The sequence below is a fragment of the Haloferax sp. ATCC BAA-644 genome (assembly GCF_000336975.1).
Taxonomy (GTDB): domain Archaea; phylum Halobacteriota; class Halobacteria; order Halobacteriales; family Haloferacaceae; genus Haloferax; species Haloferax volcanii.
Map to the genome: position 1 here is coordinate 1 of NZ_AOLF01000038.1, position 54810 is coordinate 54810.

Consider the following 54810-nt stretch of genomic DNA (forward strand, 5'->3'; position numbering starts at 1 on the left):
GATGTGTATAAGAGACAGTCTTTCGCCTTCCCGACGGCGTCTTCGATCTGCTGGTCGATTTCGGCTTTCATCTCGTCGAACTCGGCTTCGGTTATCGTTCCCGCGTCCACGAGCCGTCGCTTGAACGACTCGATGGCGTCGCGGTCCTTCCAAATCGCCACGTCCTCTTCGGTCCGATACGGCTGTTGGTCGCCCTCGAAGTGGCCGTGGTATCGGTACGTCTCCGCCTCGATGAACGTCGGTCCCTCGCCGTCGGCGGCCCGCTTGCGCGCCTCCTTGACGGCCTCGTAGACCGCGGTGATGTCCATCCCGTCGACGGTGAAGCCGGGGATGTTGTACGCCTCCGCGGTCTCGCTGAGGTTCTGGACGTTGTGCTGTTTCTCGACGGGCGTCGCCTCGCCGTACTGGTTGTTCTCGACGAGGAACACCGCCGGGAGGTCCCACGTCGCCGCGAGGTTGATGGCCTCGTGGACCTGTCCCTGTGCGACCGCGCCGTCGCCGAAGAACGCCAGCGAGACGGTGTCTTCGCCTTTCAGGTGCGACGTGAGCGCGGCACCCGTCGCCAGCGGCGGCCCCGCGCCGACGATGCCGTTCGCCCCGAGCATCCCCGCGTCGACGTCCGCGATGTGCATCGACCCGCCTTTGCCGTTGCAGTAGCCGTTTGCCTTCCCGAACAGTTCGGCCATCATCAGGTCCGGGTCGAGTCCCTTCGAGATACAGTGGCCGTGTCCCCTGTGGGTGCTCGTGATGTAGTCGTCCGATTCGAGGGCCGAACACGCGCCGACCCCGACCGCTTCCTCACCGACGTAGAGGTGGACGAACCCGGGGAGCTCGCCGTCGCTGAATAGGTCGGCCGCCTTCGTGTCGAACGCCCGAATCGTGAGCATCCGGCGAAGCGCCTCGCGCTGTCCATCCTCCGTCTCGATGTCTAGTACCACCATGCGACACTCCAACAATTGACATAATCTATAATGACTTTTTCTCAACGTGGCAGTTATCGAGTCTGTCTCGCGGCTGTGACTGTGTAATCGAGTAACGCTGCCGTGTCTCGTTTGTGATAGATTTCTCACACGGCCTCGGACCGCGCGATGGCGGCCCAGTTCGCCGGCCGGTTACACCGATGTCGCCTCCCAACTTTTGGTGGTCACGTCCCAACGGACGGCTATGCAAGCACTCCAGGTCGTGGTCGCATGAACATGCTCTACGAAGGCGAGTGGCGGACCGACAAGTTCGTCGCCAACAACGAAGACGGCGAGTTCGAGCGCCAGACGACCGACTTCCGCAACTGGGTCGGCGAGGACGAGCGGTTCCCGGTCGAGTCGGGTCGATACCACCTCTACATCTGTCGCGCGTGTCCGTGGGCCCACCGTACCGCGATGACGCGCGCGCTGAAGGGCCTCGAAGACGCGATTTCGCTGTCGCTCGTCGAACCCGTCCGCATCGACGACGGCTGGGAGTTCTCCGAGGACCTCCCGGACCCGCTGTACGGCGAGGAGTTCCTCCGCGACATCTACCTCCGCGCCGACGACGAGTTCACCGGGCGCGTCACCGTCCCCGTGCTGTGGGACAAACAGCGCGAGACCATCGTCAACAACGAGTCCCGCGAGATTATGCGGATGCTCGACGAGGCGTTCGACCCCCTCGCCGAGCGTGACGTGGACCTCAACCCCGACGGCTACGAAGAAGAGGTCGACCGCCTCATCGACGAGATTTACGAGCCGGTCAACAACGGCGTCTACCGCGCCGGGTTCGCGACGACCCAAGAGGCCTACGAGGAGGCCGTCGAGGAGCTGTTCGACGCGCTCGACCACTGGGACGAGGTGCTCGACGACCAGCGGTTCCTCGCGGGCGACGTGCTCACCGAGGCCGACATCGCGATGTTCGCGACGCTGATTCGCTTCGACCACGTCTACCACACGCACTTCAAGTGCAACAAGAAGGCCGTCCACGAGTACGACAACCTCTGGAACTACACGAAGGAGCTCTACCAGCTTCCGGGGGTCGAAAAGACGGTCAACATGGATCACATCGTCCGGCACTACTTCGTCAGCCACGGCGACATCAACCCCAAGCGCATCTACGGCGTCGGCCCCGACCTCGACTTCGACGCGGCACACGACCGCGACCGCCTCCCGGCCGACCTCCCGGCGGCGCTGACGGCCGACGACTGAGCTTCCCGCTCCTCGTCTCGTCTCGTTTTCCGTTCCGCCTCCGCTCCCGTCGTCTCCCGCGACACGCTATTCCCGCTCGAAACGCTATCACTTCTCATGGCAAGCCGCGCGACTCGCCTGGCCCGCGCGCTCCGGCGGGTCGAACCGCCACCCCGAGCGGTCGACTGGTCCATCTTCGCGCTCGTCGTCTTCGAGACGCTCTCGGGCGTGCTGAGCCTCGGGGCCGGCCACCCGGCCAACGGCCTCCTGTTCGTCGCCCACGGCGTCGCCGGCCTCTCGCTGGTCGTTCTCGTCGGCTTCAAACTCTATCGGGTCCGCAACCGCGTCATCGACTCGCGGCTCCGCGACCGCCACACCACGCTCTCGGTCCTCCTCGCGGTCGTCGCGCTCGCGGCCCTCGGTACCGGCGTCGCGTGGGTGCTCGGCGTCGAGGTCCGAATCGCCTTCTGGACGCTGCTCAACGTCCACATCGGTTTCGGCCTGCTCGTCCTCCCGGTGCTGTTTTTCCACCTCCGGGCGCGCTTCCGGCCGCCCCGCCGGGTCGACTTCGCGGAGCGTCGCCGGGCACTCCAGTACGGCGCGATACTCGTTTTCGGCGCGGCGACCTACCGGGCGACCGAGACGGTCGGGGCGCTCCGGGGTGTGGGCCGTCGGTTCACCGGGTCGCGGCCGCTCCCACCCGGCGAGGGCAACGACGCCTTCCCGGTGACGAGTTGGGTCGCCGACGACCCCGACCCCGTCGACCCCGACTCGTGGTCGCTTTCGGTCGCGGGGCTGGTCGACCGCTCGCTCGAACTCGACCGAGCGGATCTCGCGCCCGACGAGACGCGGTCGGTCCTCTTGGACTGCACGAGCGGGTGGTACACCGAGCAACACTGGACCGGCGTCAGACTCGGCGGCGCGCTCGATGCCGCCGGTGTTCACTCGTCGGCGCGGTGGGTGACGGTCCGGTCGGTGACGGGCTTTCGGTGGTCGTTTCCCATCGCGGAGGCCCGCGAGATGCTGCTTGCGACGCACGTCGGCGGCGACCCGCTCTCGCACGGTCACGGCGCGCCGCTCCGACTGGTCGCGCCGAACCGCCGCGGCTTCCAGTGGGTCAAGTGGGTCGATACGGTCGAGGTGCGGCGGCGACGCGACTCGGCGCAGTGGCTCGCAGTGCTGGTGAGCGGGTTCGGATAGCGGCTCACCTCACCACGGGAGAATCCACAGCACGTCGACGAGGCGGTCCAGAATCGTCTTTTCTCCTTCGTGGTCGTCGTCCGCCGTGTCGTCGGTCGAAGCGTTCGTCGCCTCGCCTTCGTCGGGCGCGCTCGAATCGGTGGAGGGCATACTGGTCACTATGCCTGTCAACGTGGAAATGTTTTCTGTGGACGGGGTCGCTGATTCTCACTCATCGCGGAATCCCGCGAGATGCTGTTCGCGTCCCGCGTCGGTGAACTCTCGTACGGCCGCGGCGCGTTCGCCGTGAGTTCGCCACGCGACGAAGCCGGCACCGAAAAGCAGGAGGCCGCCGGCGACGAGCAAGAACGGCTCCGCGCCGAGGACGAGTCGCGTCGTCCCGTCGAACGTCTGGACCGTGGTGTAGAGTCCCGGCTCCCGGACGTAGCGAGACACGGCCACGAGCGAATAGCCGACTTCGACCCCGCCGACCGCGACAGGAAGGACCGCGGCGTACTTCCACCGGAATGCGGCCAGCGTCCCGACGACGCCGACGCCCCCGAGCCGCGCCAGCAGGTACTCCTCGTGGTTGAGTCGGCCGCCCCATCCCGTCGTTATCGTCCCGTCGTATCCGGGTGCGACGTGGAGCAGTTCCTGATGGATGCCAGCGACGACGGCTCCGAAACCGACGACCGCCATCACGACTGCGAGGGCTCGCTGACGGTCCATATCGACATATTTCGTATCGCTCAGAAATAACCTTGCTCCCAGTCTTCACTCGTCGCTTCCGCTTCGAATCGCCCGCTCGGCCGCTTCGAGGGCGGCGTCGGCGTCGAACGCGGCGACGATAGCTTCCAGTTCCTCGCGCGTCGCGCCGGTGTCCCGTAGGTCGCGGGCGTGCGCCGCGATGTTCGGAACCGCGCGAACGATGTTGTCCACGATGGGGACCGTGGCGGCCTGCGCCGACCGCGACATCGGGTTGAGGTCGACGACGATTTCGACTTTGTCCATCGCGCCGAGCGCCTCGGCCCGGTCGCCGTCCTCCAGCGGGACGACGACCACGTCCGCGCTCCCGATGCCGTCGGCGTCGACTTTCGCGCGCTCGTGGTCGATGCCGGGAATCCGCCCGTCGGCGGTGAGCCCCTTCACCTCGTCCGCGCCGTGGTCGCGCAGGTGGGCCACGATGGCCCGCATGCGCTCGTCGGTGCGGTTGAACAGGTTCACCTCGATGTCGGCGTCGACGGCGGCGGCGAGGTCGACGACTTCGCCGGGGCAGAGCGCCGCGACGTTCCCGTTGACGGAGATGACCGGCTGGTCCGCGAGCAGAAGGTGTGCCGCGGCCGCCCGCGCCGCCTCGTCCGCGCTCGGAACCGTCCGCTCACCGAGGAGGTAGTCGAACGCCTCGCCGCGCCCCTGCGCGATGAGTCCCTGCCGGCTCGTGATACCCTTCTCGACGCCCTCCTCGATGCGGTGGCGGGTGAGAAGCGACTGGTATCTCGGGTGGCTCTCGGGAATCTCGATGTCGCTCATTGGTGGTGGGTCGTCGCCGCGGCAGTAACACGTTTTCTCATCGGGACGGCCGGGAACCGGAGCCTGAAACGCCCCGGTCGGTCTCCGGGGGCTTCGCGGCCGTCAGTCGCTCAGCAGTGTCGCGCCGGCGGGGTGGACGCGACAGCGCTCGGCGTCGTAACCGGCGTCAGACAGTCCCGTCCCGACCGCGAACACCGTCTCGCCGAGCATCGCCATCGCGCCGTCGCCGCCGGCCGCGCACACGTCGTCGATGGCGGCCTCGACCCGGTCGGTCAACAGGCCGGCGTCGCGGGCGAACCGTCGCGCCTCGGCGACGAAGCGGTCGAGCGTCGGCTCGGCGCGGAGCGCTTCGAGGGCCGTCTCCCCGGCCGCCGTGAGTGCGGTCGTGTCCCCGGACAGCACGTCGGCCGTCGAGAGACCGCCGAACGCGACGTACTCGATTTCGGGGCGCGCGGGGATGCCGTCAATCCGGCCGTGGGCCGGCGCGCCGGGTTCGACCCGAATCGGCATCCCGCCGCGGGCCTGCGCGACCACGTCACCGAGGCCGGTCCCCGCGCGGACCTCGGCCGCGTGCGCGAGCGTGACGAGTTCGTTTTCCGACCGGCCGCAGGCGAACACCGCGTTCGCCGCGAGCGCCGTCCCGAGCGCCATCGCCCCCGAGACGCCGAACCCCGCGCCGAGCGGGAGGTCGCTTTCGGCGTCGACGGCGGCCGTCACGCCGAGCGACCGAAGCACGTCCGCGACGGGCGGCATCTCGACCGCCTCGCCGTCGAGGCCGACGGTCGTCTCCCGCGCCGGTTCGACCGTCACGGTGACGCCGTGCGAAAGTGTCAGTCCCGCCCCGCGAGAGCCGGCGACCGCCGGATCGTCGGCGGGGTGCGCGCTGAAAAAGCCCGTGACGTGCCCGGGCACGAACGCCGTCGCGTCGTCGCTCATCGGTGGTTCTACGACGGGGGTCGGTTAACGGTGTTGCGTTTCGTCGCGTTCGCGTTCGTCTCGGGTGTCTCGCCCGCAACGACGTTCGTGCACAGCGGTCTGGGGCGTCCGTGGCTACCCGTTTCGCAAAAAGAGACCGCGTCGGTAGTCGCATCGTCGCGGGCGCGACAGACGCTGGCGGTCGCGCGGGAACTCGCTCGGAGCGTCTCTACGGAGAGAGACGCTGGCGGTCGCGCGGGAACAGAACCGCTTCTCGGATGTTCTCCAGCCCGAGCATCGTCATGATGAGCCGCTCGCCGCCGAGCCCGAAGCCGGCGTGCGGGGGCATCCCGTACTTGAACATCTTCGTGTAGTACTCGAACGCGTCGGGGTCGAGACCCTGCTGTTCGAAGCCGGCGACGAGGTGGTCGAAGCGGTGTTCACGCTGGCCGCCCGAGACGAGCTCCATGTTCGGGTGCATCATGTCGAAGCCCGTCGAGAGCGTCTCGTCGTCGTCGTGGTCCTTGATGTAGAACGGCTTGATTTCGCTGGGCCAGTCGGTGATGAAGTAGTGCTCGCCGACGTCCTCGCCGAGCGCCTTCTCGCCCTCGGTGGGCAGGTCGTCGCCCCAGACGAGCTGCTCGTCGAGCTCGCCCGTGGCGTTGATGCGCTGGATGGCCTCCTCGTAGGTGAGCCGCGGGAACTCGCCGGACGGCGCTTCGAACTCGTCTTCGAGACCGAGCGCTTCGAGTTCGTCCTGACAGTTCTCCTCGACGGCCTCGTAGGCGGCCGTGACGACGGCCTCACAGACGTCCATCGCTTCCGTGTGGTCGATGAACGCCGACTCGAAGTCGATGGAAGTCGCCTCGTTGAGGTGGCGGGGCGTGTTGTGCTCTTCGGCGCGGAAGATGGGGCCGACCTCGAAGACGCGTTCGAGTCCGGAGCCGACCATCAGCTGCTTGAACAGCTGCGGCGACTGGTTCATGAACGCTTCCTGGCCGAAGTAGGTAATGGGGAACAGCTCGGTGCCGCCCTCGGTCCCCGTGGCGACGATTTTCGGCGTGTTGATTTCGGTCGCGCGGAGGTCGCGGAACTTGTCGCGGACGGCGCGCTGGACCTCGGCGCGAATCTCGAAGATGGCCTTGACCTCGTCCTTGCGGAGGTCGAGCGTGCGGTTGTCGAGGCGCGTCGAGAGCTCGGCGTCGACCTTGCCGGAGGGGTCGAGCGGGAGCTGCGCCTCGGCCTCGGCGATGACGTCGAGGCTCTCGGGCGTGACTTCGACGCCCGTCGGCGCGCGCGGCTCTTCTGCGACCTCGCCGGTCACGGAGATGACGCTCTCGCGGTGGACGCCGAGCCCCGTCTCGACGAGGTCGTCGTCCATCTCGTCTTTCTCGAACTTGACCTGAATCTTGCCGGAGGTGTCCCGGAGAATCAGAAACGCGATGCCGCCGAGGTCACGGATTTCGTGGACCCAGCCGGCGACGGTGACCGTGTCACCGGGCTCGGCGTCGGCCGTGTACGTTCGGTTTCGCATACGACGTGGTTCCCGACCGTTCGTCTTAAACATCGTGTCTTCGCCTCGCTCGGACGCGTTCGTCCGTCCAGTCTCACGCGCGTCGGGGCGAAATCGAGCCACGAGTTCGCGTGGTAGTCGGCACCGCGGTACTTAGTCCGAGGCGTACGTCGCTCCGGTATGGCTCCCGACCCACCCGACGCAGAATCGACGCCCGACCCGGCACCGACCGCCGCCCGCGCCGCCGACCTCGACTGGACCGAACGCGGGCGCGGGGACCGCTTCGCGTTCCGCCGGAAGCGACTCGCGGACCGCGCCGGCGGCCGCGACCTCGGCTGTTCGCTCTACGAGGTCCCGCCGGGGAAACGCCCGTGGCCGACGCACTACCACGAGGGCAACGAGGAGGCGCTGTACGTCCTTTCGGGGGCGGGCACGCTCCGGACCCGCGAGGGTGCGGCCGACCTCGACCTCGAACCGGACACCTACGTCGCGCTCCCCGCGGGGGCCGACTACGCCAGGCAAATCGAGAACGACGGCGACGAACCGCTCCGGTATCTCGCGCTCTCGACGATGAACCACCCCGACGTGACCGTCTATCCCGACTCCGACAAAGTCGGCGTGTTCTGCGGCGCGCCGCCGGGCGGCGACAAAAATGCCCGGACGCTCCACGGCTACTACCCGCGAGACGCCGAAGTCGGCTACTGGGACGACGAACCGACGACGGAGGAGTGACCCGGTTCCCCCTTCGCCCGCGACGGCTCCGGTGCTGAGGTTTATATGCGAACCCGCGACCACCTCGCCTCGGACATGGACGTTTCAGACCTCGAAGCCGCGTTCGCACTCCCGCTCGCCGAAGACACCTCGGTCGATACGACCCTTGTCGGCGTCCTCTCGACGCTCGCGTCGGTCGCCACGCCGCTTGCGGGCATCTTGCTTGCGGGCTACGTCGTCCGCCTCGTTCGCGCCGGCGACCGCGAGGCGGCCGCGCTCCCCTCGTTCGACGATCTCACCGGTATGGCCGTCGACGGCGCTCGTCTCTCGGCCGCGCTCGTCGCGCTCCAACTCCCCGCAGTCGGCCTCGCGACCGTCGCCCTTCCGGGTTCCAGGCCGTCGATTGCGATGCTCTCGTACGCGACCAACCCCGTGATGCTCGGGTCTCTCGGCGTCACCGCGCTCGACACCGCCGGCCTCGTCGCGGCCGGCCTCGCCTCGCTTTTGGGGTCGTATCTCTCGCTGGTGGCGACCGTCGCTCTCGCCCGCGAAGCGTCGCTCGCCGCGGCGATTCCGGCCACGCGCGACCTCGCGTCCGACCGCTCGTTCGTCCGCGTCGCTTCGGCCGTCGCGCTCGTCGTCTTCGTCGCCCGTCTGTTCGTCGCTCTCTGCGCCGCGGTTCCGGTCGCCGGAACCCTTCTCGCCGCGACCGCGTCGTTCCTCCTTTTGGTCGTGTCAGCGACGCTCCTCGGTCGCGGCGCACCGGCTGTGTCGTCGCCCGGTGCCGACGCGACCCGCGAGTCGCACGCCGACGGCGTGAACGCGGAGTCGGTGGAGTCAGCGGAGTCGGTACCGTCGGCGTAGAAACAGAAACCGCGCCCGTGGGATTACTCTGCGACGAGTTCGGCCGTCGCGTCCTTCGCGCCCTCGACCGTCTCGCGCACCGCGTCGACGCCCTCGTCGTGCAGGAGGTTGCCGACGACGACCGCGTCCGCGTGCTGGCCCATCTCGTAGGCCGACTCGTAGTCGTGGATGCCGCCGCCGTAGAACAGCGTCGCGTCGTCGAGCGCGTCGTGCGCCGCGCCGACCTTCTCGGGGTCGCCGTAGGTGCCGGAGTACTCGACGTAGATGATTTTCTGGCCGAACATCTTCTCGGCGACGCGGGCGAACGATGCCACGTCCTCGGCGGACTGGTCGGTGTCGGCGTCGGTGTACTCGGCGACCGACGACTCGGGGTTCAACACGATGTACGCCTCGGTGTGGGTGCGGTCCCAGTCGAGGCCGTCTTCGATTCGGACCCACTCCTTGTGCGCGCCGGTGATCCAAAACGAGTCGCTCGCGTTGAACACCGTCGGGATGAGGTAGCCGTCCAGCGCGTCGTCGTCGATGACGACGCCGGGGTTCGACGGCTCCTGGTAGATGGGCACGTCGTACTTCGAGGTGGCCTCGATGACGCGCTCCATCTTCTCCTCTGTGATGTCGAGCGTGCCGCCGATTTCGAGGGCGTCGGTGCCCGTCTCACACACGTCTTCGAACGTCTCGCCGTCGACGAGGTCCTTGTCAGGGTCGATTTTGGTGATATGGTCCCAGTCTTCCCACGGATAGCTCATTGGTCGCTCTATGCTTGAGGGGGCGTAAAAAGCGTGCGGATGGAACGGGTCACACGCATAGCCGGGAGTGAATTTTAACCCACTTGTCACCAAATCCGGTGTACGATGGACGCTGCCGCCGCGACCGAGTATGTAGAAAGTCGAGCGATGACGCTGTCCCCGGAGGAGTTCGAATTACTCTGCGAGTCGGTACTCTCCGAGTCACTCCCCTCGGCGCGGTTCTCGGTGACGGCGTTTCGACAGGACGGCGGCATCGACATCGATGGTCGCGTCAGTAATCCGCTTCTGGACGTTTCGCTCGGCGTTCAGGCGAAGCAGTACGGCTCAAGCAACACGGTCGGTTCGCCCGAAATACAGCGATTTCAGGGGGCGCTGGCCGACACGGGATGCGACACCGGGACGGTAATCACGACGAGTTCGTTCACCACCCCGGCCGTCGAAAGCGCCGAACGAGCTGGGATTCACTTGGTGAACGGTCCCGAACTGTTCGACTCGATGGTCGATCTTCGCGTCGGCGTTCGCCGGCAGAGTACTCGGTTCGAACCCGACGAAGAGTTCTGGAGCCTGTTCGGAGAGCCCGGTGAGGCGGGCGTGATACCATCTAAGCGAGTCCCACTCGCCAACTCGTTCGAAACCCTCGACGCTGTTCTCTCGGCTATCGGCGACACTCGTGGCGCGAAAGACGACATCGTTGAGTCGGGGAGTGTTTCGGCCCGCCACGCGGACCTGTACGCGATTGCGGGCTGGATTCTCGGGTTCGTTCACCAAGAGTGGCCCGACGAGGAATCCCACAGACAGCGCCGCTGGTCGCTCACCCGAAGCGGCGCTCGGTACGTCGCCTATCGAGCGGCGGGCCTCGACGACGAGGCCGAAACCCTCCTTCTCGATGGGATTCGAAACGCCGAGATAATCGAACGGCTTGTAAACTCGCTCTCGAAGGAGAGGTCATTCGAACACGGCGTGCTCGTCGACTTCATCGCGTCCGAGTCGGAGCTATCGCGGAGTAGCGCGAAACGCCGGGGCAGTTCGGTCGGCGTTTGGCTCGCCCGACTCCCCGAAGTCTCTGTCGAAAACGGCCGGGGAAAACGATACGTTTGGAACGATACTTAGTCCGCCGCAGTCTGCCACTTCCGAACCGTATCCGCACCCACGCCCTCGACTTTCGCCGCGATGTCGTCGGGTTCGGACGCCTTCAGCGTCTTCACGTCCTCGATGCCGGCGTCTTTCAGTTTCTCGGCGGTCTTCGCACCGATACCATTGATGCTCTCTAACTCGGAGCCGCCCTCGCCGTTCTGCTGGGCTTGGTACTCGCGGTAGTTGCAGATGGGACAGCCGAGTTCCCACGGCTCGCGGTCGCCCTCGTACGTAATCCGGAGTTCGGGCAGGTCGTGTTCCTCGCAGGACTCGTCGGTGACCTCGATGTCGCCGCGGCGGGGTAACGGCAGCGAGTAGTCGCAGTCGGGGTAGCGGGTACAGCCGACGAGTCGGGAGCCGGAGCGGAGGCGCTTGATGGCGAGTTCGCCGTCGTGTTCTTCGCCGCACTCGGGACACGTCCCGATGACGAGGTCGTCTTCCTCGTCGGCCTCCTCGGCCTTACAGAGCGGACAGCCGTGGACGAACGTCTTGCGCCCGGCGAGCATCTTGATGTGGTGGAGGTCGTGGTCCTCGCAGGACTCCTCCATGATGAGCGGCTTGCCCGTGGAGGGAAGCGGGAGCGTGTAGGTGCAGTCGGGGTAGGAGTCACAGCCGATGAAGTACGAGCCGCGACGGCTCTTTCTGACGACGAGGTCGCCGCCGCAGTCCGGGCAGGTGCCGACCGTCTTGTCGGCCTTTAGCGAGTCTTGGAGCTGCTTGCCGAGTTCCTCGCGGGACTCCATCAGCCCCTCGAACACCTCTCCGAGCATCTCTTTGGACTCCTCGGTCACGTCTTCGAGGGTGGCCTCGCCGCGGGCGATAGCCAGCATATCGGATTCGAGTTGCGAGGTCATCTCCTCGCTGACGATGAGCTTCGCGAAGTCCTCGGAGGCCTCCACGACGGCCCGCGCGAGGCGGGTCGGCCGCGGCGGGTCGCTCTCGATGTAGCCGCGGTCGTAGAGCTTCTGAATCACGTCGTGGCGGGTCGCCTTCGTCCCGATGCCCATCTGTTCCATCGTCTCGATGAGCCGCGACTGGCCGTAGCGCCGCGGGGGCTGGGTCTGCTTGGCGTCGAGGTGCGTGTCGGACAGCACGAGCGACTCGCCTTCCTCGACGTCCGGCACGAACGACTCGCTGGAGTTGAAGTACGGGTACACGTCGTGGTAGCCGGCTTCGAGCAGGCGCTTGCCGTTGGCCTTCAGCGAGAGCCCCTCGACCCCGGCGACGACGCGGAGGTGCTCCCAGACGGCGTCCTCGGCGACGGTGGCGAAGAAGCGCCGGACGACGAGTTCGTACACGTCCCACTCGTCGTCCGAGAGGTCGGACGCCGAGGGGAGTTCGCCGGTCGGGTGAATCGGCGGGTGGTCGGTCGTCTCGTTGTCGCCCTCGGTCGGCTCGATTTCCTCCTGTTCGAGGAGGGATTCGGCGTCCTCCTTGAACCGGCGGTCGCCCTCGAACGCGCCGAGCAGTTCGCGCGGGTCGAGGTCGTCGGGGTACACCGTGTTGTCGGTCCGCGGGTAGGTGATGTAACCGGCCGTGTAGAGGTCCTCGGCGATGCTCATCGCCCGCTGGGCGGAGTAGCCGATAGAGCCGGCGGCCCGGATGAACTGCGTGGTGTTGAACGGCGCGGGCGGCGTGTCGGTCCGCGTGCGGCGGTTGACCGACGAGACCTCGGCGGTCTCGACGCCGAGGAGCGTCTGATAGGCCTCCTCGGCGGACTCCTCGTCCCAGATGCGCTCGGCTTCCGTGCCGTCGTCGTCGAGATAGAAGTACTGCGCCTCGAAGGATTCGGCGTCGCCGTCGGCGTCCTTCGTCAGCTTCGAGAACAGCTCCCAGTAGTCCTCGGGGTCGAACGCATCGATCTCGCGCTCGCGGTCGACGATGAGTTTCAGCGTCGGCCCCTGCACGCGGCCGACCGAGATGAAGTCGTTGCCGAGCTGGCGGGCCGAAAGCGAGAGGAACCGCGTGAGCGCCGCGCCCCACACGAGGTCGATAATCTGTCGGGCCTCGCCCGCGGCGGCGAGGTCGAAGTCGAGGTCGTCGGGGTTCTCGAACGCCTCCGTCACCTCGCGGTTCGTAATCGAGGAGAACCGAACGCGGTCGACGGGCACGTCCTCGTTGACGTCGCGGACGAGTTCGTACGCCTCCTTGCCGATGAGTTCGCCCTCGCGGTCGTAGTCGGTCGCGATGGTGACGTTGCCCGCGCGGCGGGCGAGGCGGCGGAGCGCGGCGACGATGTTCTCCTGCGTGGGGTGTTTCTCGACGGGCGCGCCGATGAGTTCGACCGGCTCCACGTCGCGCCAGTCGTTGTACTCCGGCGGGAAGTCCACGCCGACGACGTGGCCCGACAAGCCGATACAGCGCTTGCCGCCCCACTTGTAGACGTTCACGCCGTTCATTCGCTCCGCGGAGGCGGTCTCGCCGCTCAGGATGTCGGCGATGCGCCTCGCGGCGTTGTCCTTCTCCGTGATGATGAGTTCCGGACCCCTGCTCATTGAGCGGCGATATGTCGGGGGTTATCCTAAACCTTTCGTGCCAAATTCGAAGCGTAGCGGCCTCGACGCGCGCGGATACGGGCGGGCGGGTGAGCGCCCTCGCGCGCGAAGGTGTGTGTCTGCCGACGCGTCCGCGACACGCCGCGTCTCCCGTCGGATTTCACCGACTCGCTCCGCCGACCCGACGCTGGGAGCGACGACGATACCCGAGACGACTGCGACACGGGAACCGATAACAGCCGCCCGTCGAACCTGACAGCAGAACGACTTTCTTCGACGGCTCGGAAGGGAGCGCCATGCGACAGCCCTCCACCGAACACCTCCGTCTCGGTCTCGCGGTCCTCCTGATATTCACGCCGCTTTGGGGGCCGGCGCTCGGGCTCACCGGGCCGACGTACACCTACGAGTCCGCCGAAATCGGGGTCGAGGATAACCGACTCGTCGTCCCCGACCGCGACGCTCGCTCGGAGTTGTGGCACGGCATCGACGGGTTCGCCTGCTCGCTCGGGTCGCCGGCGACGCGCTACTGCGCGCTGGAGGCCGCGACCCCGAACGGGACACTCGCGGCCGACCACCCGGACGTGAAATTCAGTTCGTCCGGGCATCTCGACGCCGACGAACTGTATCTCGCCTACTACGACGGCCGTGTCTTCGAGCGCGAATCGACGTGGGAGGACGGCCGGTACGTCCTCTCGACGGCGCGCGTCTCGGCCGTGGTGGCGCTGGACCATATCGCTCGGGCCCCGAACCGATACCCGACCGCGCGAACGGCTATCGAGGACGGGCTGGCGACCGCGGACCGCGAACTCTGGCCGACGGACGCGGGCGCGAGAGTGTTCGAAGTCGACGGTGACTACTACCTCGTCTACCGGACCGGCGTGGACCGCCCGCTCCCATCGTCGCCGGCGGCGGAGGAGGCGCTGACGTGGTTCGCGGTCGTGCTCGGGTCGGCGATGCTGTTCGGTCGCGACGATGACGACAGGACGTAGCCGCGCGCGGCGAGACAGACGGGACGCGGCCGCCCGTCGTGGAGAAGCGAACCCGAAGTCGGTCGGTTATTCGTCCAGTCGCTCGCGGAGCAACTGGTTTACGGTGCCGGGGTCGGCGCTCCCCCGGGACTTCTGCATGACCTGTCCGACGAGGAAGTTCAGCGCGCCGTCCTCGCCGTTGTGGTAGTCCTCGACGGCGTCGGGGTTCTCGTCGATGGCTTCCCGGACGAAGCCGCCGATTTCGTCGTCGTCGGCCTTGCCGAGGCCCGCTTCGTCGACGATGGTGTCGGGGTCCTTGCCCTCGTCGAGCATCTCGCGGAGGACGATTTCCTCGGCGTTCTTCGTCGTCACCTCGTCGGCGGCGACGAGTTCGACGAGCCGCGTGAACTCGTCGAGGCGGTCCGACACGTCCGTGATGTGCATGTCGCGGTAGTTGAGTTCGCCCAGCAGGTTGTCGGCGACCCACGTCGCGGCGAGGTCGGCGTCGAACTCGGCGGCCACGTCCTCGAAGAAGTCCGCGACCTCCTTAGTCGAGGTGAGCTTCGAGGCGGACTCCTCGTCGATGCCGTACTCGGTGTGGAAGCGCTCGCGGCGGGCGTCGGGAAGTTCCGGAATCGGAATCTCCTCCTTCCAGTGGGCGACCTGGAGCGGCGGGAGGTCGGCCTCGCGGAAGTAGCGGTAGTCCTTTTCTTCTTCCTTCGAGCGCATCGAGACGGTGATGCCGCGGGACTCGTCCCAGTGGCGCGTCTCCTGTTCGACGGCGCGGCCGCGCTGGATGGCGTTCTTCTGGCGGGTGACCTCGTAGGCCAGCGCCTTCTCCGCGCCTTTGTGGCTGGAGATGTTCTTGACCTCGGTGCGGTTGGCCGCTTCGAGCGCGTCGTCGGAAATCGCGCCGTCGTCGTCGACCTCGTCGGCGGGGACGAGCGAGATGTTGGCGTCGATGCGGAGCGAGCCGTCGCGGGTGGCGTCGAACACGCCCAGGTATTCGAGCACCTCTTCGAGCTTGGCGAGGAACGCGCGGGTCTCCTGGGGGCTCCGGAAGTCGGGCTCGGTGACGATTTCGACCAGCGGCGTGCCAGCGCGGTTGTAGTTGACGAGCGTGTAGTCCGCCGTGTCGATGCTGCCGCCTTTGTGCTGGAGGCTCCCCGGGTCTTCTTCGAGGTGGGCGCGCGTGATGCCGATGTCGCGGCGGGTGCCCTCGACGGACACCTCCAGCGTCCCGTCGGCGCAGATGGGCGCGTCGTACTGGGTTATCTGGAAGTTCTTGGGCAGGTCGGGGTAGTAGTAGTTCTTCCGGTGGAATCGGGTGTCCTCGGCGATATCGGCGTTCAGCGCCTTGCCGATTTTGACCGCCGACTCCACCGCCGCCTCGTTGAGCACCGGGAGCGCGCCCGGCAGCCCGAGACAGACGGGGCACACGCGGGTGTTCGGCTCCTCGTCCTCGGCAGGCTCGGTCGAACAGCTACAGAAAATCTTCGTGGCCGTCTCGAGTTGAACGTGGACTTCCAGCCCGATGACGACCGCGAGTTCGCGCTGTTCGAGCGCTTGCGCAGTCATTGGCCGCGCTTCGACGGCGGTGGGCTAAAGACTAACGGGACTGGTCGCGGCGGAGCCCGTTCGCGGGTCGGCGGCCCGACACCGAGCCCTGTCATACCCGACAGACAATCACTAACGAGGTTTTATATACTGGCGTTTCATCACCACGATTTACGGAATCCGTTCACATATGACAAACGATACCACCTCGGATAGATGGGCACCGATTCGGACCGCCGGCCGGCTCTCGGCGCATCTCCGGACGCATCTGACGGTCCTTCTCATCGTCGTCGTCGCGGAACTCATCGGGACGATAACGTTCCCGCTCGGACCGGGACAGGTCGTGCTCCTGCCGCTTCTGTACGCGGTCGTTCTCGGCCTCGTCCTCAGTTACAGCGTCCTCGGGTCGGTCATCGAACCGCTCCGGTCGGTCGTCGACGAGGACGTGAGCCGCATCGCCTCGCCGCTTCTCGTCATCGCGCTGATGCCGCTCGGCGTCAAATACGGGACGCTCGTCGCGCCCTCCTTCTACGACCTCGTGGCGGCCGGGCCGGCGTTCGTCCTCCAGGAGTTCGGGAACCTCGGCACGATTCTCATCGCGCTCCCGCTCGCCCTGCTGTTGGGCCTCAAACGCGAGTCCATCGGCGCGGCGGTCAGCATCGCCCGCGAACCGACTCTCGGCGTCATCACCGACAAGTACGGCATCGAGTCGCCCGAGGGCCGTGGCGTCCTTGGCACCTACATGACCGGTACGGTCCTCGGAACCGTCTTCTTCGGCCTGCTCGGCGGCTTCGCGCCCGCGACGGGGCTGCACCCGCTCGCGCTCTCGATGGCCTGTGGCATGGGGTCGGCAAGCATGATGACCGCCTGTTCCACGTCGCTGGCGGCGGCCGTCGGCGGCGCGGGCGTCGCCGAGGACCAGATTCTGAGCTTCGCCGCGACGAGCAACCTCCTGACCGGCATCACTGGGCTCTACATGGTCATCCTCGTCGGCCTCCCGGTCGTCACGCGCCTGTACGCGGTCCTCGCGCCCGTGTTCGGCCGCGACACCGCCGCGGCCGACGGAGGTGAGTGAGATGTCGATGTCGACCCCGGAGTTCTCCGTCGAGTCGCTGAAGATGCTGCTCGTGGTGGCGTTCCTGACGCTGACGGCCAACTTCATCGCCACCGGCACGGGCTTCGTCGCCGCGCTCCCCGGCATGGCGCTCATCGTCGTCCTCGGCCTCGTCGCCCTGCTCATGGGGCGGCTGATTCCGCTGGACCTGCCGGCGTTCGCCTACGCGATGGTGCTCGCGTTCGCGCTCGCACTGCCGTTTTCGCCGGTGCAAGCCCCGTTTCTCGCCGCGGTCGGAGAAATCGATTTCCTCGCCACGACCACGCCGATTCTGGCCTACGCGGGCCTCTCTATCGGCCTCCAGACCGGGAAGATGAAGGAGGTCAGCTGGAAGCTCGTCCTCGTGGCCGTGTTCGTCTTCTTCGGCACGTTCTTCGGCTCGGCGCTCATCTCGCAGGCCGTGCTGTCCGCACAGGGGATTATCTGATGCCGCGCCTCACGACCGCCCGCCGCCCGCACCGGGGTGAGACGCGGTGACCGACGACCGCACCGCGGCCCTCAAAACCCGCGTCTGCGACGCTATCGACGACCGCGCGGACGAGATTATCGACTTCGCGAAGGACGTACAGGCCGAACCGGAACTCGGCTACAAGGAGGTCAAAACCACGGCGAAGGTCGTCTCGCTGTTCGAGGACCTCGACCTCGACGTGGAGACGGAGCTGGCGATTACCGGCGCTCGCGCCCGCGCGGGGTCGGGCGACTTCGTCGCGGCCGTCCTCGGCGAACTCGACGCGCTCGTCAACCCGGACCACCCGATGGCGGACCCCGAGACCGGCGCGGTCCACGCCTGCGGCCACAACGCCCAACTCGCGCACCTCGTGGGGACCGCCTTCGGCCTCGTCGGAAGCGGCGTCGTGGACGACCTCGACGGCGCGGTCGAGTTCGTCGCCGTCCCGGCCGAGGAGTACCTCGACCTCGACTACCGACGCGGCCTGCTCGAAGCCGGCGACATCGAGTTCTTCGGCGGCAAACAGGAGCTCATCCGCCGCGGCTACGTCGACGACTGGGACGCCGCCGCGATGATGCACGCCGGCAGCGACACGCCCGAGCGGACGATTACGAGCGACTTCTCGACCAACGGCTTCGTCGGTAAGTTCGTCACCTACCGCGGGACCGAGGCGCACGCCGGCGCGGCCCCCGAGGAGGGCGTCAACGCGCTCAACGCCGCGATGCTCGGGATGAACGCGGTCCACGCCCAGCGCGAGCGCTTCCGCGACGAGGACCACGTCCGCGTCCACCCCATCATCACCCGCGGCGGCGACGGCGTCAACGTCGTCCCCGCCGAGGTGACGATGGAGTCGTACGTCCGCGCGGCCTCGGTCGAAGCGGTCGCGGACGCCAACGAGTCGGTCAACCGGGCGCTCGCCGCCGGCGCGATGGGCGTCGGCGGCGACGTGGAAATCGAGGACTACCCCGGCTACATGCCGCTTCGAACCGACGAGACGATAGTCGCGTTCTACGACGAGAACGCCCGCGACATCGTCGGTCCCGACGCGGTCACGGCGGGGACGCCGCACCTCTCGGGGTCGACCGATATGGGCGACATCACGCAGCTCGTCCCCGGCATCCACCCGTGGACCGGCGGCTTCGAGGGTGCGGTTCACGCCCGCGACTTCCGCATCGTCGACGAGGAGATGGCCTACGTCATCCCCGCGAAGCTCACCGCCTGCACGCTGGTCGACCTGCTCACCAGCCCCGAGGCGATGGCGGCGGTCCGCGAAGCGAAAGCCGAAAAGCGCAGTCGCGAAGAGTACCTCGACGCGGTCCGGTCGCTCCGGACGACGACGACCGAGTCGTACCGGGACTGAGGTGTCAGCGATGGGGGTTCCGCCCCGGGACTCCCTTCACACGTATCACATTTTCGGTGATTGTCTGACGCACATTTATGTCTCACGCGCGGGGCTATGTTACCCATGAGTAACCGGGTGGAGGAACTCGAATCCAAAGTCGCAGAACTGCAGGCCGCCGTCAACGGGCTCACCGAGGAGCTCGTCGAGACCAAAGAGCGGCTCCGCCAGCTCGAAGACGCCAACGACGTGCAGGTCCCCTCGCGGGCCGCGACCCGTCGCGGCGACTGGGAGACCGAAGACGAGGCCGACGCGGAGGCCGCCGCCGCGGAGCCCGCCGACGCCGACGAGCCCTCGCCGGCCGACGGCGATGAGACTAAACCGGACGAGGCCGACGAGACTGACGAAGGCGACGGCGAGACGCCCGACGACGATATCATCGTCGCGTAATCGGGCGCGCCGTCCGAGCGAGCGCGCCCCGTGTTCATGCGGCGCGTTCCACCTGCGGGCGTGGCCCGCGTGAACACCAACCCATGCACATCAAAGAGCTCGTCCTTGACGGTTTCAAGAGCTTCGGGCGGCCGACTCGCATCCCGTTCTACGAGGATTTCACGGTCGTTACGGGCCCGAACGGTTCCGGCAAATCGAACATCATCGACGGCGTCCTCTTCGCGCTCGGCCTCGCCCGCACCCGCGGGATTCGCGCCGAGAAGCTGACGGACCTCATCTACAACCCCGGCCACGCCGACGGCAGCGACGAGGCCCCCGACAAACCCAAGGAGGCCAGCGTCACGGTCGTCCTCGACAACTCCGAGGGGACGCTCGACCGCTCGCAGGTCGTCAACGCCGCCGGCACCGACAAAGTCGGCGGCGTCGAGGAGATAACTATCAAGCGCCGCGTCAAGGAGACGCCGGACAACTACTACTCGTACTACTACCTCAACGAGCGCTCGGTCAACCTCTCGGACATCAAGGACCTGCTCGCGCAGGCGGGCATCACCCCCGAGGGCTACAACGTCGTCATGCAGGGCGACGTGACCGAAATCATCAACATGACGCCCTACCAGCGGCGGGGCATCATCGACGAAATCGCGGGCGTCGCCGAGTTCGACGAGAAGAAAGACGCCGCCTTCGAGGAGTTGGAGGCGGTCGAAGAGCGCGTCGACGAGGCGGACCTCCGCATCGAGGAAAAGGAGACGCGACTCGACCAGCTCGCAGACGAGCGCGAGACGGCGCTCACCTACAAGGGACTCCGCGAGGAGAAAGAAGAGTACGAGGGCTACCTGAAGGCCGCGGAACTCGAAGACAAGCGCGAGGACCTCTCGCGGACCGAATCGCGCATCGAGTCCACCGAGGCCGACCTCGAAGACTTACAGACCGAACTCGACGAGCGGCAGGGCAAGGTCACCCGTCTCGAAGAGGACCTCGAAGACCTCACCCGCGAAATCGAGCGCAAGGGCGAGGACGAACAGCTCCGCATCAAGTCGGAGATGGAGGAGATAAAGGGCGACATCTCCCGGTTGGAGACCGCCATCGAGGCGGCCGAGGAAAAGCGCGACGACGCCGAGGCCGAGCGCCGGAAGGCGTTCATCGACATCGACCGCAAACAAGAGCAGATAGACGACCTCGAAGACGACATCCGCGAGGTCAAAGTCGAGAAGGCGTCGGTCAAAAGCGACATCCAGTCCAAGCGGGTCGAACTCTCCGAGGTGCAGGCCGAAATAGACTCGGTGGACACCGAGTTCGACGAGCTGAAGTCCGAACTCGCGGAGCGAAAGGAGACGCTCGACGAGCTCAAAGACGAGAAGAACGACCGCCAGCGCGCCAAGGACCGCCTGCTCGACGACGCGCGCCGCCGCTCGAACCAGATTTCGGAGACCCGGGACGAACTCGAACGCGCCCGCGAGCGCATCCCCGAACTGAAGGCGACAATCTCCGACCTGCACAGCGAACTCGACACCGCCGAGAAGAACGAGGCGAAGATAGACGGCGTCATCGAGGATTTGCAGGCCGAGAAGGCCGACCTGAACGACGAACTCTCGGAGGTCACGGACGAACTCCAGACCAAGCAGTCCGAGTACGCCCGCCTCGAAGCCCGCGCCGGCAAGGACGGCGACAACTCCTGGCCTCGCGCCGTCACGACCATCCTCAACGCCGGCATCGCCGGTGTCCACGGCGCGGTCGGCCAACTCGGCTCCGTCGACGGCGAGTACGCCAAAGCCTGTGAGACGGCCGCCGGCGGCCGCCTCGCCAACGTCGTCGTCGACGACGACGGCGTGGGGTCGTCCTGTATCGACCACCTGAAGTCCCGAAACGCGGGCCGCGCGACGTTCCTGCCCATCACGAAGATGGACAACCGGAGCCTGCCGCGCGAGCCCAACAACCCCGGCGTCGTGGACTTCGCGCGCAACCTCGTCGACTACGATTCGCAGTACGAGTCGATTTTCTCGTACGTCCTCGGCTCGACGCTCGTCGTCGAGGACATGGAGACCGCCCGCGACCTGATGGGCGACTACCGCATGGTCACCCTCGACGGCGACCTCGTCGAGCGCTCCGGCGCGATGACCGGCGGCTCCGGCGGCGGCTCTCGCTACTCGTTTTCGAAGTCCGGCGAGGGGAAACTCGACCGCCTCGCGAAGGAGATTACGAAGCTCGAAGACCGCCGCCGCTCGCTCAACGAGGAGATTCGAGACATCGACGACGACCTCGACGACGCCCGCGGGCGGGCTTCCGACGCCGCCGACCGCGTTCGGACCATCGAGCGCGAAATCGAGGACGCCGAGGAGGATATCGAGGAGGCCGACGCCGAAATCGACCGGCTCGAAGACCGCCTCGACGAACTCCAGTCCGAACGCGAGTCGGTGGACGAACAGATGTCCGACCTCGACGACGAAATCGCCGACCTCGACGACGAAATCGAGACGGTCGAGGCCGAAATCGAGGACATCGAAGCCGAACTCGCGGACTCCGAGATTCCGGAACTCACCGCCCGCGCCGACGAGATTCGCGCGGACATCGACGACCTCGAAGAGCGGATGTCCACGCTCGACGGCCGGCTCAACGAGATTCAACTCGAAAAGCAGTACGCCGAGGACGCGGTCGACGACCTCCACGACACGGTCGAGACCGCCCAGAACCGCAAGGCCGAGGCTCGGGAGTCCATCTCCGAGGCGGAGTCGAAAATCGAGGAGCGCGAGGACGACCTCGAAGCCAAGCGCGAGGCGGTCGCCGAACTCGAGGAGGAACTGGTCGACCTCAAGGAGGACCGCAAAGCGCTCCAGGGCGACCTCCGGGAGGCCCGGAGCGCCCGCGACGAGAAGAAAGACCGGGTGAACGCGGTCGAATCCAAGCTCGAAAGCATGCGCTCGGCCGCCGAACGGCTCGAATGGGAAATCGACGAACTCCAGTCGCAGGTCGGTGACTACGACCCCGACGAGATTCCCGACCACGACACGGTCGAGTCGGAAATCGAGCGGCTCACCGAGGAGATGGAGGAACTCGAACCGGTCAACATGCTCGCTATCGACGAGTACGACGACGTGAAAGCCGACCTTGAGGCCCTCCAGGAGCTGTCTCTTATACACATCTCTGAGCGGGCTGNGCCATCAGAGATGTGTATAAGAGACAGTCTTCGAGCGCCTGTCGAACGGGACGGGCCACCTCCAGTTGGAGAACCCGGAAGACCCATTCGAGGAGGGGCTGACGATGAAGGCCCAGCCGGGAGACAAACCCATCCAACGCCTCGACGCCATGTCGGGCGGCGAGAAGTCGCTGACGGCGCTCGCGTTTATCTTCGCCATCCAGCGGCACAACCCCGCGCCGTTCTACGCGCTCGACGAGGTGGACGCCTTCCTCGACGCCGCGAACGCCGAGCGCGTCGGCCAGATGGTCGACGACCTCGCGGGCGACGCCCAGTTCGTCGTCGTCTCGCACCGCTCTGCGCTCCTCGAACGCGCCGAGCGCGCCATCGGCGTGACGATGCAGGGCGACAACGTCAGCGCGGTCACGGGTATCCAGTTCGGCGGCGACGGCGAGGCTGGAAGCGACGGCGGTGACGGCCGCGACGCGGACGGTCCGGGCGGTGACGACGGCGGAAGCAGCGACGGCAGCGACGACGACGGCGACGACGCGGACGGTGGTGACGGCGGCGAGGCCGACGCGGACGCGGAAGCGGAGGTTCCGGCGGATGACTGACGACCTCCCCGAACTGAACCTCTCTCGCGGGCGCGGCGAGCGAGACGGAAGCGACGGTGACGACGCTGACGACGGGGTCTTCTCGTTCGCCGGCGACGACGCCGCTTCGGACACCACTCCCGACGACTCTCCCGACCCTGCCGAACCCGACGCGATGGACGAGGTCCTCCCGGAGGACGTCTCCGAGACCGACGACGACGAGGTCGAACCGGTCGAACTCCTCGTCCAACTCGCCAAGGAGGGAACCATCGACCCGTGGGACATCGACATCGTGGAGGTCACGGACGCGTTCCTGAACCGCCTCGACGCGATGGACCTCCGGACGACCGGCCGGGCGCTGTTCTACGCGAGCGTCCTCCTGCGCATGAAATCCGACGAACTCCTCGCCCCGGACGAACCCGACGAGGAGGAACTCGAACCGTGGGAACTCGCCTTGGAGAGCGGCGGCGACGAGGGCCACCCCGGCGACGACGGCGAGGGGCCACCCGGGTTCGACCCAATCGACGCGCTGGAAGACGAGATGGACCGTCGGCTCGAACGCAAGCACGCCCGCGGGTCGCCCGAAACCTTGGACGAACTCGTCCGCGAACTCCGGGAGGTCGAACGCGGGTCGTGGTGGAAGCGCCGCCGCGAGTACGACACCTCCGAGTCGCCCCGCGGCTTCTCCCGCGGGACGCAGACGCTCGACTACCACACGCCCGGCGAGATGCGCGGCGCGGGCGAACCCACGGAAGACGACGTGACCGGGACCGCCCACAACGAGGACATCGAGGCGGTCGTCGAAGCCGTCGGCGACGTGCTCGCCACCCACTACGAGAAGGGCCGCGACGAGGTGCTGTTCGCCGAGGTTCGCGACGTGGCCGACACGGTGATGACGACCTACCTCGCGCTCCTGTTTCTGTCCCACCGGAGCACGGTCTACCTCAAACAGGACGACCTGTTCGGCGACCTCTGGATTCGGAACCCCGAGGTGTTCGACGCCGACCCCGGCGCGGGGTCGGACGTGGATGCAGACGCTGAGGATGCCGACAATGCGGACGCCGAGGCGGCTGACGGCGGTGACGACGCCGACGACGCTGACAGCGACGACCCCGAACTCGAAGCCGAGGCCATCGCGGACGACTAGCTATTTTATCGGGCCCGCCGTCACTCTCGGACGTGCCCCATCCGACCCTGCTCTCCAGCACGCTCCGGCGATTGACGGTCGCGGTCTCGCTCGTCACGTCGGTGACGTTCGCAGTGATTTCGTCGGCTATCTTGTTCCCTCAGTCGGTCATCTGGCCGTTGGCGGTGCTGTGTTTCTTCCCCATCTTCTGGCTGCACTGCTACGTTCCCGGCTACGTCTCGTACAGTCCGACCTCGTTCGGCCGCGTCCGCGAGGTGGTCACGTCGCCGCGGTCGGTCCGCGAGTGCGTCGTCTGCGGCGAGACCGACGACCGGGGCGTCGTCCGGGAGTTCTGCACGCAGTTCGTCGTCGCGGGTATCCCGCTCGCAACGACCGACCGCGGCGAAAACGAGTACTGCACGCGCTGTCACGCGGTCGAGTTCTCGCCAGCCGACGAGGCGGCGCGCAGTGAGGGCGAGATAGCTGAGCCGGGGGATAACTCGGTAGAATCCGCAGACCTGAACGACTGAGGCCGGTTCAGTCGACGTACCGGTCGATGAGCGGCGCGAGCTTTGCTTTCGTCTCGGCGGGGATGGCGTCGTCGGGGGTGTTGATGGTCCCTTCGAGCGCGGTGTGACTGTCGGTCTCGTGGTCGTCGGGAATCTTGCGGATGGCGGCCTCGACGGTCTCTTTGATTGCCTCCTCGTTGGCGGCGGCGTTCTTCAACACCTCGTCGAGGGTGACTTCGCTGTCGTCCTTCCAGACGTCGTAGTCGGTGACGCCGGTGATGGTCGCGTACGCCATCTCGGCCTCGCGGGCGAGTTTGGCCTCGGGGATGGTCGTCATGCCGATGACGTCCCAGCCCTGCGCGCGGTAGTGCTCGCTTTCGGCCTTCGTGGAGTACGACGGGCCCTCGATGCAGACGTACGTGCCGCCTTCTTGGACCGTCGCGTCGGTCGCCTCTTCGGCGGCCTCTGCGAGGATGGAGACGAGTTCCTCGTCGTACGGCATCGCGAAGGGCTGGTGGACGACGATGCCCTCGTCGAAGAACGTCAGCGGGCGGTGTTTCGTACGGTCGTAAACCTGGTCGGGGACGACGAGCGTCTGCGGCGGCAGGTCCTCTTTGAGGCTCCCGACGGCGTTGCTGGCGAGGACGTGGGTGACGCCGAGTTTCTTGAGCGCGAAGATGTTCGCGCGGTAGGGGAGCGTCGTCGGCGAGTGCTGGTGGTCCGGGCCGTGTCGCGGGAGGAAGACGACCTCGCGGCCGGTGTCACCGAACTCGCCGACGACGGGCGTCGTCGAGGGCTCGCCGAACGGCGTCTCGACGGGTTCCTCGCGGGTGTTCTCCAGCGGGAGCGCCTCGTAGATACCGCTGCCACCGATGAATCCGATTTTCATACTCGAAGGTCGGGGAGGGCGCACAAAGTCGTGGCGAAACGGGCGCTACACCACGAAGCCGTGGTCCAAGAGGTAGATGAGCACCGAGAGCGCGGGCACGCTGAGGAGCGTCGTCGCGAAGACGGCCGCGGAGACGAACTCGGCGAGCGAAGTGGCCGAACCGGCCCCCGGGGCGTCACCGAACTCCGCGACGAGGATGAGCGGCGTGACCGCGGCGGGCATCGCGGATTCGAGGACGAACGTCCGGGCGACCGTCGGGTCACCGAAGCCGGCGACGAGCGCGACGCCGACCGCGACCGCGGGCGCGACGACCATCTTGAGCGCGGCGACGACGCCGACCTCCGAGAGCGTCGAGCCGAGGTCGGCCCCCGCGAGTTGGATGCCGAGGATGAGGAGCATCATCGGAATCGACGAGTCGCCGACGAGCCTGAGCGTCTCCATCGCGGGGACGCCCGTCGGCGGGACGACGCCGAGCCACCGCGCGGCGAGCGCGGCGACGACGGCGTAGACGAGCGGGATGCGGACGATGCGTTCGAGGCCGACGCGCCACCCCGGCGGGGCGTCGTCGCGGTCGGCTCCGCGTCCGGCGATATACACGCCCAGCGTGTAGATGAGGACGCTCTGGACGGCGAGGTAGACGACGGCCGTCGAGCGGCCGGTATCGCCGAAGGCAAAGGAACTGACGGGGATGCCGTAGTTCCCGGAGTTCGGAAAGGCGGCGACGAGGACGAGCGCGCCGAGGAGGGGTTCGGAGACGCCGGCGAGTCGGGCGACGCCGCCCGCGACGAGGAGCATGGCGACGTGGTAGGCGACGACGCCGGCGGTGAGGGCAGCCAGCGTCTCGCCGGCGAGTTCGGTCGTCGCGAGGCTGTAGAACACGAGGACCGGCGCGAGGACGTACACCGTCACCGTGTTGAGCGGTTCTGGGTCCACGTCGCGGACGCGCCCGAGGAGAAAGCCGACCGCGCCGATGGCGAGAATCGGGAGAAGCGCGCTGACGAAGATAGAAAACAGCGACATGCGCGTGCCGACGAGCGTCACGCAAACGAACGTTTCGCTTCGGACGACCGCGGCTACGGACTGACCGCGGAGCGTCGCCGAGAACCGAAACCGACGGTCGCAGAGGGTCGACCGAGGTCGAACGAAGCCGGGATAACCGAACGAGCCGGTTTCAGGCCCCGACGCCGTCGTTTTCGAGGAGTCGCCACGCGCCGTCGCCGGTGGATTCGACGTAGCCGCGGCGCTCCATCTCGGACATGACTTCCGGCATTCGGTCGGGTTGGGCGATCTCCATCTCGATGCGGTCCACGTCGTGGAACTCCGAGAGGTAGTGGCGGACGTCTTCGAGTTCGAACGTGTCGTCGTCGGCCTTCGCCATGACGCCCGAGGTGAGGTCTATCATGTCCTCGATGAAGTTCCACGGGTAGACGACCCACGCCCACGCTTCGAGGCGCTCGCCGACGTAGTCGGGTTCGAACTCGCTGGTCTGGAGGAGTTGGAGCGTCGCGGTCCGGACCTCGCCCGCGTTGCGCTCGTTGACGTACTCGTGTGCGCGCTTGATGGAGCCGCCGGTGTCGGCGATGTCGTCGATGATGAGCACGTCCTTGCCCTCGACGCTGCCTTCCGGCATCGGGTAGCGGACCTCCGGTTCGTTCGACTTCTGGGCCGTCCCGACGTAGTGTTCCATCTTCAGGCTCGTCAGGTCGTCCAGCCCGAGGAAGTCGCAGATACACCGGCCCGCGAACCAGCCGCCGCGGGCCAACGCGACGATGACGTCGGGTTCGAACTCGGATGTCTTGACCTCGTCCGAAACGTCGCGGCAGAGGCCGTAGATGTACTCCCAGTTCGTGATAGTACAGTTAAACTCGTCGGGGAGGTCGCCCATATCTTCCGTTCACCGTGCGTACTGCCGCGCCTGACGCCCTTTAATCTGTACGACTCGCCCCGCCCGTGTGTCGGCGTGCCAAAACCGCCCGAACCGACGTTATTCGGTGACTAACCGGAGACCCAGACGTTCAGGCGAACACTAACGCATGTTAACAAGGGGCATAGTTATATCGAGTGCCGGAGTATGCGGATTTGTAGGTGAAATAGAATGCACACGTGTGGTAACTGTGGTGAGTTCGTCTCCCGCGATTTCGTCCGCGTCTTCGGCAACGACATGGACGAGGTCGTCGGGTGTCCAGCCTGTATGAACATGCGCGAAGTGATGCAGGGCGACGGCGCGGCTCAAACGAGCGGCCGCGTCCGGTGGACCCGCGCGTGAATCGGCCGATATCGACCGGCCCACGCTCCTCTCTTTTTCTCCGACTTCTCGCGTAATCCGGCCGCCGACCCGCTGGTTTGATACATCGCCGTGTAGTGCGCCTTTCCATGGATAGCCGACGCGCCCTCCTCGTCGACGCCTTCACGACCGAACCGCTGTCCGGTAACGCGGCCGGGGTCGTCCCCGACGCCGACGGACTCGACGCGGAACAGATGCGCGCCATCGCCGCCGAACTCGGCGCGAGCGAGACGGCGTTCGTCTGCTCGTCGGCCGCCGCGGACCGCCGCATCCGCTATTTCACGCCCCAACAGGAAGTCGACCTCTGCGGCCACGCGACTATCGCGGCCCACGCCCACCTCGCGGCCGAACGCGACCTCGAACCGGGCACGCACACCTTGGAGACGAACGTCGGCACCCTCGACATCGAACTCGGTGACCCCGGCGAGGTGTGGATGACGCAGGACGCCCCGACGGTCCGGCCCTTGGAGGTCGACTACGACCGCCTCGCGGCGGCGCTCGGCGTCGACGACGCCGCGCTCCGAGACGTGGGCGCGGACCTCCCCGTCGCGGTCGCCTCCACCGGGCTTCCTTTCCTCGTCGCCCCGGTCAACTTCCTCGAACACCTCTCGGCTGCGGACCCGGACGACGCCGCCATCGCAGACCTCGCCGCCGAACACGACGCGGCGGGCGTCTACGCCTACACCTTCGACGCCATCGACGGCGACTCCACGCTTCACGCGCGGTGTTTCGCTCCCGGCATCGGCATCTCCGAGGACCCCGCGACCGGAACCGCCGCCGGCGCGTGCGGCGCGTACCTCCGGCAGGTCGGCGCGTTCGACTCGATGCCCGACGAACTCCGCTTCGAACAGGGCCACTTCGTGGACCGACCGGGAACCGTCCGCGTGCAGGTCGGCGCTGAGATACGCGTCGGCGGCCGCGCGGTGCAGTCGCTCGACGGCGAAATCGTCGTCCCGGAGTTCGCGGACGACGACATCATCGAAGCCTGACTCTCCGGGCTGAAAACGAGACGGGCCGCGAGGGCCGAGGCGGCCTCAGCCGATGTACCGGAGGTCGTCGTCGCTGGCGATGCTCCCCTGCTGTTGCTGTTGCATCTCCTGAATCTTCGCGGCGACTTCCTTCATCTCCTCCGCGCGCTCTTCGAGCGACTCGAAGTCGACGCTGAACTGGAGGAGGTCCTGTAAGACTTCGATGACGACTTGCGCGCTCTGGGGGTCGACGAGGTAGCCGCTCGTCTCGCCCATCAGGCAGGTCGCGTCGAGGCCGCGGCGGCCGCCGAGGCCGAGAAGGAGCCCGGAGACGCCGACGACGCCGCCGGCGGGTTCGTCCTCGCGGAACTCGATGCCCGCCTCGTCGAGTTCGTCGAGGCGAGACGCGTCGGCGACGGCCCCGAGGACCGACGGCTCGTCGACGAGTTCGCCGGTCGGGACGCCGCCCAGCGCGAACAGGCGCTCGACGCCGAACTCCTCGGCAATATCGAGGAAGGTGTCGGTGAGGTGGTAGTGTCCCTCGTTCGACTGCGCCTGGTGGTCGCCCGTGAGAAGCAGCAGGTCCGGTCCCTCGCCGGGCGTCTCGACGGCGTGAATCGCGACGTGGGTCAGCTCGGCGACGCCCTCGTCGATGCTCACCTGCGGCGGGAACACGTCGGCGTAGACGCGGCGGACCAGCGTGGCCTCCTCGAACTCCTCCAGCAGGTGCTCGACGGCGAGTTTGCCGACGTTGCCGACGCCCGGCAGCCCCTCGATGAGAACCGGGTCGGTGAGGTCGACCTCCTCGACAGCCTCGATTTCGATGTCGTCCATGCACGTAGTGGCGGCCGCGCCGGTTAAGAGAGCGTCGGTAGCCGGAGCCGGCTACCCTGACTCCTCGGCGAGGCGGCGCTTTCGCGTCCGGCGGTACTCGCCGTGGGGGTCCTCGGGATTGTAGGGCGCGGGCGCGCTGTTCTCGGTGGCGGCGCCGCACTCCGGACAGGTCTCAGAAAGCGAGTACACCGGGCGGTCGTGGCGGTCGCGCCACGCGCTGCACACCCGGATGTCTGATTTCATTCGATTACTCTTCGTCGCCGCTGCGTTCGCGGTGGTACTCCGCGGTCCCGCCCGCGGCCTCGATGGCTTCGCGGGCCCGCGCGACGCTCGATTCGAGCTCCGTCTCGGCGGTCTTGTAGTCGGGCGCTTTGACCTTGACGCGGTACTCGGGCGCACCGACGTACGTGACCGACAGTTCGATTTCGTCGCCGATTTCGCCGTCGCCCTCGGCGGCCTTGAGGGCCTCTTTCACGTCGTCGACGCCGTCGCCAGCGGGCGAGCGCAGGTCGACGTAGCCGGTGACGTTGACGTAGGGGACCGACACGTTCTGACGCGCGGTCTCGACGATGGTTTCGAGTTCGTCGTCGTCGAGTTCGACGCCGTCGAGCGCCTCGATACCGTGAATCGCGGCCTGCTCGAAGCCGTCGTACAGCGACTCGAACTCTGCGAGCAGGGCGTTGGCGATGGACTGGTAGCGGTCGTCGGCGATGTCCTCGCCGAACGCCAGCGCCATCCACTTGTCGGCCTTCTGCTCGTTTTTCCACTCCTGAATCTTCTCTTTGCGCTGGTGCTCGTTGACATCCTTAATCGAGAGGTCTATCTGCTGGGAACTCTCGTTGACTTCGAGCACTTTAGCGACGACTGTCTGTCCCTCGCGGACGTGGTCGCGAACGTTCTTAATCCATCCGCTGGCGACCTCGCTGATGTGGCAGAGGCCGCGTTTGTCTTCGTACTCTTCGAGGTCGACGAAGACGCCGAAGTCCGCGATGTCGTCTACCTTTCCGACGACGAGTTCGCCGGGGTCAGGCCATCCGCTGTACTTCATACGAGGTCCTCCGGGGAGTTACGCCTCAAGTTCGTCGCTGTCGCGACGCTCGACCGTCTCGACGACCTCGCCGTGGAACTCGGCGTTGCCGCCGGTCGGCGTGGCGAGGGTCGTCCCGCAGACGGCGCAGTTGACGACCGAGGAGGCTTTTCCGAAGACGACCTGTTCGTTCTCGCAGTCGCTGCACGCGACCTTGTAGAAGTTTCCTGCCATGATTTACTCCTGGAACTCCAGGCGACCGGCGCGCCAGCCCTCGCGCATGTGGGCCTTGCCGCAGTCGGAACAGATGTACTTCAGGTGGGTCTTCTTCGTCGGCTTGTCGCCACCGGGCACCTTGGAGAACTTACCGGCGTTACCGATAGTGGCCTTGCCGCGTCGCGTCTGACGGGCGTTCCACTTCATTCCGGTCGGGCGTCCCGTCCGGACCTTCTCCACTTCGTGTTCGTGGTGACCCTTGCAGTTCGGGCAGTACGTGTTGAAACGGCGTGGCATCTGCATAGATATCGACCTTGTGGTGGGTTTTGGTGTGGCCCGTTAAAACCCGTTTGGTTCGACGCGCCTGAACCCGCCGTGACCGGGCGTTCGCCGTGTTACGTGTGGGCAGCCCACGGTGACTGCACCGTCCGCGGTCTCCCCCGTCGCACACCGCACGCCGGAAGCCGAAGCGATTAAGCGGTGACTGTGCCAATCCCGGCACATGAAGAAGCTCATCATCCACGGCGACCCCGGCGTCCGGCGCGACGGCGTCATCGAGTACGACGGCGAGGAGTACGTCCTGTTTTCGGTCGACCGACAGGGCGACTGGCACGGTCCCGACCGCGTCCAGCTGTGGTGTACCGCCGGCACGGAAGACGAGCGCGAGACGTTCGAAAAGCGCGAGTTCGTCCCGCACTGGCTCGAAACCGAGGGCGTCGACGCCGAGGCCGTCGAGGTCGTCCGCGAGCGCGGCGCGGCCTAAGGTAGTCTCGCTTCTTCTACCTCGTAGACCACGACCGACCCCGACCGGTGGACCGGCGTCAGCCACGCCACGTTCGTCCCTATGTCCCCGTAGCGGGCGCGCTCGCCCGGTCCGACCCACACGTACTGCACGTCGTACTGCTCGATGAGCCGCGCCCGCGTCGACTCGTTGCCGACGTACATCGCGTCCACGTCGCGCACGCGGTCGTAGTACGCGTCGGGGCCGCGGTAGCCGACTTCGTGCGCCCAGCCGGCGACCGTCGGCACGCCCGTCAGACTCGATTCGGGATTCCCGCGCCAGTCGTACATGACGTCCTCGCGTTTGTCTGTCACCGCCTCGGACCACTTCGTCCCCGGCGCGGTGAGCATCGTCGGGTTGCCCTCGACGGTCTCGTCGAGCCACGCGATGGCCGTCGACTCGTTTTCGTGCCGCCAGTCTGCGAAGGCCGTTGCGTCCAGCGTCGCCTCTTCTCTGGCCGAGCCGGCGTGCTCGGCGACGGCCAGCCCGCCGTACACCGACGTGGCGGCCACGAGGAGAACGACGAAGCCGACGCCGACGGCGCGGACCGCCCCCCCGCGGACGCTGCGGTTGCCCCTCGGAAGCGACACGTCGCTCGCGGCGACCGCGTCGCCGACGAAGCCGGCCAACACGGCCCCCATTACGCTCCCCCAGAGCACCCACACCTGCATGTACGTCTTGAACACCGTGTTCATCCGACCGGGCCCGGCCTGCTCGTTCACGTAGACGAGTTCGACGAGCATCACGAGGCCCGCACCGGCGACGACGAGCACCGTCTCGAACTGCGGGTCGTCGGCGAACCGGAGGAGCACCCAGCCGACGGCGACGAGGGGCGCGACGAGCGCGAGCGCGGCGAACGACTGGGCGGCCGCGACGACGGTCAGCGCCGCGAAGCTCCCGACGAGGACGGCCCACTCGCGCCCGCTGAGTCCGTCCTGCGCGCCGAGACGGCGGACGTAGTAGCCCGCGAACGCCGCGAGGAACGCCCCGTGGACGAGCGCCAGCGCGCCGAACCCGCTTCGCTGGTCGGGCGACAGAAGCTCGACCGTCCGGGCGCTTCCCCCGCCCGCGACCGCGCCGAGGAGGAACGGACTGGCGAGGACGGTGGCGGCGACGCCCGCGAGTCCGACCGCCGCGACCGTGCCGCCGAGGCGGGCGAGTTCGCCCGCGACCACCGAGCCGCCGATGGCCGAGCGAACGCGCTCTCGCCCCGGGAACAACGTCCACGGGCGTGCGGGCGCGAAGATTATTCCGAGGAACAGCACGCCGAACACCGACGGGAAACTCCACGTGTCGACGACGACTTGGAACGCGCCGACGAGCGTCGTCGCGGCGACGAGGAGCCGGCGCTCGCCGCCCGCCTCTTCAGGCGTCCGGAAGTACGCGAAGGCGAGGCCGGCCGCGAGGAGCAGAAACGACGTGCCCATCATGTGGGCGTGGAGGTCGCCGTTGAGCCACGCGAAAAGCGGGAACTCGTTGATGGTGCCCGGAATCACGCGGCTCGCGCTCCAGTACGAGAAGTTCGAGGCCCCGGCGAGCACCTGCTCAACGGTGTATTGTGACCGCTCGGCGACGGCCCGCGCGACGGGCCGGCGCAACCCCTCGGGGAGCGCGGCGAGGAGAAACCGCCCCGCAGTGACGAGGTTGCTGGCGAAGCCGGCGAAGAACGCCGACAGCAGGCCGCCGAGTCGACCGCTCGCGCCCGCGGCAGTTGCGACGCCGCGCCCGAGTTCGAACGCCGCGGTGACGAGGATGCCGAAGAAGCCGGCGAGCGCGAGGTTGTAGGCGAACGACGGGTCGGTGGCGGTGAGCCGCGCGAGGAGAATCGACGCGAGGTGACCGCCGTAGTAGTAGCGGACCGGCTCGCCGGCGAACCACATATCCTCCGGCGGGAGGACCGACGCGCGGGCGAGCGACTGGAGGAGGCCGAAGTCGAGGAACTTCTCGCCGCCGCCGGCGTGGACCGCCGGGTCGAGCGCGCGGAGCGCCACGGCGAACAGGAAGGCGACGAGGAACACCGCGGCCGCGTCGGCGACGGCGCGTCGGTCGATGTCGAGGCCGGGTGCGAGTCGGCAGTCGCCGCGGCGAAGCGCGCCGAGGTCGAGGCCGGCGACCGCCGACGCGACGAGGAGCGTTCCGACGCCGGCGACGAGGGCGACGGGGCCGAACGAGAGGTGGCCGACGTAGTAGGCCGGGAGGGTCACCGCGACGAGCGAGACGGGGAGGGCGAGTCCGGCGCCGCGGCCGGGGAGGCGGCGAAACAGGCGGGCCGAGAGGGGAAGGCCGACCGCCCAGAGGGCTGCGAACAGCAGTAACCACCGGACAACGAGGGCGTACTCCATCTATCCGTTGACTGCGCCGCGGATGCAATACGTTTTGTGATGGCCGGTGCGGCCAGAGCGGTTCGCTTTTTACCCCATTGAGTGAATGGTCGTGCATGTCGCAGTCTGTCGGGGTGGTGGTCCCCGCCTATCGACCAGACCCCGAGCGTCTGGTCCCCTACGTCCACGCCCTCGTCGAGTCGCTGGACCCCGATGCGGTCCGCGTCGAACTCGACGCGCCGCGGCCCGAGACGCTCGACGCCCTCGACGCCCTCCCCGCCGTCGCCCGCGTGAACGACGTCGACGCCCGCCGCGGCAAGGGCGCGGCCATCACCACCGGGTTCGAATCGCTTCGCACGGATATCCTCGCGTTCGCTGACGCCGACGGGAGCACGCCGGCCGCGTCGATGGCCGATGTCGTCGCCGCCGTCCGCGACGGTGCCGACCTCGCGGTAGGGTCGCGCCGCCACCCGAACGCGACCGTCGCCTCCCATCAGACGGTCGCGCGGCGCTACCTCGGCGACGGCTTCGCGTGGCTGGCCCGCCACCTGACCGAGGTCCCGCTGTACGACTACCAGTGCGGCGCCAAGGCCGTCACCGCCGCGGCGTGGAACGACGTTCGGACCCACCTGTACGAGCCGGGGTTCGCGTGGGACATCGAACTCATCGCCGTCTCGGGGGCGTTCGGCCACCGCGTGGCCGAGGTGCCGGTCGTCTGGGAGGACCAGCCGAACTCGACGGTCTCTCCGGTCGACACGACGCTCAAGATGGCCCGCGGGTTGCTCCGGTCGCGCCACCGCGCCCGGACGATTCGCGAGGACCGCCTCCACGAACTCATCGACGCGCGGAGCGACGAACGGACCCTCGTCGAGCAGTTCTCGACGGAGGTCGCGGATGACTGACAGGCTCTCGGCGCTCGTCTCCGGCACTCGCTTCGGCAAGTTCGCCTCCGTAGGCGCGGTCGGCGCGGTGTTCGACCTCTCTCTGAGCAGTCTCCTCATCGTTTTTTTCGGCGTCGCCAACGAACTCGCGAAGCTCGCCGGCGCGGAGCTCGCCATCGTCGTCATGTTCGTCATCAACGACCGCTGGACGTTCGCGGGTGCGGGCTCGGACCTGCTCGCCGCGAAGGTGCGGCGCTTCGTGAAGTCGAACCTCGTCAGGAGCGGCGGCCTGCTCGTGCAGGTGCTCGTCGTCCGGGCGCTGGGCGAGGTTCCGCTGTCGATTCCGGTCGCCGGTATCGACCTCTGGGAACTCATCCCGCTGCCCCTCGCTATCGGCGCGTCGATGCTCCTGAACTACGTCGCAGAAAGCCTGTTCACGTGGCGCATCGCGACCCGTTCGAGTCAGCGCGACTCACGGTGAAAATTGACACACGGCTCCCGAAACAGAAGTCTTAACAATAGCAGACTCGTTTGTTGATTCAGCGGGATGGGATAGCCAGGAGATTCCGCCGGGCTCATAACCCGGAGATCGGTAGTTCAAATCTACCTCCCGCTATTCTCCTGAAAACTACACCCCAAGCAGCGCGTTTTATCGCGCTGTGGCTGCCCGTTTTTCGTGGTAATCGCAACAGGTAGTTTGAACCAGAGAATCGAGCGAAGCGAGATTCGCGTCGTTCAAATCTACCTCCCGCTATGGTTTTGCCGACCGCAACTCCTGAGCGCCGAGTCTCGACTCGGCGCGCCCCACGAGGTCGGCCGCATAGCTCAGTTGATTTGAACCGGAAACCACTGCGAACCGGTGCGAAGGAGGTCTACGTCTACGTTCTCGAACTCACGACTGCGTGAGGCCCGAGTCTCTGATATTCTCAGATTCATAACACATATTGATGACTACTCCGCGAGTACGACCCGAGTATGCCCTCTACAGATTCGGGAACAGAGTTTTGGTCTGCGATCCAGCGAGCGATACTCGGTGGACTCCTCGCCATCATCGCGATACTCGGGTTCGGTTGGACACGGCAACTGGCAGCCGGCAATATCCTCGTGGGTAGCTTCGGATTCCTCCTGTTCGTGGGTGCTGGCTACTGGATTTACTCCCTCTTTCGGATGGGCATTGACGAATGAGAGTGAGCGAGGCTTCGCGCCGTCGCTCCAATCGACCGCTTTCGAAGGAGATTTTCGACCCCGACCCAACGAGAGCACAATGAGCGACCTCGAACGAATCTGCGCGGTCGGCGACGTGCCCGACGACACGACCTTTCTCTTTCGGGTCCGCGCGGCCGACGACGCCGACAGTGACGCCGAGGAGCGCGAGGCCATCCTCGTCCGCACCGACGACGGCATCCGAGGGTGGCTGAACTACTGCATGCACCTGACGCACATCAAACTCGACAAGGGCTCGGGCGCGCCGATGCGCAACGGCGAGGTCATCTGCCAGAACCACGGCGCGTACTTCGAGGCCGACACGGGCTACTGCAACTACGGCCCGTGCGAGGGCGCGGTGCTCGACGACCTCGACGTCACGGTCGACGGCGACCACGTCTTCCTCTCGGACGACGAGTTCGACTACGTCGGGCAGGGCGAAATCGAGACCGACCCGGCCGACCGGAGTTCGAGTTCGAACGTCGAGTTCTGAGGGCGAGCGCGGCGGGCGCGACAGCAGATCTCAGTTCTCGTCGCCGCTGACGCTGTCGGCGTCGCCACCGTTGTCGGCGTCGTCGCTGCCCCCGTCGCCGCCGTAGTGGCGTCGCTCAACGTAGTCGTCGTAGAGCCGCGAGAGCAGTTTCGTCACCGGGCCGTCACCGACTTCGATGCCGTCGACCGTCTCTACGGGTCGGAGTTCCCACGTCGAGTTCGTGAGGAACGCCTCGTTCGCGTCGCGCACGTCGTCCGGCGTGAAGCGGCGCTCCCGAATCGGGATGTCTTCCTGTCGAGCGAGGTCGAGGACGACGCGGCGGGTGATGCCGGGGAGGACCGGGCCGTCGAGACTCGGCGTACAGAGCGCGTTATCGTCGACGAAAAAGAGGTTGCTCGTCGCACCCTCGGTGACGTAGCCGTCGGCGTCGAGCATGAGCGCCTCGTCCGCGCCGGTGACGCGGAGTTCGACGCGGGCGAGGATGCCGTTGAGGTAGTTGTGCGTCTTCGCCCGCGCGGGGAGCGACCGGTCTGGGATGCGCCGGGTCTTGACGGTCTGGACCGTCGCGGGGCCGTCCCACACCGGGTCGGAGCCGCGGCCGCCGCGAGCCAGCGGTTCCACGATGACGACGACGCGGGGGTCCACCGCCTCGGCCGGTGTGAGGCGGCCGCCCTGACTGCCGCGGGTGACCGAGAGCCTGACGTACGCCTCCTCGAGGTCGTTCGCCGCGAGCGTCTCGTCGATTCGCGCGCGAAGGTCGTCGTCGGACAGCCCGTGGTCCATCCCGAGCACGTCGCACGTCTCGGCCAGTCGGTCGGCGTGGGCGTCCCAGTGGAACACCTCGCCGCCGTAGGCGCGGAGCGTCTCGAAGGCCGCGTCGCCGTAGAGGAAGCCGCGGTCCGTGACCGGAATCGACGCCGACTCGGCGGGGACGAGGTCGCCGTCGACGTGGTAGCGAAGCGACCGCCCGCCGGCGTCTTCGTCGCTATCGCCGTCTCGCTCGCCGCCGTCGCCGCTCATCGCTCTGCACCCCACGCGTCGGCCGCCGGGCCGTCGCCGGCCGCGAGCGCGACGAAGTTGCGGACGATGTCCTTCCCCGAGTCGGTGAGGATGCTCTCGGGGTGGAACTGGACGCCGACGTGGGGCTTTTCGCGGTGGCGGACGCCCATCACGACTGCGGGCTCGTCGCCTTCTCCACTGTCGGAGCCGCCGGCGTCTGTGTCCTCTGCGACCGTGTAGGCGGTCACCGCCAACTCGGGGGGCACGTCGTCGTGTTCGACCGCGAGCGAGTGGTAGCGGCCGACTTCGATTCGCTCGGGCAGCCCCGAGAAGACGCCCGAACCGTCGTGTTCGACGAGCGAGGGCTTCCCGTGGACGACGTGGGGCGCGTGGCCGACGGGGCTTCCGAGGGCGGCGCAGAGCGACTGGTGGCCGAGACAGACGCCGAGCGTCGGGTAGTCGAGGTCGCGGAAGACCGAGACGGAGACGCCGGCCTCCGCGGGGGTGCCGGGACCGGGCGAGACGACGATGCCGTCGGGGTCGATGTCGCGGATGTCGGCGGCCGACAGTGCGTCGTTTCGATAGACGAGCACGTCGTCCGCGGCGTTCGAACCGCCCACGGCTCCGTCTCCGCTCTCCGCCCGCTCCTCGCGCGCCTCGGCGACCGCCTCGCCGACGTACTGGACGAGGTTGTAGGCAAAGGAGTCGTAGTTGTCGACGACGAGGATGCGCGTCATCGCTCGGCCCCCACGGCCATGCTCGCGCGCTCGCCGAGCGCCTCGTCGATGGCGGTGATGAGCGCCCGCGCCTTCGCCAGCGTCTCGTCGTACTCGCTGTCGGGGTCCGAATCGTGGACGATACCCGCGCCCACGCGGAGGTGGTACTCGTCCTCGAAGCGGACGAGCGTCCGGATGACGATGTTCAGCACCGCGCGGTCGTCGAAGCCGACGGCGAACATGCTCCCCGTGTAGGGGCCGCGCCGGGTGGCTTCGAGCTCGTCGATTATCTCCATCGTCCGGGGCTTCGGCGCGCCCGTGATGGTCCCGCCGGGAAACACCGCGGCGATGGCGTCAGCCAGACTGGTCCCCTCGCGGCGGGTCCCCTCGACCAGCGAGACGAGGTGCATCACCTCCGAGTAGCGGTCGACTCGGCGGTACTCCGTCACCTCGACCGAGCCGTACTCCGAGACTTTCCCGAGGTCGTTGCGTTCGAGGTCGACGAGCATCGCGTGTTCGGCGCGCTCCTTCTCGTCGGTCGTCAGGTCGGCCTCAAGCGCCTCGTCTTCCACGGGCGTCGCCCCCCGCGGGCGAGTGCCGGCGATGGGTTCGGTGACGAGGCGGTCGCCCTCGACGCGCAAGAGGAGCTCGGGGCTGGCGCTCACGAGGTCGACGCCGGGGAGTTCGAGCAGGCCGGAGTACGGCGCGGGGTTGACCTTCCGGAGCGCCGCGTAGGCGTCCACCGGGTGGACCGCGGCGGGCGCGACGAGTCGCTGGGAGAGGTTCGCCTGAAACGTGTCGCCGTCGCGGACGTACCGCTTCGCGGCGCGGACGCGGTCAGCGAACGCCTCGCGGCCGCAGGCGCTCTCGAACGTCGCCTCGTCGGCCTCGACGGGCGCGGCGACCGGGGCGGGGTCGCCCTCGACGGCCTCGACGGCGAGGTCGGTCGCCCGTCCCCGCGCCTCGTCGTAGACGGCGTCGAGGTCCGCGTCGGCCTCGACGGCCGGACAGCAGGTGACGCGAAGCGTCGTCTCGCCGTCGTCGGGCCGGGGGTCCGCCCACGACGCCACGAGGTCGTACAGGCCGAGTTGCAGGTGCGGGAGTCCCCGGTCGTCGGTCGTGTGCTCGGGGAGCGATTCGAGTTCGCGGGCCGTGTCGTACGAGAGCCAGCCGAACAGGCCGCAGGGGTACGGCACGTCGCAGTCGCCGCGGACGAGCGTCTCCGAATCGACGAGCGATTCGAGCGCGGCGAGGCTCGGCGCGGTGTCGACGCCGGGGTCGCCCCAGTCGTCGTCGGTCGGGGCGTCGGCGGTGGGGTCGTCGGTAGGGTCGTCGACGGTCAGGCGCGCTTCGGGGTCGACGCCGAAGGCTCCCCAGCCGGGTTGCCCGCCGGTCGTCTCGTAGAAGAAGCCGCCGGCATCCCGGCGGGCGCGTCGATAGGCGTCGAAGGGGTCCGAGACGGCGACGCGGACCTCGACGGGGACGCGCGCGCCGGCTGACGCGACCGCGGCGGTCGCGCGAAAGTCGTCGCGGTCGGTGACGACGGTCGGTGCGGTCATTACCCACACCAGTCCGTCCGCCGGGTAAACGGTTTCGCGACGTATCGACGAGCTGTCGAAAGCGGTCGTCAGTCGGGAGAACAGCCGCGTCGGTCGCTTCCGGGCGCGCGTCGGTTACGCCTCGCCGGCGCGGTCAATCCAGCGCTGGACCCGCTTCGGTGACACGTCGATTTCCTCGCCGACCTCGTCGGCGTCGGCCGCCGCGAGGTCCGCGATGGTCTCGATGCCGATTTCCGAGAGGCGCTCGGCGTACGCCGGGCCGATGCCGCGAATCGTGTCGACGGTGGGCGCGTCGGCGTCGTCGGCCGTCCCGTCGTCGGACTCTTCGTCTTCGACCTCCGCGTCGTCGGATTCCTCGTCCTCGGTCGCGTCTTCCGCTTCGGTCCCTTCTTCGTCCGGTTCCTCGGGTTCGTCCTCGTCTTCGACCTCGTCCTCGTCGGCGGCGGCGGATTCAGACTCGTCCTCGTCTTCGAGTTCCGGTTCGTCCTCGACCTCAGGTTCGCCGTCGACTTCGACCTCGGACTCGGACTCAGGCTCCGGTTCGACTGCTTCGTCTTCCGGTTCGGCTTCCTCGATGGCGTCGGCCGCCACCTCGGCGTCGTCGCGGGTGTCCTCGTCGTCCGCGTGGGACTCCGCGTCGGCCTCGGGTTCGACCGCGTCGTCGGCCTCTTCGTCCGCCGTCTCGTCCGCCGATTCCGTCTCCTCGACCGACTCTTTCACCGCGGTCTCGGTCTCGGTGTCCGGCTCCTCGCGTTCGGTTCTGGTGTCGCGTTCGACCGTAACGGTCGCCGTGTCGTCACGTCCGTCCGACGAGGAGGACGACGAGTCGCCACCAACGAGGGATTTCAAGAACGACGAAATAGTGTCAAGCAAGCCCATGTTACCTTCTCCTATGCAATCCCGTTATTTAAAAACCGGCGGCCTCAGTCGCTTTCGAGGTGGTTCCGGAGCGCGGCGTTCATCGACTCGACGGGGGCGTCGCGGCCGGTCCACAGTTCGAACGCTTCGACGCCCTGCAAGAGGAGCATCCACGCGCCGTCGATGGTGACCGCGCCGGCCGCGGCCGCCTCGCGGAGGAGTCGCGTTTCGAGCGGCGTGTAGACCGCGTCGAGCACGGCGAGGTCGCCGTGGAGGTACTCCGCGGAGACGGGCGTCTCGTCGGGTGACTCCATCCCGACGCTGGTCGCGTTGACGAGGGCGTCCGCCTCCCGAATCCGGTCGAGCGTGTCCAGTCCGCCGCCGGTCGCACCGGGGACGGCCGCGGCGAGTTCGACCGCGGTCTCGGCGGTCCGGTTGGCGACGTGGACCGACGCGCCCGCGTCGGCGAGGGCGAACGCGGCGGCGCGGCCCGCCCCGCCGGCACCGACGACCACGGCGTCCGTCCCGTCGAGGTCGACGCCGTGGCGCTCGAACGACCGGGTGACACCCGCCGCGTCGGTGTTGTAGCCCGTCGGCGTCTCCCCGCCGAAATCGACCGTGTTGACCGCGCCGATGCGCTCGGCCAGCGGGTCGGGGTCGACCAGTTCGAGCACGTCCTGTTTGAACGGGATGGTGACGTTCAGCCCCGAGACGCCGAGGGCGTCCGCGCCGTCGACGGCGGCCGCGATGTCGTCGCGGGCGGGTTCGAACGTGACGTACCGCGCGTCGAGGCCGGTTTCCTCGTAGGCCGCCTCGTGCATCGGCGGCGACAGCGAGTGGCCGACCGGGTTGCCGACGAGACCGTAGACTTGCATGGGCGGGAGGTGACCTGCCGACGATATAACTCGCCCGCCCGCGTCGGATTCCGCCGGGACTCGAACCGCGCTCGCGAGACCGGAGGGCGGCCGGCTTCGCGCTCCCGTGAGAGTTCGTCGCGGACGTACCGTGTACCGGCGCGCTTTTGGTCTCCCGTCGGTCTACTCCCGCGTATGTCGGCACTCGCAACCTTGCTTTCCTTCGATACCGCGCTCCTCGTGGCGGGTATCGTCGGGCTTTATCTCGGGGCCGAAGCGCTCGTCGAGGGCGCTTCCCGACTCGCAATCGGTCTCGGCCTCCGGGCGGCTATCGTCGGTGTGACTATCGTCGCGTTCGCGACGACGACGCCAGAACTGTTCGTCGCGGTCCTGAGCGGGTTGGGATACAGCGCCGACCTCGGACTCGGTGCCATCGTCGGCTCCAACATCGCCAACATCGGTCTCGTGCTCGGCATCTCGGCGCTCATCCAGCCGATGGGCGTCTCGACGACGACGCTCCGCCGACACGTCCCGTTTATGATCGCCGCGGCGGTCGCGCTCGTCGCGCTCGGCATGGACGGAAACCTCAGCGCCGCCGACGGAGTCGTCCTCCTGCTCATCCTCGTCGCGTTCACGGGCTATCTGCTCTACCGCGCGCGGTCCGCGAAGGCCGACGCCCTCGGCACGGACGAAATCGACATCGAGGACGAAGACGAGGTGTCCGCGCAGTTCAAGGACGTGCTCTATCTCGGTCTCGGGTTGCTCCTCCTGTTCGTCGGCTCGAACTGGCTCATCCAGGGCGGGCAGGGACTGCTCGAAGCCTTCGGATTCGGTCCGCGATTCATCGGGTTGACCGTCCTCGCGTTCGGCACGTCGCTGCCCGAACTCGCGGCGTCGGTCATCAGCGCGGTCCGCGGCGAGTCGGAGTTCAGCATCGGCAACGTCGTCGGCTCGAACATCTACAACGTCGTCGCCGTCCTCGGCATCCTCGCCATCATGGTCCCCGTGAACGTCCCCGCGAGCACCATCTCGCTGGACTTCCCGGCGCTCCTCGCGTTCACCTTCGGGGTCATCGCGCTGATGCTCCGCAACCACAACGTGTCCCGATTCGACGGCGGTATCCTCGTCGGCGGCTATCTCGTCTTCTTCTGGCTTATCCTCCCGTAATCGGTGTCTGTCGCGGTGACATTCGTCACTCGCGCCCGTCTCGGGAGATTTCGGGGCCACGGCCTCCGCGGTCGCCAATGACCGGCGCGTCCGCGGCGACGACGGCGCGACCGAGGTCCCGCCCGCGGTCGAGGACCGACCGGCCGCCCTCGCCGCTTCCGACGCCCTTTTCGCCGCCCTCGGCGACCCTCGTACCGTGATTGGAATCGTCGTCAGCCGCGCCGACAGCGCATCGGTTCACATCGGCGAGCACCTGCTCGAACTCGCTGACTGGGACGAACGAACCGACGGGGACCGACCCGACGCCGACGGCGGCGGCACCGTCTTCGCACGGGACGGCTTCGAACTCCGCGAGTTCGACGACCTGCACATCGACCTCGACGACCCCGCCGCGGCGTTCGGCGCCGACCTCGACGTCCTCGTCGTCGTCTCCCGGCACGCCGGCGAGACCGGCCCGCTTCTGACCGCGCACTTCACCGGGAACTTCGGCCCCGCCGACTACGGCGGCGAGCCGGGTCGATTCGCCCGCGCGTGCCCTAACGCCCAGCGCGCCGTCGTCGAGGCGCTCCGCGACCGTGCCCCCGACGGCTACGAAGTCGGCATCGAGGCGACCCACCACGGCCCGACCGAGCCGACCGTCCCCTCGATGTTCGTCGAACTCGGCAGCGACGAGGCGCAGTGGGGCGACCCCGAGGGAGCCCGCGCGGTCGCGGCGGCCGTCCTCGACATCGAGGGCGTCGCGCCCGACGCGGACCGCCAACTCGTCGGCTTCGGCGGCGGCCACTACGCCCCGCGGTTCGAGCGCGTCCTCCGCGAGACCGACTGGCGCGTCGGTCACATCGCCGCCGACTGGCAACTCGAGGCGATGGGCGCGCCCGAGGACAACCGCGACGTGCTCCGCCGGGCGTTCGAGGCGTCGGCGGCCGACCTCGCGCTGGTCGACGGCGACCGCGACGACCTCGCGGCCGCCCTCGAAGCCGAGGGGTTCCGGGTCGTCTCCGAGACGTGGGTCCGCGAGACCGCGGGCGTCCCCCTCGACCGCGTCGCCGCTCTCGAAGCCGACGTGACGACCGTCGAGGAGGGGCTCCGCTTCGGCGCGCGCGTCGACGCCGACGACTACGAGGTCGTCTCGCTGCCCGACGGCCTGCTCGGCGAGGCGCAGGGCATCGACCTCGACGCCGCGCTCTCCGCCGTCCGCGAGACCACCGTCGCCTTCCACACGACCGAGGGCGGGACGCGCGCGGTGGGCCGCGCCGCGGTCGCGGGCGACGGCTACGACGAACTCGTGTCGCGGCTCTGCGACGTGCTGCGCGAGAAGTACGACAGCGTCGTCCGCGACGACGGGGCGGTCACGGCGACCACGCGCGCCTTCGACCCCGCCGCCGCACGCGAGTTCGGCGTCCCCGAGGGGCCGGCGTTCGGCAAGCTCTCGGCCGGGCAGTCCGTCGAGGTCGACGGCGAGACCGTCGCGCCCGAGGACGTGTCGAAAGAGCGACTCGTCGAGTTCTCGGTGTAGTCGCCATCGGGACGCAACCGACCGATTTCGGCCGGAGAGGCGGTCCGTGCCGCGAGCTCACATGTCACGTTTCGGCACGAATCGGCGGCTCGTCGGACGGATGTCTGACGCGAGGGGGAAAGATAATTAGTCGTCCTCCGTAAACCGTCTCCATAAATATGGACTCTATCGTCGGCGACGCAATTGACGAGGCCGAGGCCGAGGACATGGGGGATGAGTCGGCTCAGGTCGACGGCGCGGCCAACATCAACCGGTCCGGGACGATGACTGACGACGAACTGAAAGCGGTTCTCAAAGACCTCCAGACCAACATCACGGTGGTCGGGTGCGGCGGTGCCGGCGGCAACACCGTCAACCGGATGCACGAGGAGGGAATCAAGGGGGCGAAGCTCGTCGCCGCCAACACCGACGTGCAGCACCTCGTGGAAATCGGGGCCGACACGAAGATTCTCATGGGCGAGCAGAAGACCCAGGGCCGCGGCGCGGGGTCGCTCCCGCAGGTCGGTGAGGAGGCCGCCCTCGAATCCCAAGAGGAGATCTACGACGCCATCGAGGGCTCCGACATGGTGTTCGTCACCGCCGGACTCGGCGGCGGCACCGGCACCGGTTCGGCCCCCGTCGTCGCCAAGGCGGCCCGCGAGTCGGGCGCGCTCACCATCGCCATCGTCACGACGCCCTTTACGGCCGAAGGCGAGGTGCGACGGACGAACGCCGAGGCCGGTCTCGAACGGCTCCGCGACGTGTCGGACACGGTCATCGTCGTCCCGAACGACCGCCTGCTCGACGCCGTGGGCAAACTCCCCGTCCGGCAGGCGTTCAAGGTCTCCGACGAGGTGCTGATGCGCTCGGTCAAGGGCATCACCGAACTCATCACCAAGCCCGGTCTCGTCAACCTCGACTTCGCCGACGTGAAGACCGTCATGGAACGCGGCGGCGTCGCCATGATCGGTCTCGGCGAGTCCGACTCCGAGTCCAAGGCTCAGGAGTCCGTCAAGTCCGCCCTCCGCTCGCCGCTTCTCGACGTGGACATCTCCGGTGCGAACTCCGCGCTCGTCAACGTCACCGGCGGTTCGGACATGAGCATCGAGGAGGCCGAGGGCGTCGTCGAGGAGATTTACGACCGCATCGACCCCGACGCGCGCATCATCTGGGGGACCTCCGTCGACGACGAACTCGAAGGCATGATGCGGACGATGATCGTCGTTACCGGCGTCGAGTCACCCCAAATCTACGGCCGAAACGGGGAGGCACAGGCGCAGGCCGAAGAGCGTCTCGAAGACATCGACTACGTCGAGTAGTCGCCGTCGTCGGCGACGCGGCCGGGAACGCGTCCACCGCGCTCGCGGTCCGGATGCCCTCCGTTCTCCTCCCCTCGCGTTCCGCGTAGCGGCGTCAATCCGTCGAATTCGGCGTTTTCGCCCGCGTTCGGCTCCGAATCCGACCCGCCGGTGCATCAATAGATAGAAAAAGCCCGACGCCGTAGGCCCCAGCAACATGGACGTCAAGTACGATCTGAACAGCTACGTTCGCGTGTTGAAACTCGCGAGCACCCCGTCCTGGCAGGAGTTCTCCCAGATCTCCAAAATCGCCGGTGCGGGTATCTTCCTCGTCGGACTGCTCGGCTTCATCATCTTCGCGGTCATGAGCTTCCTCCCCGGAGGGGTCTGAGATGCCCATCTTCGCCGTGAAGACCACTGCTCGCCAGGAGCAGACGGTTGCGGACATGATCGCGACGAAGGAGTTCGAACAGATTCACGCCGTCCTCGCGCCCGACTCGCTCACGAGTTACGTGATGGTCGAGGCCGACGACGACGGCATCGTCACGCGTGTCCTCGAAGAGATTCCCCACGCTCGCGGCCTCGTCGAGAGCGGCGGCGCGGTCGGCACCTCCAGCATGGCCGAAGTCGAGCACTTCCTCTCTCCGACGCCGGACGTGGAGGGCATCGCGGAGGGCGACATCGTCGAACTCATCGCCGGCCCGTTCAAAGGCGAGAAGGCGCGCGTCCAGCGCATCGACGAGACGAAAGACCAGGTCACCGTCGAACTGTACGAGGCGACGGTCCCGATTCCGGTCACCGTCCGCGGCGACCAGATTCGCGTCCTCGACTCCGAAGAGCGGTAGGCGTCCGCCCCGACGAAGGGTTCTTCTCTCTCAGTTTTCGGCTCGACGCGGCGCGTGACGAGCGGTGTAGCGGCGCGTCCCCGGTGACTCCCATGCCCCCCGACAGTCCCCGACGAGCGCCGTCTCGGGCGAGCAGCGTCGCGTCCCACCGCGACCGCGACCCGCCGGTCTCGCGTGGCCTTACAGCGCGCCCTGCTCACGGAGCGTCTCGACGACGCTGTTGAGGTCCGCGTCCGCCTCGACGGCGTCTTTCACGTCCTCGCGGATGCGGACGGCCGAGGAATCGGCGTCGTACGCGCGGACGAACTCGGCGCGGGTGTGCTCGTCGAAGGCGTGGCGAATCGCGAAGTAGCCCTCGGGAACGACCGTCCCACACACCTTGCACTCGTGGCGCTCGTGGTCCACCGTCTGGTGGATAACCGCGCTTTCCACGTCTTCGAACCGACCGTCACACCCTTCGATGCCGCACTTCCACCGGGACATGTTCCCTCCGACGGCCGTGAGCCACAAAACGGTTTCTTCGACCGGCCGCCGTTCGACAAATAGCAACCACTAACTGGTGGCTGACCCGACCGTATCGTGTGAGCGCGACCACGACGACGCGGGTCGATATGCACGTGAAGATTCTCGACGAGCGGGTGGTCTCTCGCGCGAAAGCCCGCGGCATCGACGTGCTCGTCTACGCGCCGCACTTCGTCCGCCTGCCCGACGCTCGCGCCCGCGCGGCGCGATTCTCCGACGACGACCTGCTCGTGGTCCCCGCCCGCGAGGTGTTCACGGGGTCGTGGCGCGACCGCAAACACGTCCTCGCGGTCGGGCTCTCGGACCCCGTTCCCGACTTCATCACTCTCGACGGAGCCTTCGCGGAGTTCGACCGGCAGGGCGCGGCGACGCTCGTCCCCCACCCGACGTTCCTGACGGTGAGTCTCACCGCCGAGGACGTGGCCGCCCGCCGCGACGACATCGACGCCGTCGAGACGTACAACACGAAGGCCCTGCCGCGGGACAACCGCCGCGGGCGCGACATCGCCCGCGAGACGGGGCTGCCCGGCTTCGCGTCGTCGTACGCGCACCTCCGTGGCACCGTCGGTGAGGCGTGGACCGAGTTCGACCGCGACATCGGCTCCGAGGCCGACCTCATCGCCGCGCTCTGCGACGGGGCCGAACGTCGGGTCGTTCGCCGCACCGGCGTCTCCCACGGGTTCCGCGGCGCGGCCGAGTTCGCCCACCTCGGCTACGAGAACTCGTGGGGGAAAATCGACCGACTCCTGCTCTCGGGGATGGAGCCGACACATCCGAATCACATCGCCTACGACGGCCGGTTCGACGACGTGAGCGTCTACTGATTCGCAACATCTCTTCGAGCGCGCCCGACCGCGCCAGCGTCGCGGCCGCCCCGCCCTCAGACCACCGCGGTGAACGACGCCGCGGCGTCCGCGAGGGACACGTCGAGCGAAAAGAGGAAGTAGTGGACGCCCGCGAGGACGCCGAGTTCGGCGACCGTGACGACGACGGTCACCGCATCGGCGTGTTTCGAACTGGTCGCCACGCCGGTCGGCAGGTCGTACTCCTGCGGCGACAGCGGGTAGAACAGCGCGATGCCGCGCTTCGAGCCGACCATGTCGAGGACGTAGTGGGTGGCGACGCCGATCCAGACGAACTGGAGGTTGCCGAAGACGAGCGGGAACGCGAGGAATATCGCCAGCACCGGGAGGTTGTGGAGCGTCTTGCGGTGTTTGCCGAAGGCGGTGTCCACGTCGGGAAACAGCGCGCCGAGGACGACCGGAAGCGACAGTTGGCCGATTTTCTGAGCGAGGAGGAACGCCGAATCCATCGTCGGTTCGAACGACCGCGGGTCCACGGTGAGGATGACGCCGAGCCCGAGCGCCAACAGGATGGCGTTGAGCACGTGTCCCTTCTTGTTCATGGATGCAGACTGGTCCGGCGGGATACAAAGCTTTCCCACGGAACCGACCGACGGCGGCCGTGCGGCCGGCTCAGCCGGTCGTGACGGACTCGAGTTCCTCGCGGAGGAGCGCCAGCGCCCCGCGCGCAATCCGTTCTTTCACTTGCGTCCGCGACCCGTCGTACTCGAAGCGCTCGACGCGGGCGTAGGAGTCGCCGGACCCCCACGGTGCGGCGAAGGCGACGCCGACGAAGACGGTCCCGACCGGTTTGCCGGGCAGGCCGCCCTCCGGGCCGGCGATGCCCGTCGTCGCCAGCCCCCACGTCGCGTCGGCCACGTCGCGGACGCCGGCGGCCATCTCGCGGGCGACGGCCTCGGAGACGGCCCCGTGTTCGTCCAGCGACTCCCGCGAGACCGCCAGTTCGTGGCGCTTGGCGTCGTAGGAGTAGGTGACGAGCGAGCGGTCGAAGTAGTCGCTGGAGCCGGGCACGTCGGTCAGGAGCGACCCGATGAGGCCGCCGGTGCAGGACTCCGCGACGGCGACGGTGTGGCCCGCCTCGCGGAGGGCGTCGCCGGCGCGGACCTCCTCGGGCGGGTCGGATGCGAACTCGCGCATACGACCGACGACGGGCGGTCGGGACAAAAGCGGTCGGGAGCGGGAAACGATGGTTGCGGTCGGGTCGGGTCGCGGCCGGCACCGACGCGACCGGGCAAAAGTCCTCCGGCGGTTCCGAGACCGAGAAGTACACAAAGCCCCGCGGTGTCGGGTCCGACATGGACATCGACGTTGAGCCGACGGAGCGACCCGACGCCGACGAAGACGACGCCGGCGACGCCGGCGACGGCGGGCCGGCCGAAATCGAGGTGGAAGTCACCGACCCCGACGAGGTCACCTCGACCGACACCGAGGGCCTTCCAGATGGTATCGACGCGCCCGACTACGTCCTCTACGGCGGCAAGGGCGGCGTCGGAAAGACCACGATGGCCGCGGCGACGGCGCTCGCCAGCGCGGCCGACGGCACCGCGACGCTCGTCGTCTCCACGGACCCCGCGCACTCTCTTTCCGACACGCTCGGCGTGCCGGTCCCGAACAAGCCGAGTCGCATCCGTGAGGAGATGCCCCTCTACGCGGCCGAAATCGACCCCGACGCGGTCATGGAAGGACCGTTCGCTGGCGGCGACGGCGCGGACGAGGGCTTCGACGACGAGACCGACTACGACACCGGCGAGTACGACGACGACAACCCCTTCGCCGGCGGCGGCTCGGGTGACGCTGACTCCCCGTTCGGCGGCATGGGCGGTCTCGAAGACCTCCTCGGCGGCGACGGGCCGATGGGGATGGGCGGGCCGATGCCCGGCGCGGACGAGGCCGCGGCGATGCAGCAGCTCCTCGAATACATGGACGACCCGCGGTTCGACCGCGTCGTCATCGACACCGCGCCCACGGGTCACACGCTCCGCCTGCTCGAACTCCCCGAGCTGATGGACTCCATGCTCGGCCGCATCGCTCGCATGCGCCAGCGGTTCTCCGGCATGATGGACAACCTCAAGGGGATGTTCGGCGGCGGCCCCGACGACCCGCAGGCGGGGATGGCGGACCTCGACGACCTCCGCGAGCGAATCGAGCGCCTGCGCGCGGTCCTCCGGGACCCGACGCGGACCGATTTCCGCGTCGTCATGATTCCCGAGGAGATGAGCGTCGTGGAGTCCAAGCGCCTCGTCTCGCGGCTCGACGAGTTCGACATCCCCGTCCAGACCCTCGTCGTCAACCGCGTGATGGAGTCCGTCGAGGACGTGGCGAACGTGGACCCCGAGTGGATAGAGTCGCCCGACTTGGAGAACTGCGGCTTCTGTCAGCGCCGGTGGCAGGTCCAACAGGACGCGCTCCGGTCGGCGACGAACCTCTTCCGCGGCCGCGACGTGAAACGGGTGCCGCTGCTCGCGGAACAGGTACAGGGCGAAGATGCCCTTCGGGTCGTCGCGACCTGTCTCGACTAGCGGCGAGCGGGCCTGCGACGCGGATAGACGGCGCGTTTCAGGGAAGTTTGCGGGCGAAACCGTAGAGCGCGTCGCGCCACGCGTCGGGCAGGAAGCGCGCGAGGACGCCGATGCGGGCGACGGTTCCGGGCTGGTAGCGCGCCCGCGGCTTGGTCGAACTCGCGGCGTTGACGATATCCTCCGCGACCCGTTCGGGCGGAATCGCGCCGGGGCCGCCCCCGCCGAGCGCCTGCGAGTCGTCGAACAGTTTGTAGAGTTTCTCGTACGCGCCCGAGCGGTCGAGGCCGTCGGCCTCGTCGCCGTCGCCGTTGACCTCGGCTTCGACGCGATTCGAGAACCGCGTCTCGACCGGGCCGGGCTCGATGAGGACGGCGTCGACGCCGTACTCCTCGACTTCCGTTCGGAGCGCGTCGGTCATCGCTTCGAGGGCGAACTTCGAGCCGGCGTAGACGCCGGTCCCGGGGAAGGCAACGCGGCCGACGACGCTGGAGACGTTGACGATGGTGCCGTCGCCCTGCGAGCGCATGTGGGGCAACGCGGCGCGGACGAGTCGGTGCGGGCCGTAGACGTTCACGTCGAACTGGTCGTGGACCTTCCCGGTCGGCACGTCCTCGACGGGGCCCATCTGACCGTAGCCGGCGTTGTTGACGAGGCAGTCGATGCGGCCCTGCTCGTCGACGATGCGGTCGACGACGCGGTCGACGTCCCCCTGGTCGGTCACGTCGAGCGTCGCGATGTTCGCGCCGCGTTCCCCCAGCGTCTCGATGTCGGCCGGGTTCCGGGCGGTGGCGTAGACCTCCCACTCCTCGTCGAGGAAGTCGAGCGCCGTCGCGCGCCCGATACCCGAGGAGCATCCGGTGATGAGGACCGTCTTTTGATGCACGTCGGTAGGTCGAACCGCGCGCTGTTAAGTGTACGCGGTTCGCCACGATTGGGCCGCGCTCAGTCTTCGTACTGGGCCTTCGCCTCGTCGGCGTACGCGTCGGCCAACCGGGTCGGCTCGGGGAGCTTGTACGACCCAGAGAGCCGGGAGACGAGTTCGACCGTCGTCGCCGCGGAGAGGCGGTGGCCGGGGCTGACGTACAGCGGGTTCACGACGGGCCGCGAGTCGTACTGCCGCGACTGGAAGGCGTAGCCGATGGTCGTCTCCGAGTCGGCGGGGTGGCCGCCGACCGGGTCGACCGAGTCGTCGGCGCGAATCGGCGTTCGCCAGCCCTCCGGCCGACCGTCCGCGTCCTCGTCGGGTGTCCCGCAGAGGAGGGACTTGGCGACGCCGATGCTCGGCGCGTCGCAGACGACGCCGAGGTGGGTGGCGAGGCCGGCCTGCCGGAAGTGGATGCGTCCGGAGCCGTCGAAGACGAGCAGGTCGGGGTCACAGTCGAGTTCGGCGAGCGCGTCGAGGATGGGACCGCCCTCGCGGAACGAGAGCAGGCCGGGGATGTACGGCAAATCGAGGTCGGACACGGCGTGGACGCGCTCGACGACCTCGCCGCCGCGGAGGACGACGACGGCGCTCAGCGCGCGGTCGTCCAGAAACGACTGGTCGATACCGGCGACGAGCGGCGGCGAGTCGGCCGCGGCGTCGGCGTCGCCGTCAAGCGCCGTCGCTTCCGTGAGCGTCTGGTGCTCCGTCTCGGGGGACGCGAGCGAGACGGCCGCTGGGTCGAACGGGAGGTCGTCTTCGAAGACGGCGGCCTCGGCGACGCGGCGCTGGAGCGACTCCATCTCGTCGCGCGAGAGACCGGGGCGGGGCGCGAGGTCGGGGCGGGCCGGCCGCATCTCAGAACCGACCGCGGCCGGGGCCGCCGGGACCACCGGGGCCGCGCCCGCCGAGCGACATCTGCGAGGGGACGCTCCGGCGACCCTTCACGCGCTGGCCGTAGGCGAGGCCGATGACGAGCCCGATGAGGTGCGCGAAGTGGGCGATGCCGTCGGCGCTCTGGCTGACGAAGAAGAACACCGAGATGCCCGCGAACCCGAGCGTGAACAGCCACAGCGGCACGGGGATGATGAAGTACAGGTAGATACGGAGCCCCGGATTGAGGACCGTCAGGACGCCGAGGACGGCCATGATGGCTCCGCTCGCGCCGACGACGGCGCTCAGGCTCCCCGGCGACAGGAGCATCGACGAGCCGACCTGCGCGAGTCCGGCGAGCATCCCGCTGACGAGGAACAGCGCCGAGAACTTCCGCGAGCCGACGTAGCGCTCCACCAGCGGGCCGAAGAAGAACAGCACGATGGAGTTGCCGACGATGTGGTAGAAGCCGCCGTGGGCGAATATCGAGGTGACCCACGTCCAGACGTACTCGGGGTGGATGCTCGTGAGGTAGAACGCGCTAATCGAGAGGTTGGACAGTCCGAGGAACTGCTCTAAGACGAGCTGTGAGAAGAACGTGAGCCACATCAGCGCGAGGAACAGGTAGGTGACGTTCCCGCGGAAGTAGCCGAACACGCCGCCAGCGCCCGTGAGCGAACTCAAGAGGCCGCCGCCGCGGCCGCCCTCATTGTTCACGGAATCGTCGAAAGAGCTATCGAAGACGCCGGCGGGGTCGTCCCAGTCGGAGAGCCCCGTGCAGTCGTGGTTCTCGGGGAGGCGGTGTTCGGAACAGAACGTCCCGCCACACCGCGAGCAGCGGTACGGCAGACTCTCGTCTTTGCCGCACACGTCGCAGATAGGCATTACCAACGCCTTACGGCGGCGAGATAAAAAGGGGTTCCCTCATAGATGAGGCGTGTTGACGCACCTCTTGATTAGAAGACGAATTCGAACCGCAGACGCCTCAAGCGCCCGGAATAGCCGATTTTCAGGTCGACTGTTGTCTCTCGTCGGCGCGGGCGACGCTGTCGCTCTCGGCAGTCGTCGCGCGAGAAATACGAGATTACGCGTCTTCGTCGGACGCTTCGTCGGCGTCTTCGGCCGCCTCGTCGGCGGGCGTGAAGTTCGTGGGAACGACGGTCGGGTGCTGAAGCCCGAGGCGGGGTTGCTTGGCTGCCATGCTCGTCTCGACGTAGCCGACACAGGGACTAAAGATTACCCATGCGCATAATTTATCCGTCGGTGCGCCGGACATAACTGTCGGGTATCTGTGGCGACGACGGCGGTCGGTCTCCTGCTCGGACGGTCCTCGGGGAGCCGCGGACGGGCGCGGCGGCTCTCGGTCGAAGGCGGCGTCGAAAAAAGCGCGCGGTTGAAGTCGCTTACGCGAAGTTCTCTTCGTAGAGGTCCATCGCGTGCTCGATGGCGTCCTTGGCGGCCTGCTTGTCCTCCCAGCCCTGCGTCTCGACTTCCTTGCCGGCCTCGAGGTTCTTGTAGGTCGCGAAGAACTCGTCAATCTCGTCGAGCGTCTGCTGCGGGATGTCGTCGAGGTCCTCGATGTGGTCGTAGCGGGGGTCCTCGACGGGGACGGCGATGACCTTGTCGTCCTGCTCGCCGTCGTCGTCCATCTTCATGAGCGCGACCGGGCGTGCCTCGATGACACAGCCGGGGAACGTCTGGTCCTCGACGAGGACGAGCACGTCGAAGGGGTCCTCGTCGTCGTAGTACGTCTGCGGGATGAAGCCGTAGTCCGACGGGTAGTGGACGTTGGAGTGGAGCACGCGGTCGAGGACGACGCCGGGGATGTCCTTGTCGTACTCGTACTTGTTGCGCTCGCCTTTGAGGCACTCGACGACTGCGTAGATTTCGTCCGGCGCGTTCGGGCCGGTCTCCATATCTTCCCAGAGGTTCACCATACCGAATCCATCCTCGATACGGGCAAAAGTCCTTTCGGGATTAGTCTCGTATCGCCGTCGTCCGGGTCTCGTCGGCGGCTTTGAACCCCTCTATATGTAGAGGTATTATCGACAGAACCCCACGACGTTACCGCTATGCGTGTGAGATATTCCCCGGGTATGACCGCTCGACTCCCGCGCGCTGTCTCTCGGTTCTCCCCGTGGCTCGTCTGTGTGCAATACTCGCCACTCGTGTCCGCTCCGCCCCGATTTCTTCGTATAATGGTACCTCGATTGGTAGTGAAACAGACTGCGCGTTGACAAAGTTTAAATAGGTCGATGACATTTCCATATGCATGTCAGAGGCACAAACAATTGGCAACGAATCCGGTGCGGCTCGGGACCTCACCGCGTTCCAACAGAACATCCTCGTCATTCTCGCCGAGGAGCCGATGTACGGTCTGGCTATCAAGCGCCACCTCGAATCGTACTACGACACCGAGGTCAACCACGGGCGTCTGTACCCCAACCTCGACGACCTCGTCGAGATGGGTCTCGTCGAGAAAAGCGAACTCGACAAGCGGACGAACCAGTACGAACTGACCGACGACGGCCTCCAGGCGGTCCTCGACCGCTTCGACTGGATGCTCGCGAAGTTCGTCACCGACGACGAGCGCGCCGAGATGGTCTCGGAACTCGTCGAAAACAAGCTGTAATCGGCTGCGTCCACCGCACGAACCGCGGGGTTCGCTCAGTTGTATTCGGGCACTTCGGCGTCTGCGGCGTCGAAGAGCAACTCGAGCGACTCCGGTAACAACGACCGCTGTTCAGCGGTCGGCCACGCGTTGCGTGGATAATATTCTTCAACGAACTCGCGCACCTCCGGAGCGCCGGCCGTCTCGATTCGCCGGACGTAGTGGTTGCCGAGGAAGTCCGCGAACGCTCGGGCGTTCGCCGCGTGGGCCGCACCGTGTTCCTCGGCGACGGCCGCGACGCACGCCGCGTTGTGTTCTTCGACCGCGCTCCACTCGTGGTC

The 54810-nt window shown here is 67.5% G+C and carries 58 protein-coding genes, 1 tRNA gene and 1 pseudogene (1 of these 60 only partly in view); 29 read left to right on the top strand and 31 right to left on the bottom strand.

What is annotated here, in order from left to right; translation table 11 throughout:
* The coding region (locus tag C458_RS16610) for a thiamine pyrophosphate-dependent dehydrogenase E1 component subunit alpha (RefSeq protein WP_049908257.1) at positions 1 to 941 on the bottom strand (941 nt) is incomplete at its 3' end.
* A gap of 249 nt (positions 942 to 1190) precedes the next feature.
* On the opposite strand from C458_RS16610, the gene C458_RS16615 reads away from it, so the two are divergent.
* Both C458_RS16615 and C458_RS16620 read left to right on the top strand, forming a co-directional pair.
* Positions 1191 to 2171 carry a glutathione S-transferase family protein gene (locus C458_RS16615; protein ID WP_008577465.1) on the top strand — a complete coding sequence of 327 codons (981 nt, stop codon included), beginning with the start codon at positions 1191 to 1193 and terminating at the stop codon, positions 2169 to 2171.
* Positions 2172 to 2267: 96 nt separating this feature from the next.
* Complete coding sequence (locus C458_RS16620) at positions 2268 to 3350, top strand: molybdopterin-dependent oxidoreductase (protein WP_008577466.1); 1083 nt, start codon at positions 2268 to 2270, stop codon at positions 3348 to 3350.
* A gap of 9 nt (positions 3351 to 3359) precedes the next feature.
* Here C458_RS16620 and C458_RS18580 read toward each other — a convergent pair whose 3' ends face one another.
* The 5 genes from C458_RS18580 to aspS all read right to left on the bottom strand — a co-directional run bounded on the left by C458_RS18580 (position 3360) and on the right by aspS (position 7308).
* Positions 3360 to 3500 carry a hypothetical protein gene (locus tag C458_RS18580; protein ID WP_008577467.1) on the bottom strand — a complete coding sequence of 47 codons (141 nt, stop codon included), beginning with the start codon at positions 3498 to 3500 and terminating at the stop codon, positions 3360 to 3362.
* Between the two features lie 57 nt (positions 3501 to 3557).
* On the bottom strand, positions 3558 to 4058 hold the full coding sequence (locus tag C458_RS16625; RefSeq protein WP_008579589.1) for a hypothetical protein: 501 nt from the start codon (positions 4056 to 4058) through the stop codon (positions 3558 to 3560).
* Between the two features lie 45 nt (positions 4059 to 4103).
* Complete coding sequence (locus C458_RS16630) at positions 4104 to 4859, bottom strand: 4-phosphopantoate--beta-alanine ligase (RefSeq protein WP_008577472.1); 756 nt, start codon at positions 4857 to 4859, stop codon at positions 4104 to 4106.
* Between the two features lie 102 nt (positions 4860 to 4961).
* Complete coding sequence (locus tag C458_RS16635) at positions 4962 to 5795, bottom strand: pantoate kinase (RefSeq protein ID WP_008577474.1); 834 nt, start codon at positions 5793 to 5795, stop codon at positions 4962 to 4964.
* 208 nt (positions 5796 to 6003) lie between these two features.
* Positions 6004 to 7308, bottom strand: coding sequence for an aspartate--tRNA(Asn) ligase (gene aspS / locus C458_RS16640; protein WP_008577476.1), 1305 nt, complete (start codon positions 7306 to 7308; stop codon positions 6004 to 6006).
* A gap of 159 nt (positions 7309 to 7467) precedes the next feature.
* Between aspS and C458_RS16645 the strand changes: the two genes are divergently transcribed.
* Both C458_RS16645 and C458_RS16650 read left to right on the top strand, forming a co-directional pair.
* A complete protein-coding gene (locus C458_RS16645) occupies positions 7468 to 8019 on the top strand; it encodes a cupin domain-containing protein (RefSeq protein ID WP_008577478.1) in 552 nt (183 codons plus the stop codon).
* A gap of 75 nt (positions 8020 to 8094) precedes the next feature.
* A complete protein-coding gene (locus tag C458_RS16650; protein ID WP_049897060.1) occupies positions 8095 to 8862 on the top strand; it encodes a DUF4013 domain-containing protein in 768 nt (255 codons plus the stop codon).
* Positions 8863 to 8885: 23 nt separating this feature from the next.
* On the opposite strand, the gene C458_RS16655 is transcribed toward C458_RS16650, so the two are convergent.
* Positions 8886 to 9608, bottom strand: coding sequence for a phosphoglycerol geranylgeranyltransferase (locus tag C458_RS16655; protein ID WP_004044255.1), 723 nt, complete (start codon positions 9606 to 9608; stop codon positions 8886 to 8888).
* Between the two features lie 147 nt (positions 9609 to 9755).
* Here C458_RS16655 and C458_RS16660 point away from each other — a divergent pair, with 147 nt between their 5' ends.
* Positions 9756 to 10718, top strand: a complete 963-nt coding sequence (locus C458_RS16660) for a restriction endonuclease (protein ID WP_008577481.1) — start codon at positions 9756 to 9758, stop codon at positions 10716 to 10718.
* On the opposite strand, the gene C458_RS16665 is transcribed toward C458_RS16660, so the two are convergent.
* Positions 10715 to 13237: a DNA topoisomerase I gene (locus tag C458_RS16665; RefSeq protein WP_008577482.1), complete on the bottom strand. Its 2523-nt coding sequence runs from the start codon at positions 13235 to 13237 to the stop codon at positions 10715 to 10717. The genes C458_RS16660 and C458_RS16665 overlap by 4 nt on opposite strands.
* 296 nt (positions 13238 to 13533) lie before the next feature.
* On the opposite strand from C458_RS16665, the gene C458_RS16670 reads away from it, so the two are divergent.
* Positions 13534 to 14226 carry a hypothetical protein gene (locus tag C458_RS16670; protein ID WP_008577483.1) on the top strand — a complete coding sequence of 231 codons (693 nt, stop codon included), beginning with the start codon at positions 13534 to 13536 and terminating at the stop codon, positions 14224 to 14226.
* A gap of 66 nt (positions 14227 to 14292) precedes the next feature.
* Here C458_RS16670 and gatB read toward each other — a convergent pair whose 3' ends face one another.
* The gene (gene gatB, locus C458_RS16675) at positions 14293 to 15783 is read right to left on the bottom strand and encodes an Asp-tRNA(Asn)/Glu-tRNA(Gln) amidotransferase subunit GatB (protein ID WP_008577484.1); all 1491 of its coding nucleotides are present in this window, start codon (positions 15781 to 15783) and stop codon (positions 14293 to 14295) included.
* Between the two features lie 169 nt (positions 15784 to 15952).
* On the opposite strand from gatB, the gene C458_RS16680 reads away from it, so the two are divergent.
* The 7 genes and pseudogenes from C458_RS16680 (at position 15953) to C458_RS16710 (ending at position 24492) form a co-directional block, all read left to right on the top strand.
* The gene (locus C458_RS16680; protein ID WP_008577485.1) at positions 15953 to 16837 is read left to right on the top strand and encodes a DUF3100 domain-containing protein; all 885 of its coding nucleotides are present in this window, start codon (positions 15953 to 15955) and stop codon (positions 16835 to 16837) included.
* Position 16838: 1 nt separating this feature from the next.
* Positions 16839 to 17303 (top strand): hypothetical protein, encoded by a 465-nt coding sequence (locus C458_RS16685; RefSeq protein WP_006600620.1) that lies wholly within the window; start codon positions 16839 to 16841, stop codon positions 17301 to 17303.
* Between the two features lie 46 nt (positions 17304 to 17349).
* Positions 17350 to 18684 carry an amidohydrolase gene (locus C458_RS16690; RefSeq protein WP_008577486.1) on the top strand — a complete coding sequence of 445 codons (1335 nt, stop codon included), beginning with the start codon at positions 17350 to 17352 and terminating at the stop codon, positions 18682 to 18684.
* A gap of 105 nt (positions 18685 to 18789) precedes the next feature.
* A complete protein-coding gene (locus tag C458_RS16695; RefSeq protein ID WP_008577487.1) occupies positions 18790 to 19113 on the top strand; it encodes a hypothetical protein in 324 nt (107 codons plus the stop codon).
* An 83-nt stretch (positions 19114 to 19196) separates the two neighbouring features.
* Positions 19197 to 22857, top strand: a pseudogene (gene smc, locus C458_RS16700) (chromosome segregation protein SMC).
* Positions 22850 to 23983 (top strand): ScpA family protein, encoded by a 1134-nt coding sequence (locus tag C458_RS16705; protein ID WP_008577492.1) that lies wholly within the window; start codon positions 22850 to 22852, stop codon positions 23981 to 23983. The pseudogene smc and the gene C458_RS16705 overlap by 8 nt, the downstream one beginning before the upstream one ends.
* A 32-nt stretch (positions 23984 to 24015) precedes the next feature.
* A complete protein-coding gene (locus C458_RS16710; protein WP_049897053.1) occupies positions 24016 to 24492 on the top strand; it encodes a hypothetical protein in 477 nt (158 codons plus the stop codon).
* Between the two features lie 7 nt (positions 24493 to 24499).
* On the opposite strand, the gene mtnP is transcribed toward C458_RS16710, so the two are convergent.
* From mtnP to C458_RS16725, 3 genes are all read right to left on the bottom strand, one after another.
* Complete coding sequence (gene mtnP / locus C458_RS16715; protein WP_008577496.1) at positions 24500 to 25360, bottom strand: S-methyl-5'-thioadenosine phosphorylase; 861 nt, start codon at positions 25358 to 25360, stop codon at positions 24500 to 24502.
* Positions 25361 to 25405: 45 nt separating this feature from the next.
* Positions 25406 to 26401: an AEC family transporter gene (locus tag C458_RS16720; protein WP_008577499.1), complete on the bottom strand. Its 996-nt coding sequence runs from the start codon at positions 26399 to 26401 to the stop codon at positions 25406 to 25408.
* A gap of 130 nt (positions 26402 to 26531) precedes the next feature.
* Complete coding sequence (locus C458_RS16725) at positions 26532 to 27245, bottom strand: phosphoribosyltransferase (protein WP_008577501.1); 714 nt, start codon at positions 27243 to 27245, stop codon at positions 26532 to 26534.
* A gap of 210 nt (positions 27246 to 27455) precedes the next feature.
* Here C458_RS16725 and C458_RS18585 point away from each other — a divergent pair, with 210 nt between their 5' ends.
* Positions 27456 to 27626, top strand: a complete 171-nt coding sequence (locus tag C458_RS18585; protein WP_004044240.1) for a hypothetical protein — start codon at positions 27456 to 27458, stop codon at positions 27624 to 27626.
* 107 nt (positions 27627 to 27733) lie between these two features.
* Positions 27734 to 28633, top strand: a complete 900-nt coding sequence (locus C458_RS16730; protein ID WP_008577503.1) for a PhzF family phenazine biosynthesis protein — start codon at positions 27734 to 27736, stop codon at positions 28631 to 28633.
* 45 nt (positions 28634 to 28678) lie between these two features.
* Here the strand turns inward: C458_RS16730 and C458_RS16735 are convergent, their stop codons facing one another.
* From C458_RS16735 to C458_RS16755, 5 genes are read right to left on the bottom strand one after another with little or no spacing between them, the layout of a single operon-like run.
* Positions 28679 to 29446, bottom strand: a complete 768-nt coding sequence (locus tag C458_RS16735) for a proteasome assembly chaperone family protein (protein ID WP_008577505.1) — start codon at positions 29444 to 29446, stop codon at positions 28679 to 28681.
* 51 nt (positions 29447 to 29497) lie between these two features.
* Positions 29498 to 29689, bottom strand: a complete 192-nt coding sequence (locus C458_RS16740) for an RNA-protein complex protein Nop10 (RefSeq protein WP_008577507.1) — start codon at positions 29687 to 29689, stop codon at positions 29498 to 29500.
* Between the two features lie 4 nt (positions 29690 to 29693).
* Positions 29694 to 30494: a translation initiation factor IF-2 subunit alpha gene (locus C458_RS16745; protein ID WP_004044236.1), complete on the bottom strand. Its 801-nt coding sequence runs from the start codon at positions 30492 to 30494 to the stop codon at positions 29694 to 29696.
* Between the two features lie 18 nt (positions 30495 to 30512).
* The gene (locus tag C458_RS16750; RefSeq protein WP_004044235.1) at positions 30513 to 30707 is read right to left on the bottom strand and encodes a 30S ribosomal protein S27e; all 195 of its coding nucleotides are present in this window, start codon (positions 30705 to 30707) and stop codon (positions 30513 to 30515) included.
* Between the two features lie 3 nt (positions 30708 to 30710).
* Positions 30711 to 30992: a 50S ribosomal protein L44e gene (locus C458_RS16755; protein WP_004044234.1), complete on the bottom strand. Its 282-nt coding sequence runs from the start codon at positions 30990 to 30992 to the stop codon at positions 30711 to 30713.
* Positions 30993 to 31191: 199 nt separating this feature from the next.
* On the opposite strand from C458_RS16755, the gene C458_RS16760 reads away from it, so the two are divergent.
* On the top strand, positions 31192 to 31452 hold the full coding sequence (locus tag C458_RS16760; protein WP_004044233.1) for an HAH_0734 family protein: 261 nt from the start codon (positions 31192 to 31194) through the stop codon (positions 31450 to 31452).
* Here the strand turns inward: C458_RS16760 and C458_RS16765 are convergent.
* Entirely contained in the window at positions 31449 to 33812 is a 2364-nt protein-coding gene (locus C458_RS16765; RefSeq protein WP_008577511.1) for a DUF2298 domain-containing protein, read from the bottom strand. The genes C458_RS16760 and C458_RS16765 overlap by 4 nt on opposite strands.
* A gap of 95 nt (positions 33813 to 33907) precedes the next feature.
* Between C458_RS16765 and C458_RS16770 the strand changes: the two genes are divergently transcribed.
* The 5 genes from C458_RS16770 (at position 33908) to C458_RS16790 (ending at position 36368) form a co-directional block, all read left to right on the top strand.
* Positions 33908 to 34693 (top strand): glycosyltransferase, encoded by a 786-nt coding sequence (locus tag C458_RS16770; RefSeq protein ID WP_008579573.1) that lies wholly within the window; start codon positions 33908 to 33910, stop codon positions 34691 to 34693.
* Complete coding sequence (locus tag C458_RS16775) at positions 34686 to 35153, top strand: GtrA family protein (RefSeq protein ID WP_008577515.1); 468 nt, start codon at positions 34686 to 34688, stop codon at positions 35151 to 35153. The genes C458_RS16770 and C458_RS16775 overlap by 8 nt, the downstream gene beginning before the upstream one ends.
* A 60-nt stretch (positions 35154 to 35213) precedes the next feature.
* Positions 35214 to 35288: transfer RNA gene (locus C458_RS16780), tRNA-Met, on the top strand.
* 359 nt (positions 35289 to 35647) lie between these two features.
* Entirely contained in the window at positions 35648 to 35857 is a 210-nt protein-coding gene (locus tag C458_RS16785) for a hypothetical protein (protein WP_008577517.1), read from the top strand.
* 79 nt (positions 35858 to 35936) lie between these two features.
* Entirely contained in the window at positions 35937 to 36368 is a 432-nt protein-coding gene (locus C458_RS16790; RefSeq protein WP_008577519.1) for a Rieske 2Fe-2S domain-containing protein, read from the top strand.
* Between the two features lie 30 nt (positions 36369 to 36398).
* Here the strand turns inward: C458_RS16790 and C458_RS16795 are convergent, their stop codons facing one another.
* The 5 genes from C458_RS16795 to C458_RS16815 form a co-directional block, all read right to left on the bottom strand.
* Positions 36399 to 37388 (bottom strand): aminotransferase class IV, encoded by a 990-nt coding sequence (locus C458_RS16795; protein ID WP_008577521.1) that lies wholly within the window; start codon positions 37386 to 37388, stop codon positions 36399 to 36401.
* Positions 37385 to 38104: an aminodeoxychorismate/anthranilate synthase component II gene (locus C458_RS16800; RefSeq protein WP_008577523.1), complete on the bottom strand. Its 720-nt coding sequence runs from the start codon at positions 38102 to 38104 to the stop codon at positions 37385 to 37387. The genes C458_RS16795 and C458_RS16800 overlap by 4 nt, the downstream gene beginning before the upstream one ends.
* On the bottom strand, positions 38101 to 39642 hold the full coding sequence (gene pabB, locus C458_RS16805) for an aminodeoxychorismate synthase, component I (protein ID WP_008577525.1): 1542 nt from the start codon (positions 39640 to 39642) through the stop codon (positions 38101 to 38103). Before pabB ends, C458_RS16800 begins: the two co-directional genes overlap by 4 nt.
* A gap of 114 nt (positions 39643 to 39756) precedes the next feature.
* Positions 39757 to 40521 (bottom strand): helix-hairpin-helix domain-containing protein, encoded by a 765-nt coding sequence (locus C458_RS16810; RefSeq protein WP_008577527.1) that lies wholly within the window; start codon positions 40519 to 40521, stop codon positions 39757 to 39759.
* A 44-nt stretch (positions 40522 to 40565) separates the two neighbouring features.
* Positions 40566 to 41375, bottom strand: coding sequence for a shikimate dehydrogenase (locus tag C458_RS16815; protein ID WP_008577529.1), 810 nt, complete (start codon positions 41373 to 41375; stop codon positions 40566 to 40568).
* Positions 41376 to 41549: 174 nt separating this feature from the next.
* Here C458_RS16815 and C458_RS16820 point away from each other — a divergent pair, with 174 nt between their 5' ends.
* The 5 genes from C458_RS16820 (at position 41550) to C458_RS16845 (ending at position 46159) form a co-directional block, all read left to right on the top strand.
* Entirely contained in the window at positions 41550 to 42521 is a 972-nt protein-coding gene (locus C458_RS16820) for a calcium/sodium antiporter (RefSeq protein WP_004064932.1), read from the top strand.
* A gap of 196 nt (positions 42522 to 42717) precedes the next feature.
* A complete protein-coding gene (locus tag C458_RS16830; RefSeq protein ID WP_008577532.1) occupies positions 42718 to 44037 on the top strand; it encodes a D-aminoacyl-tRNA deacylase in 1320 nt (439 codons plus the stop codon).
* Positions 44038 to 44195: 158 nt separating this feature from the next.
* Positions 44196 to 45335, top strand: coding sequence for a cell division protein FtsZ (gene ftsZ / locus C458_RS16835; protein ID WP_004064924.1), 1140 nt, complete (start codon positions 44196 to 44198; stop codon positions 45333 to 45335).
* 196 nt (positions 45336 to 45531) lie between these two features.
* On the top strand, positions 45532 to 45705 hold the full coding sequence (locus C458_RS16840) for a protein translocase SEC61 complex subunit gamma (protein WP_004044219.1): 174 nt from the start codon (positions 45532 to 45534) through the stop codon (positions 45703 to 45705).
* Position 45706: 1 nt separating this feature from the next.
* The gene (locus C458_RS16845; protein WP_004044218.1) at positions 45707 to 46159 is read left to right on the top strand and encodes a transcription elongation factor Spt5; all 453 of its coding nucleotides are present in this window, start codon (positions 45707 to 45709) and stop codon (positions 46157 to 46159) included.
* Positions 46160 to 46339: 180 nt separating this feature from the next.
* Here C458_RS16845 and C458_RS16850 read toward each other — a convergent pair whose 3' ends face one another.
* Positions 46340 to 46642 (bottom strand): hypothetical protein, encoded by a 303-nt coding sequence (locus C458_RS16850; RefSeq protein WP_007274363.1) that lies wholly within the window; start codon positions 46640 to 46642, stop codon positions 46340 to 46342.
* A 98-nt stretch (positions 46643 to 46740) separates the two neighbouring features.
* Between C458_RS16850 and C458_RS16855 the strand changes: the two genes are divergently transcribed.
* On the top strand, positions 46741 to 47505 hold the full coding sequence (locus C458_RS16855; RefSeq protein WP_008577533.1) for a PHP-associated domain-containing protein: 765 nt from the start codon (positions 46741 to 46743) through the stop codon (positions 47503 to 47505).
* 56 nt (positions 47506 to 47561) lie between these two features.
* Here the strand turns inward: C458_RS16855 and C458_RS16860 are convergent, their stop codons facing one another.
* Together C458_RS16860 and C458_RS16865 are read right to left on the bottom strand one after the other, a co-directional pair.
* The gene (locus C458_RS16860) at positions 47562 to 48086 is read right to left on the bottom strand and encodes a metal-dependent hydrolase (RefSeq protein WP_008577535.1); all 525 of its coding nucleotides are present in this window, start codon (positions 48084 to 48086) and stop codon (positions 47562 to 47564) included.
* 70 nt (positions 48087 to 48156) lie between these two features.
* Positions 48157 to 48681 (bottom strand): CinA family protein, encoded by a 525-nt coding sequence (locus C458_RS16865; protein WP_008577536.1) that lies wholly within the window; start codon positions 48679 to 48681, stop codon positions 48157 to 48159.
* 158 nt (positions 48682 to 48839) lie between these two features.
* On the opposite strand from C458_RS16865, the gene C458_RS16870 reads away from it, so the two are divergent.
* Positions 48840 to 50063: a TRC40/GET3/ArsA family transport-energizing ATPase gene (locus tag C458_RS16870; protein ID WP_049897056.1), complete on the top strand. Its 1224-nt coding sequence runs from the start codon at positions 48840 to 48842 to the stop codon at positions 50061 to 50063.
* Positions 50064 to 50100: 37 nt separating this feature from the next.
* On the opposite strand, the gene C458_RS16875 is transcribed toward C458_RS16870, so the two are convergent.
* The 4 genes from C458_RS16875 to C458_RS16890 all read right to left on the bottom strand — a co-directional run bounded on the left by C458_RS16875 (position 50101) and on the right by C458_RS16890 (position 53795).
* A complete protein-coding gene (locus C458_RS16875; RefSeq protein ID WP_008577540.1) occupies positions 50101 to 50946 on the bottom strand; it encodes an SDR family oxidoreductase in 846 nt (281 codons plus the stop codon).
* Positions 50947 to 51005: 59 nt separating this feature from the next.
* A complete protein-coding gene (locus tag C458_RS16880) occupies positions 51006 to 51842 on the bottom strand; it encodes an endonuclease V (protein ID WP_049897055.1) in 837 nt (278 codons plus the stop codon).
* A 1-nt stretch (position 51843) separates the two neighbouring features.
* Positions 51844 to 52743 (bottom strand): rhomboid family intramembrane serine protease, encoded by a 900-nt coding sequence (locus tag C458_RS16885; protein ID WP_008577545.1) that lies wholly within the window; start codon positions 52741 to 52743, stop codon positions 51844 to 51846.
* Positions 52744 to 53261: 518 nt separating this feature from the next.
* Positions 53262 to 53795 carry an inorganic diphosphatase gene (locus C458_RS16890; RefSeq protein ID WP_008577548.1) on the bottom strand — a complete coding sequence of 178 codons (534 nt, stop codon included), beginning with the start codon at positions 53793 to 53795 and terminating at the stop codon, positions 53262 to 53264.
* A 335-nt stretch (positions 53796 to 54130) separates the two neighbouring features.
* On the opposite strand from C458_RS16890, the gene C458_RS16895 reads away from it, so the two are divergent.
* Positions 54131 to 54490: a PadR family transcriptional regulator gene (locus C458_RS16895; protein WP_004044207.1), complete on the top strand. Its 360-nt coding sequence runs from the start codon at positions 54131 to 54133 to the stop codon at positions 54488 to 54490.
* Between the two features lie 35 nt (positions 54491 to 54525).
* On the opposite strand, the gene C458_RS16900 is transcribed toward C458_RS16895, so the two are convergent.
* On the bottom strand, positions 54526 to 54810 hold the 3' portion of the coding sequence (locus tag C458_RS16900) for a hypothetical protein (RefSeq protein WP_008577550.1). The gene runs 276 nt beyond the window's last position; only the last 285 of its 561 coding nucleotides appear in the window; its start codon lies beyond the right edge, outside the window — the gene reads right to left on this strand; it ends in the stop codon at positions 54526 to 54528.

Bases quoted from the DNA above. Each gene is read 5' to 3' on its own strand.
- C458_RS16615 (WP_008577465.1), top strand. From the start codon at position 1,191: ATGAACATGCTCTACGAAGGCGAGTGGCGGACCGACAAGTTCGTCGCC.
- C458_RS16620 (WP_008577466.1), top strand. From the start codon at position 2,268: ATGGCAAGCCGCGCGACTCGCCTGGCCCGCGCGCTCCGGCGGGTCGAA.
- C458_RS18580 (WP_008577467.1), bottom strand. From the start codon at position 3,500: ATGCCCTCCACCGATTCGAGCGCGCCCGACGAAGGCGAGGCGACGAAC.
- C458_RS16625 (WP_008579589.1), bottom strand. From the start codon at position 4,058: ATGGACCGTCAGCGAGCCCTCGCAGTCGTGATGGCGGTCGTCGGTTTC.
- C458_RS16630 (WP_008577472.1), bottom strand. From the start codon at position 4,859: ATGAGCGACATCGAGATTCCCGAGAGCCACCCGAGATACCAGTCGCTT.
- C458_RS16635 (WP_008577474.1), bottom strand. From the start codon at position 5,795: ATGAGCGACGACGCGACGGCGTTCGTGCCCGGGCACGTCACGGGCTTT.
- aspS (WP_008577476.1), bottom strand. From the start codon at position 7,308: ATGCGAAACCGAACGTACACGGCCGACGCCGAGCCCGGTGACACGGTC.
- C458_RS16645 (WP_008577478.1), top strand. From the start codon at position 7,468: ATGGCTCCCGACCCACCCGACGCAGAATCGACGCCCGACCCGGCACCG.
- C458_RS16650 (WP_049897060.1), top strand. From the start codon at position 8,095: ATGGACGTTTCAGACCTCGAAGCCGCGTTCGCACTCCCGCTCGCCGAA.
- C458_RS16655 (WP_004044255.1), bottom strand. From the start codon at position 9,608: ATGAGCTATCCGTGGGAAGACTGGGACCATATCACCAAAATCGACCCT.
- C458_RS16660 (WP_008577481.1), top strand. From the start codon at position 9,756: ATGACGCTGTCCCCGGAGGAGTTCGAATTACTCTGCGAGTCGGTACTC.
- C458_RS16665 (WP_008577482.1), bottom strand. From the start codon at position 13,237: ATGAGCAGGGGTCCGGAACTCATCATCACGGAGAAGGACAACGCCGCG.
- C458_RS16670 (WP_008577483.1), top strand. From the start codon at position 13,534: ATGCGACAGCCCTCCACCGAACACCTCCGTCTCGGTCTCGCGGTCCTC.
- gatB (WP_008577484.1), bottom strand. From the start codon at position 15,783: ATGACTGCGCAAGCGCTCGAACAGCGCGAACTCGCGGTCGTCATCGGG.
- C458_RS16680 (WP_008577485.1), top strand. From the start codon at position 15,953: ATGACAAACGATACCACCTCGGATAGATGGGCACCGATTCGGACCGCC.
- C458_RS16685 (WP_006600620.1), top strand. From the start codon at position 16,839: ATGTCGATGTCGACCCCGGAGTTCTCCGTCGAGTCGCTGAAGATGCTG.
- C458_RS16695 (WP_008577487.1), top strand. From the start codon at position 18,790: ATGAGTAACCGGGTGGAGGAACTCGAATCCAAAGTCGCAGAACTGCAG.
- C458_RS16705 (WP_008577492.1), top strand. From the start codon at position 22,850: ATGACTGACGACCTCCCCGAACTGAACCTCTCTCGCGGGCGCGGCGAG.
- mtnP (WP_008577496.1), bottom strand. From the start codon at position 25,360: ATGAAAATCGGATTCATCGGTGGCAGCGGTATCTACGAGGCGCTCCCG.
- C458_RS16725 (WP_008577501.1), bottom strand. From the start codon at position 27,245: ATGGGCGACCTCCCCGACGAGTTTAACTGTACTATCACGAACTGGGAG.
- C458_RS18585 (WP_004044240.1), top strand. From the start codon at position 27,456: ATGCACACGTGTGGTAACTGTGGTGAGTTCGTCTCCCGCGATTTCGTC.
- C458_RS16730 (WP_008577503.1), top strand. From the start codon at position 27,734: ATGGATAGCCGACGCGCCCTCCTCGTCGACGCCTTCACGACCGAACCG.
- C458_RS16735 (WP_008577505.1), bottom strand. From the start codon at position 29,446: ATGGACGACATCGAAATCGAGGCTGTCGAGGAGGTCGACCTCACCGAC.
- C458_RS16740 (WP_008577507.1), bottom strand. From the start codon at position 29,689: ATGAAATCAGACATCCGGGTGTGCAGCGCGTGGCGCGACCGCCACGAC.
- C458_RS16745 (WP_004044236.1), bottom strand. From the start codon at position 30,494: ATGAAGTACAGCGGATGGCCTGACCCCGGCGAACTCGTCGTCGGAAAG.
- C458_RS16750 (WP_004044235.1), bottom strand. From the start codon at position 30,707: ATGGCAGGAAACTTCTACAAGGTCGCGTGCAGCGACTGCGAGAACGAA.
- C458_RS16755 (WP_004044234.1), bottom strand. From the start codon at position 30,992: ATGCAGATGCCACGCCGTTTCAACACGTACTGCCCGAACTGCAAGGGT.
- C458_RS16760 (WP_004044233.1), top strand. From the start codon at position 31,192: ATGAAGAAGCTCATCATCCACGGCGACCCCGGCGTCCGGCGCGACGGC.
- C458_RS16765 (WP_008577511.1), bottom strand. From the start codon at position 33,812: ATGGAGTACGCCCTCGTTGTCCGGTGGTTACTGCTGTTCGCAGCCCTC.
- C458_RS16770 (WP_008579573.1), top strand. From the start codon at position 33,908: ATGTCGCAGTCTGTCGGGGTGGTGGTCCCCGCCTATCGACCAGACCCC.
- C458_RS16775 (WP_008577515.1), top strand. From the start codon at position 34,686: ATGACTGACAGGCTCTCGGCGCTCGTCTCCGGCACTCGCTTCGGCAAG.
- C458_RS16785 (WP_008577517.1), top strand. From the start codon at position 35,648: ATGCCCTCTACAGATTCGGGAACAGAGTTTTGGTCTGCGATCCAGCGA.
- C458_RS16790 (WP_008577519.1), top strand. From the start codon at position 35,937: ATGAGCGACCTCGAACGAATCTGCGCGGTCGGCGACGTGCCCGACGAC.
- C458_RS16795 (WP_008577521.1), bottom strand. From the start codon at position 37,388: ATGAGCGGCGACGGCGGCGAGCGAGACGGCGATAGCGACGAAGACGCC.
- C458_RS16800 (WP_008577523.1), bottom strand. From the start codon at position 38,104: ATGACGCGCATCCTCGTCGTCGACAACTACGACTCCTTTGCCTACAAC.
- pabB (WP_008577525.1), bottom strand. From the start codon at position 39,642: ATGACCGCACCGACCGTCGTCACCGACCGCGACGACTTTCGCGCGACC.
- C458_RS16810 (WP_008577527.1), bottom strand. From the start codon at position 40,521: ATGGGCTTGCTTGACACTATTTCGTCGTTCTTGAAATCCCTCGTTGGT.
- C458_RS16815 (WP_008577529.1), bottom strand. From the start codon at position 41,375: ATGCAAGTCTACGGTCTCGTCGGCAACCCGGTCGGCCACTCGCTGTCG.
- C458_RS16820 (WP_004064932.1), top strand. From the start codon at position 41,550: ATGTCGGCACTCGCAACCTTGCTTTCCTTCGATACCGCGCTCCTCGTG.
- ftsZ (WP_004064924.1), top strand. From the start codon at position 44,196: ATGGACTCTATCGTCGGCGACGCAATTGACGAGGCCGAGGCCGAGGAC.
- C458_RS16840 (WP_004044219.1), top strand. From the start codon at position 45,532: ATGGACGTCAAGTACGATCTGAACAGCTACGTTCGCGTGTTGAAACTC.
- C458_RS16845 (WP_004044218.1), top strand. From the start codon at position 45,707: ATGCCCATCTTCGCCGTGAAGACCACTGCTCGCCAGGAGCAGACGGTT.
- C458_RS16850 (WP_007274363.1), bottom strand. From the start codon at position 46,642: ATGTCCCGGTGGAAGTGCGGCATCGAAGGGTGTGACGGTCGGTTCGAA.
- C458_RS16860 (WP_008577535.1), bottom strand. From the start codon at position 48,086: ATGAACAAGAAGGGACACGTGCTCAACGCCATCCTGTTGGCGCTCGGG.
- C458_RS16865 (WP_008577536.1), bottom strand. From the start codon at position 48,681: ATGCGCGAGTTCGCATCCGACCCGCCCGAGGAGGTCCGCGCCGGCGAC.
- C458_RS16870 (WP_049897056.1), top strand. From the start codon at position 48,840: ATGGACATCGACGTTGAGCCGACGGAGCGACCCGACGCCGACGAAGAC.
- C458_RS16880 (WP_049897055.1), bottom strand. From the start codon at position 51,842: ATGCGGCCGGCCCGCCCCGACCTCGCGCCCCGCCCCGGTCTCTCGCGC.
- C458_RS16885 (WP_008577545.1), bottom strand. From the start codon at position 52,743: ATGCCTATCTGCGACGTGTGCGGCAAAGACGAGAGTCTGCCGTACCGC.
- C458_RS16890 (WP_008577548.1), bottom strand. From the start codon at position 53,795: ATGGTGAACCTCTGGGAAGATATGGAGACCGGCCCGAACGCGCCGGAC.
- C458_RS16895 (WP_004044207.1), top strand. From the start codon at position 54,131: ATGTCAGAGGCACAAACAATTGGCAACGAATCCGGTGCGGCTCGGGAC.